Source organism: Paenibacillus sp. AN1007, assembly GCF_040702995.1.
In the GTDB taxonomy this organism is placed as follows: domain Bacteria; phylum Bacillota; class Bacilli; order Paenibacillales; family Paenibacillaceae; genus Paenibacillus.
Window position 1 is genome coordinate 1976274 of the sequence record NZ_CP159992.1, and the last position, 57671, is coordinate 2033944.

General features: G+C 45.2%; 55 protein-coding genes, 1 pseudogene and 1 other annotated feature (1 of these 57 only partly in view). Of the genes and pseudogenes, 40 read left to right on the forward strand and 16 right to left on the reverse strand.

What is annotated here, in order from left to right:
- The 7 genes from lgt to ABXS70_RS08975 all read left to right on the forward strand — a co-directional run.
- Positions 1-469, forward strand: the 3' portion of a protein-coding gene (gene lgt / locus ABXS70_RS08945; RefSeq protein WP_366295351.1) for a prolipoprotein diacylglyceryl transferase. 323 nt of this gene lie to the left of the window's left edge; only the last 469 of its 792 coding nucleotides appear in the window; its start codon lies beyond the left edge, outside the window; it ends in the stop codon at positions 467-469.
- A gap of 41 nt (positions 470-510) precedes the next feature.
- Entirely contained in the window at positions 511-2007 is a 1497-nt protein-coding gene (locus tag ABXS70_RS08950; protein ID WP_366295353.1) for a class I adenylate-forming enzyme family protein, read from the forward strand.
- A 29-nt stretch (positions 2008-2036) separates the two neighbouring features.
- Positions 2037-2684 (forward strand): isoprenylcysteine carboxylmethyltransferase family protein, encoded by a 648-nt coding sequence (locus ABXS70_RS08955; protein WP_366295355.1) that lies wholly within the window; start codon positions 2037-2039, stop codon positions 2682-2684.
- 84 nt (positions 2685-2768) lie between these two features.
- Entirely contained in the window at positions 2769-3743 is a 975-nt protein-coding gene (locus ABXS70_RS08960) for an NAD(P)-dependent oxidoreductase (protein ID WP_366295356.1), read from the forward strand.
- 55 nt (positions 3744-3798) lie between these two features.
- Positions 3799-4377 carry a CDP-archaeol synthase gene (locus tag ABXS70_RS08965; RefSeq protein WP_366295358.1) on the forward strand — a complete coding sequence of 193 codons (579 nt, stop codon included), beginning with the start codon at positions 3799-3801 and terminating at the stop codon, positions 4375-4377.
- Positions 4378-4421: 44 nt separating this feature from the next.
- A complete protein-coding gene (locus ABXS70_RS08970; RefSeq protein WP_342551514.1) occupies positions 4422-5729 on the forward strand; it encodes a cytochrome P450 in 1308 nt (435 codons plus the stop codon).
- A 27-nt stretch (positions 5730-5756) separates the two neighbouring features.
- Entirely contained in the window at positions 5757-7145 is a 1389-nt protein-coding gene (locus ABXS70_RS08975; protein ID WP_366295360.1) for an MATE family efflux transporter, read from the forward strand.
- Positions 7146-7335: 190 nt separating this feature from the next.
- Here ABXS70_RS08975 and ABXS70_RS08980 read toward each other — a convergent pair whose 3' ends face one another.
- The 4 genes from ABXS70_RS08980 to ABXS70_RS08995 form a co-directional block, all read right to left on the reverse strand.
- On the reverse strand, positions 7336-8082 hold the full coding sequence (locus tag ABXS70_RS08980) for an HAD family phosphatase (protein WP_366295362.1): 747 nt from the start codon (positions 8080-8082) through the stop codon (positions 7336-7338).
- A complete protein-coding gene (locus ABXS70_RS08985) occupies positions 8069-9133 on the reverse strand; it encodes an alcohol dehydrogenase catalytic domain-containing protein (RefSeq protein WP_342551511.1) in 1065 nt (354 codons plus the stop codon). Before ABXS70_RS08985 ends, ABXS70_RS08980 begins: the two co-directional genes overlap by 14 nt.
- Before the next feature lie 105 nt (positions 9134-9238).
- Positions 9239-10477, reverse strand: a complete 1239-nt coding sequence (locus ABXS70_RS08990) for an aminotransferase class III-fold pyridoxal phosphate-dependent enzyme (protein WP_366295364.1) — start codon at positions 10475-10477, stop codon at positions 9239-9241.
- A 110-nt stretch (positions 10478-10587) separates the two neighbouring features.
- Positions 10588-11796: an MFS transporter gene (locus ABXS70_RS08995; RefSeq protein ID WP_366295366.1), complete on the reverse strand. Its 1209-nt coding sequence runs from the start codon at positions 11794-11796 to the stop codon at positions 10588-10590.
- 268 nt (positions 11797-12064) lie between these two features.
- On the opposite strand from ABXS70_RS08995, the gene ABXS70_RS09000 reads away from it, so the two are divergent.
- Entirely contained in the window at positions 12065-12787 is a 723-nt protein-coding gene (locus tag ABXS70_RS09000) for a pseudouridine synthase (RefSeq protein WP_366295368.1), read from the forward strand.
- A 139-nt stretch (positions 12788-12926) separates the two neighbouring features.
- Here the strand turns inward: ABXS70_RS09000 and ABXS70_RS09005 are convergent, their stop codons facing one another.
- Together ABXS70_RS09005 and ABXS70_RS09010 are read right to left on the reverse strand one after the other, a co-directional pair.
- Positions 12927-13850: a DMT family transporter gene (locus ABXS70_RS09005; RefSeq protein WP_342551507.1), complete on the reverse strand. Its 924-nt coding sequence runs from the start codon at positions 13848-13850 to the stop codon at positions 12927-12929.
- Complete coding sequence (locus tag ABXS70_RS09010) at positions 13847-14698, reverse strand: AraC family transcriptional regulator (protein ID WP_342551506.1); 852 nt, start codon at positions 14696-14698, stop codon at positions 13847-13849. Before ABXS70_RS09010 ends, ABXS70_RS09005 begins: the two co-directional genes overlap by 4 nt.
- A 201-nt stretch (positions 14699-14899) precedes the next feature.
- Between ABXS70_RS09010 and ABXS70_RS09015 the strand changes: the two genes are divergently transcribed.
- From ABXS70_RS09015 to tyrS, 5 genes are all read left to right on the forward strand, one after another.
- On the forward strand, positions 14900-15208 hold the full coding sequence (locus tag ABXS70_RS09015) for a Dabb family protein (protein WP_342551505.1): 309 nt from the start codon (positions 14900-14902) through the stop codon (positions 15206-15208).
- 157 nt (positions 15209-15365) lie between these two features.
- On the forward strand, positions 15366-16835 hold the full coding sequence (locus tag ABXS70_RS09020) for a protein adenylyltransferase SelO (protein WP_366295370.1): 1470 nt from the start codon (positions 15366-15368) through the stop codon (positions 16833-16835).
- Positions 16836-17153: 318 nt separating this feature from the next.
- The gene (locus ABXS70_RS09025) at positions 17154-17519 is read left to right on the forward strand and encodes an Imm63 family immunity protein (protein WP_366295372.1); all 366 of its coding nucleotides are present in this window, start codon (positions 17154-17156) and stop codon (positions 17517-17519) included.
- Complete coding sequence (locus ABXS70_RS09030) at positions 17519-17968, forward strand: DUF4375 domain-containing protein (RefSeq protein WP_366295374.1); 450 nt, start codon at positions 17519-17521, stop codon at positions 17966-17968. The genes ABXS70_RS09025 and ABXS70_RS09030 overlap by 1 nt, the downstream gene beginning before the upstream one ends.
- Positions 17969-18057: 89 nt before the next feature.
- Positions 18058-18301, forward strand: a binding site (T-box leader).
- 120 nt (positions 18302-18421) lie between these two features.
- Entirely contained in the window at positions 18422-19681 is a 1260-nt protein-coding gene (gene tyrS / locus ABXS70_RS09035) for a tyrosine--tRNA ligase (protein ID WP_342556370.1), read from the forward strand.
- A 231-nt stretch (positions 19682-19912) separates the two neighbouring features.
- On the opposite strand, the gene ABXS70_RS09040 is transcribed toward tyrS, so the two are convergent.
- The 4 genes from ABXS70_RS09040 to ABXS70_RS09055 form a co-directional block, all read right to left on the reverse strand.
- The gene (locus ABXS70_RS09040; protein WP_090916857.1) at positions 19913-20194 is read right to left on the reverse strand and encodes a YxcD family protein; all 282 of its coding nucleotides are present in this window, start codon (positions 20192-20194) and stop codon (positions 19913-19915) included.
- Between the two features lie 5 nt (positions 20195-20199).
- Complete coding sequence (locus tag ABXS70_RS09045) at positions 20200-20700, reverse strand: hypothetical protein (protein ID WP_342551501.1); 501 nt, start codon at positions 20698-20700, stop codon at positions 20200-20202.
- Positions 20701-20799: 99 nt separating this feature from the next.
- Positions 20800-21366 (reverse strand): PadR family transcriptional regulator, encoded by a 567-nt coding sequence (locus tag ABXS70_RS09050; RefSeq protein WP_342551500.1) that lies wholly within the window; start codon positions 21364-21366, stop codon positions 20800-20802.
- A gap of 173 nt (positions 21367-21539) precedes the next feature.
- Positions 21540-22115 (reverse strand): carbonic anhydrase, encoded by a 576-nt coding sequence (locus tag ABXS70_RS09055; protein WP_342551499.1) that lies wholly within the window; start codon positions 22113-22115, stop codon positions 21540-21542.
- A 224-nt stretch (positions 22116-22339) separates the two neighbouring features.
- Here ABXS70_RS09055 and ABXS70_RS09060 point away from each other — a divergent pair, with 224 nt between their 5' ends.
- The 19 genes and pseudogenes from ABXS70_RS09060 (at position 22340) to glnA (ending at position 47703) form a co-directional block, all read left to right on the forward strand.
- The gene (locus ABXS70_RS09060) at positions 22340-23854 is read left to right on the forward strand and encodes a carboxypeptidase M32 (protein ID WP_342551498.1); all 1515 of its coding nucleotides are present in this window, start codon (positions 22340-22342) and stop codon (positions 23852-23854) included.
- Between the two features lie 133 nt (positions 23855-23987).
- A complete protein-coding gene (locus ABXS70_RS09065) occupies positions 23988-24995 on the forward strand; it encodes an ABC transporter substrate-binding protein (RefSeq protein ID WP_366295377.1) in 1008 nt (335 codons plus the stop codon).
- A gap of 71 nt (positions 24996-25066) precedes the next feature.
- Positions 25067-25862 (forward strand): annotated as a pseudogene (locus ABXS70_RS09070) (ABC transporter ATP-binding protein).
- 80 nt (positions 25863-25942) lie between these two features.
- Positions 25943-26704 (forward strand): ABC transporter permease, encoded by a 762-nt coding sequence (locus ABXS70_RS09075; protein ID WP_366296578.1) that lies wholly within the window; start codon positions 25943-25945, stop codon positions 26702-26704.
- Between the two features lie 483 nt (positions 26705-27187).
- Complete coding sequence (locus ABXS70_RS09080; RefSeq protein ID WP_342551495.1) at positions 27188-28165, forward strand: aromatic acid exporter family protein; 978 nt, start codon at positions 27188-27190, stop codon at positions 28163-28165.
- A 75-nt stretch (positions 28166-28240) separates the two neighbouring features.
- Positions 28241-28801, forward strand: a complete 561-nt coding sequence (locus ABXS70_RS09085; protein ID WP_123065763.1) for an outer spore coat protein CotE — start codon at positions 28241-28243, stop codon at positions 28799-28801.
- Positions 28802-29017: 216 nt separating this feature from the next.
- The gene (locus ABXS70_RS09090; RefSeq protein WP_366295379.1) at positions 29018-30268 is read left to right on the forward strand and encodes a hypothetical protein; all 1251 of its coding nucleotides are present in this window, start codon (positions 29018-29020) and stop codon (positions 30266-30268) included.
- 201 nt (positions 30269-30469) lie between these two features.
- Positions 30470-33316 carry a DNA mismatch repair protein MutS gene (gene mutS, locus ABXS70_RS09095; protein WP_366295381.1) on the forward strand — a complete coding sequence of 949 codons (2847 nt, stop codon included), beginning with the start codon at positions 30470-30472 and terminating at the stop codon, positions 33314-33316.
- A 22-nt stretch (positions 33317-33338) separates the two neighbouring features.
- Positions 33339-35681: a DNA mismatch repair endonuclease MutL gene (gene mutL, locus ABXS70_RS09100; RefSeq protein ID WP_366295383.1), complete on the forward strand. Its 2343-nt coding sequence runs from the start codon at positions 33339-33341 to the stop codon at positions 35679-35681.
- Between the two features lie 18 nt (positions 35682-35699).
- On the forward strand, positions 35700-36485 hold the full coding sequence (locus tag ABXS70_RS09105) for a class I SAM-dependent methyltransferase (protein ID WP_342551491.1): 786 nt from the start codon (positions 35700-35702) through the stop codon (positions 36483-36485).
- Positions 36466-37428: a tRNA (adenosine(37)-N6)-dimethylallyltransferase MiaA gene (gene miaA / locus ABXS70_RS09110; protein ID WP_342551490.1), complete on the forward strand. Its 963-nt coding sequence runs from the start codon at positions 36466-36468 to the stop codon at positions 37426-37428. Before ABXS70_RS09105 ends, miaA begins: the two co-directional genes overlap by 20 nt.
- 559 nt (positions 37429-37987) lie before the next feature.
- Positions 37988-38230 (forward strand): RNA chaperone Hfq, encoded by a 243-nt coding sequence (gene hfq, locus ABXS70_RS09115; RefSeq protein WP_090916826.1) that lies wholly within the window; start codon positions 37988-37990, stop codon positions 38228-38230.
- A 165-nt stretch (positions 38231-38395) separates the two neighbouring features.
- Complete coding sequence (locus ABXS70_RS09120; RefSeq protein WP_342551489.1) at positions 38396-41053, forward strand: PBP1A family penicillin-binding protein; 2658 nt, start codon at positions 38396-38398, stop codon at positions 41051-41053.
- Positions 41054-41359: 306 nt separating this feature from the next.
- On the forward strand, positions 41360-41923 hold the full coding sequence (locus ABXS70_RS09125; protein WP_342551488.1) for a DUF402 domain-containing protein: 564 nt from the start codon (positions 41360-41362) through the stop codon (positions 41921-41923).
- A gap of 113 nt (positions 41924-42036) precedes the next feature.
- Complete coding sequence (locus ABXS70_RS09130; protein WP_342551487.1) at positions 42037-43008, forward strand: AAA family ATPase; 972 nt, start codon at positions 42037-42039, stop codon at positions 43006-43008.
- Between the two features lie 113 nt (positions 43009-43121).
- Entirely contained in the window at positions 43122-44408 is a 1287-nt protein-coding gene (gene hflX, locus ABXS70_RS09135; protein WP_342551486.1) for a GTPase HflX, read from the forward strand.
- An 85-nt stretch (positions 44409-44493) separates the two neighbouring features.
- Positions 44494-45747: a methionine gamma-lyase family protein gene (locus tag ABXS70_RS09140; RefSeq protein WP_342551485.1), complete on the forward strand. Its 1254-nt coding sequence runs from the start codon at positions 44494-44496 to the stop codon at positions 45745-45747.
- Between the two features lie 83 nt (positions 45748-45830).
- Entirely contained in the window at positions 45831-46244 is a 414-nt protein-coding gene (locus ABXS70_RS09145; protein ID WP_056689944.1) for a MerR family transcriptional regulator, read from the forward strand.
- Between the two features lie 130 nt (positions 46245-46374).
- The gene (glnA, locus tag ABXS70_RS09150; protein ID WP_342551484.1) at positions 46375-47703 is read left to right on the forward strand and encodes a type I glutamate--ammonia ligase; all 1329 of its coding nucleotides are present in this window, start codon (positions 46375-46377) and stop codon (positions 47701-47703) included.
- A gap of 105 nt (positions 47704-47808) precedes the next feature.
- Here the strand turns inward: glnA and ABXS70_RS09155 are convergent, their stop codons facing one another.
- Positions 47809-47946, reverse strand: a complete 138-nt coding sequence (locus ABXS70_RS09155; RefSeq protein WP_366295388.1) for a hypothetical protein — start codon at positions 47944-47946, stop codon at positions 47809-47811.
- A gap of 730 nt (positions 47947-48676) precedes the next feature.
- Here ABXS70_RS09155 and ABXS70_RS09160 point away from each other — a divergent pair.
- The 8 genes from ABXS70_RS09160 (at position 48677) to ABXS70_RS09195 (ending at position 53900) form a co-directional block, all read left to right on the forward strand.
- On the forward strand, positions 48677-48907 hold the full coding sequence (locus ABXS70_RS09160; protein ID WP_366295390.1) for a hypothetical protein: 231 nt from the start codon (positions 48677-48679) through the stop codon (positions 48905-48907).
- A gap of 159 nt (positions 48908-49066) precedes the next feature.
- Positions 49067-49252: a hypothetical protein gene (locus ABXS70_RS09165; protein ID WP_366295392.1), complete on the forward strand. Its 186-nt coding sequence runs from the start codon at positions 49067-49069 to the stop codon at positions 49250-49252.
- A 707-nt stretch (positions 49253-49959) separates the two neighbouring features.
- A complete protein-coding gene (locus ABXS70_RS09170; protein ID WP_366295394.1) occupies positions 49960-50268 on the forward strand; it encodes a hypothetical protein in 309 nt (102 codons plus the stop codon).
- Between the two features lie 58 nt (positions 50269-50326).
- Entirely contained in the window at positions 50327-50509 is a 183-nt protein-coding gene (locus ABXS70_RS09175) for a hypothetical protein (protein WP_366295396.1), read from the forward strand.
- 356 nt (positions 50510-50865) lie between these two features.
- Entirely contained in the window at positions 50866-51567 is a 702-nt protein-coding gene (locus ABXS70_RS09180; RefSeq protein ID WP_366295398.1) for a hypothetical protein, read from the forward strand.
- A 704-nt stretch (positions 51568-52271) separates the two neighbouring features.
- Positions 52272-53468: an XRE family transcriptional regulator gene (locus ABXS70_RS09185; RefSeq protein ID WP_366295400.1), complete on the forward strand. Its 1197-nt coding sequence runs from the start codon at positions 52272-52274 to the stop codon at positions 53466-53468.
- Complete coding sequence (locus ABXS70_RS09190; protein WP_366295402.1) at positions 53465-53614, forward strand: hypothetical protein; 150 nt, start codon at positions 53465-53467, stop codon at positions 53612-53614. Before ABXS70_RS09185 ends, ABXS70_RS09190 begins: the two co-directional genes overlap by 4 nt.
- A gap of 121 nt (positions 53615-53735) precedes the next feature.
- Positions 53736-53900, forward strand: a complete 165-nt coding sequence (locus tag ABXS70_RS09195) for an aspartyl-phosphate phosphatase Spo0E family protein (protein ID WP_366295404.1) — start codon at positions 53736-53738, stop codon at positions 53898-53900.
- A gap of 1020 nt (positions 53901-54920) precedes the next feature.
- On the opposite strand, the gene ABXS70_RS09200 is transcribed toward ABXS70_RS09195, so the two are convergent.
- The 5 genes from ABXS70_RS09200 to ABXS70_RS09220 all read right to left on the reverse strand — a co-directional run bounded on the left by ABXS70_RS09200 (position 54921) and on the right by ABXS70_RS09220 (position 57432).
- Positions 54921-55454 (reverse strand): hypothetical protein, encoded by a 534-nt coding sequence (locus ABXS70_RS09200; protein WP_366296580.1) that lies wholly within the window; start codon positions 55452-55454, stop codon positions 54921-54923.
- Positions 55451-55723 (reverse strand): hypothetical protein, encoded by a 273-nt coding sequence (locus tag ABXS70_RS09205; RefSeq protein WP_366295406.1) that lies wholly within the window; start codon positions 55721-55723, stop codon positions 55451-55453. The genes ABXS70_RS09200 and ABXS70_RS09205 overlap by 4 nt, the downstream gene beginning before the upstream one ends.
- Positions 55724-55873: 150 nt before the next feature.
- Positions 55874-56548, reverse strand: a complete 675-nt coding sequence (locus ABXS70_RS09210) for an SOS response-associated peptidase (protein WP_366295408.1) — start codon at positions 56546-56548, stop codon at positions 55874-55876.
- 27 nt (positions 56549-56575) lie between these two features.
- Positions 56576-56878 (reverse strand): hypothetical protein, encoded by a 303-nt coding sequence (locus ABXS70_RS09215; protein ID WP_366295410.1) that lies wholly within the window; start codon positions 56876-56878, stop codon positions 56576-56578.
- Positions 56866-57432, reverse strand: a complete 567-nt coding sequence (locus ABXS70_RS09220) for a hypothetical protein (RefSeq protein ID WP_366295412.1) — start codon at positions 57430-57432, stop codon at positions 56866-56868. Before ABXS70_RS09220 ends, ABXS70_RS09215 begins: the two co-directional genes overlap by 13 nt.
- Positions 57433-57671: the final 239 nt, after the last annotated feature.

Here is a 57671-nt window from a genome sequence, read left to right on the forward strand (position 1 = left end):
GCTTTCATTCTGGGGGTTTGTTGATCATCTTTCTCCAGCGTTGGTACTTGGACAAGCATTGGGGCGAATTGCCTGCTTTTTGAACGGGGATGCTTTTGGATCTCCAACGAATACTGGTTATGGAATTGTTTATCCAGAAGGTACGATGGCATACGGCCAATACGGTTCGCAGCCGCTCTGGCCAGCGGAGGTTTGGGAGGGGCAATGGGATTTGATCATTTTCACAATGCTGCTCATTGTCCGGCATTGGAAACTGCCGACTGGCGTTCGGTTTCTTTCGTACTGCTTCCTGTATGCATTTGGTAGATTTATGTTGGAATACTTACGAGGGGATTCACCGAGGTACGCATTGCAATGGACCGCAGGGCAATGGACCAGCATGATCATGGTGACAGGTTCGTTCTTATTAATCGGATATTTTTATTTCCTTTTCAGGTATAAACGAGGGGACTCAATCGGCACCGATTAGCCAGAGAGAATGAGACAATCGACAAGGAGTGAGGGTTGTAGATGATGTCCAAATTGCAGAGTGATTATAATTTCATTGAAAAGTTCAAATTCATGGCTGAGTCTTATCCGGATTTTACGGCTTATGAGGAAGAGGGAACGGATATTAAATACACTTATCGTGAATGCCTTCGGCAAATAGAAGTGTGGAAGGGATACTTTGCAGCGCTGGATATCAAATCGGGCGACAAAATTTTAATTTTTTTGGCGGAAGAAATTGAATTTATCTTTAGTTTTTATGCATTAGCTTCAACAGGGGTTATTTCTGCGTTTTATGACACAAAAGCGACAGATTATGAACTGAACCAAATCATGGAGCAATTCGATCCGGATGGAATTGTTACGTCGAGTAAACATTTTGCCCGCAGGGACCAATTACTTTATAATCCGGGCTTGCGATTTGTTATGACGACAGATTCTTTTGACGATATCCGTACTGATTCTATCTTTGAAAAAATAATTTTTTCCGATTTGCCCCGTTCTCCGATACCATTGGAAGCCCCGGAAAGAGATACAATAATTAGCTGTCATTTTACATATAAAGGATTCGGATATCCGCTTCAGGTACGTCATACCTATCATGAGTATGCTTTGTTTTTGGAGCAGGCTTGCACGATTTACCCGCAAGAACCAGGGTCTGTCAACTTAATTGGCCTCCCTTTCTATCCAATATACGGGATTTCAACGTCTGTTGTTTTCCCGTTATCCAACGGTTCCAAAATGCTCGTTTGTAAGGATCTGCCCAAAAAAAACATATTGAGTCTTCTGGCAAACAATGATGTTACTTTGGTGTGTTTGGTTCCGCTGTTGTTGAAAAAGCTGGCTAATGAAGCTGCATTGGATAATGAAGGACATAGAGACAAGCTGGACCCCAGGTTGGAAATAATCTCAGGCGGAAGTTATCTCAATGAAGGGCTTCAAAAAGCGATATATAAAAGCCTTGGCCTAAAGGTTTATCAGGGCTATGGTCTAACAGAAACCTTCCCCATTACGTTCAATCATAAAAAGAAAGTGTGTTTTGGCACCATTGGTTCCCCGATTAGTGAGTATACGACGATTTCGATTGTTAATTATGACGGGATGCCGCTCCCAACGGGCGAAGTAGGGGAGATCATGATTAAAGGGAAAACGATTGCGGAGGGTTATTACGGTAAAAAAGCGGAGACAGAGAATTTTTTTCAACAGGGAGGTATTTACACGGGGGATTTAGGTTATTTGGACCAGGATGGTTTCCTTCATTTTGTCGGCAGAAAATATCCGTTTACAAAGGTTACGTCTAAGATGGTCGATTTATTGGAAATTGAACAGGCAGTCACAAATTATAGTGGGGTCATTGAAGCGAGAGCCATCGTTCGGGAGAATGACAAGTTTGGGGAGCTTGTATATTTGTACGTCAAAGTGGAGCGGCAGAAACAAATCACAGAAAAAGACCTCAAAAGTCATTGCAGAACGTTTTTGTCAAGGCATAAAGTGCCTAGCAAAATCTACGTGGTAAATTAAAAATCATTGTGCGGGGGGTGAATGTACAGATGAAGATCAAAAGCTTCTCATCTGTGGTTCCATTAATCTTTACAATTACGGGCTATTTATTGGGCGGTTCATTTGTGGTGTACCTTTTTTGTAAGTTGAACACATTTGAGGAAAAAGTTATGTTTTTGGTAATGGTTTCCACGTATATTCTTTGGTCCGCCTGGGAGGTGAGAATTACGTTATCTGAGTTAAAGAAGGAGGATGAAAAGAAAGATAAAAGCACGCTGGAATTGGCGGGCATCATCAAAAATTTTATGCTTGTAGGTGCATTAGCTGCCTCATCATCTATTCATGCTGTCTCCTGGTGTGTGGGTTATGGCCTCATTTGCCTTGGTATTATTCTGAGAGCAGCTTCCATCAAGGCGATTGGCTCCGCCTATTCCCACAGGATTAGGGAGCTTGTAGGTAAACCAATAACAACAGGGCCTTATAAAATTATAAGGCATCCCTCTTATATGGGGACGCTTATCATTCATACTGGTCTAGTTGTCGTGTTGTTTAACACATTTTCACTGATTGGTCTCATTTTGTGGTATTTGAACGCGATATACCGAATCAGGGTAGAGGAAAAACAATTGTTCAAAAACAAATATTATGCAGCTTATGCCAAATCGACGGTCTACAGGTTAATCCCGGTAATTTGGTAAGCGATTTAGTCTAATTGGTTACTATTAAACGTTGTACGGGAGGTTTTTTGTATCGCAATATCATATGAAGAGTTTGCCGTCATCATGATCGGAGGAACCGGATTCGTAGGACGGAAAACGATAGAGCAACTAAACCGATCAAGTGGCGGAAAGCTGGAAATCCGAGCGCTTGTTAGGGACAAGACGAATTTGACTAAACTGCCAAATGTTACGCCGGTCATTGGCTCACTTCCAGATGTGCCGGACCAGTTGTTTACGAACAAGCCCAATATTGTAATCCACTTCGGCACAAAAAATAGGGATACGGACGGGAGCGGATTTGGGGAGATAAATGTCACTGGAACGCGTAATCTGATGTACGCTTTGCCTAAATCGACCGCAGGGGTTATTTACGGAAGTTCATTTTCCGTTTACGGACAAGGGAACTTATTAAATGCTAATGAGCTGACCATTACCAATCCTGAAACTCCGCTGGCTGTTTCGCGGGCCAAAGCGGAAACTATCATTTTAAATGAGATGGAGAAGCGTGGGAGAAGCGCCTTTGTTCTGCGTCCAAGATTTATCGTAGGTAAAGATGATGCTTATACGCTGCCAACTCTGATTAAAGCCTACAATCATCACTTAAATGTGGGTAGTGGTAGTCAATTATCCACTTATATTGAAGTTCATGATTACGCCAAGATCATTACAAGGCTCACGGATGTTTTATTTCAGAAGGCTGCTGAGGGGATTTATTTGCAAAGTCCTTTAAATATCGGCTATCGAAATCCTTTGCCCTTGAAGCAGCTTCACTCCGTTTTTCAAAAGGTGTTTGGTTACAAGCGTCAATTCTATGTCCCGGTTCCCAAGGGCTTACCCAGTTTGTTGAAGAAGAGCGGCCTAAAGATGATAGATAAAGCTGCGACGATACTGGAACTTGGTGCATTCTCTCATTCGGCAGATGTATCGCTGCTCGAAAAAATGATCGGCTCAGACATTATTCAGAAAGATCCGGAGGAAGTTATTTTGCAGCTTCTCTCCGCATCGGATTCAAATAGCTTTGAAGCTAAGCAAAGCTGAAACGATCCGACTTACATAAGTTTGTCGACTAAATTTCTTGTAAAGGAATGAGTCTATGTTAAGCATGCTGGCTACTTCGGTGCCTATTATTGTTGCGACCATACTAAATATGTTTTTCTTAAAAACTTCTCTGTTTCAGACCTTAAACAAGCCCATTGATAACCAGATTACATTAAAAGATGGGAATCGATTATTCGGAGCGAATAAAACCTGGAGAGGTTTCTGGGGTATGGTGTTTTTTAGTTCCATCTGTTGTATTGCTTGGGGAGGGCTTTCAAGCCAGATTCCCGCTTTGGAAAAGTACGTGCTGCTGTATTCGCACTACGAAAATAGTGTTTTGTATAATTTCCTAGTAGGTGTGCTTCTCGGGCTGGCTTACGGCATTTTCGAACTGCCGAATAGTTTTCTGAAAAGAAGAATCAATATACAGCCTGGCAAAAGCAAAAAGAGCTTGGGGGGAATTGGTTTTATTGTTTTGGATCAGGTTGATTCATTGTTCGGCTGTGTTCTAGTTGTTAGTTTAGTTCATCCAATGACATTGTTTTACTACATCTCTTTTGTTATTTTCGGAGGTTTTATTCATATTGTATTAAGTTCACTGCTTTATTTGATGAAATTACGCAGCAATTTCTGATGCTGTAGGTATTGGACAAATGTGGAGTAGAGGAGTTTTTATATATGACAACGCTTAAATCTTGGCTGCTTGGTGATTTGACTGCTTTCAGAGAAGACCGATTGAAATTTTTTACGAAATTTAGAGAACAGGGAGATATGGTTAAAGTACGCTTTGGCCCTGTTCAAAAAGGATATATTATGTATCATCCTAATTATATTCATGAGGTGTTGGTTACAAAACATGCAAGTTTTCATAAAGGAAGAGGGTTGGAGAAAGCGAAAATTCTGATCGGAGACGGCCTGCTTACCAGTGAGGGACAGATTCATCGGAAGCAGCGTAAGCTGATTCAACCCCATTTTACATCACAAAAACTAAAAGTTTATGCTGAGCAGATGGTTGAGGATACGACAGAACTTATTGAGGAGTGGAGGGATGGGGAAGAACGTTCGATAAGTGATGATATGATGAAACTGACTCTGAATGTCATTACGAAAACGATGTTCGGAACCCATATTCAGAATCGTCAAGAAAAAATCAGAGAGGCCTACGAACGTGTTATAGCAAGCACAAAGGCGCTCGTAAGGGTTCCTAAGATGCTGCCAACCTCCAAAAACAATGAGGTAAAGCAATCACTAAAACTACTGAATGATATTACTTTTTCCATAATAGATCAGAGAAAAAAGGAATCAGAGAACGACCGAAGCGACTTACTTTCTGTACTCCTCTCCGCGAAAGATGAAGAAGGACAAGGCATGTCCGATCAAGAGCTGCGCGATCAGGTGATGACCATCTTACTCGCTGGTCATGAAACCACGGCTCATACATTATCGTGGACTTGGTATCTGTTATCGCAGCATCCCGAGGTGGAGGAAAAGTTTTGGGCAGAGCTGGAAACCATCCTCGAAGGAAGAAAGCCAGTCTATGAGGATGTGCGAAAGCTTACCTATACAACGCAAATTATTCAGGAATCGATGCGGCTGTATCCTGTCGCATGGATTATCGTCCGCAAAACAGTTGAGGAAGTCGAAATAGCCAATCAACGCCTGTTCCCAGGTGATATCGTTTTTATGAGCCAGTATGCGGTGCATCGGGACCCCAGATATTTTGAAAACCCTGAAGAATTTACTCCGGAGCGATTTAGCGGCGATTTTCTTAAACGAATTCCTCAGTATGCTTATTTTCCGTTTGGCGGAGGGCCTCGGGTTTGTATCGGCAATCATTTTGCGATGATGGAAGCGGTTCTGATCCTTGCGACTATAGGACAGCGGTATCGTCTCCGAATGGTGGACGACACAATTCCCGTGCCTGAGCCGCTATTGACGATGCGTCCCAAGGATGGTATCAAAATGAAGGTCGAAAAGCGAAAATGATGATGCTTGTCCTAAAGGAGACTCCATATGCGTCCTACAGCGGTCCCAAATGATCAGCCGACCTTGCTGACGGAAGGTTCTATTTTTAAAAAGTTGTTCTTGTTCTCCATTCCAATCTTGTTAGGTAATGTTCTACAGTCTTTAAATGGTTCCATTAACTCGATTTTTATCGGTAAATTGCTTGGCGAACAAGCACTTGCAGCAGCATCGAATGGATTTATGATCATGTTTTTTCTCATTAGTGCTATTTTTGGGCTCGCAATGGCCTTTGTCATTCTGATGGGGCAGCATCTCGGTGCCCAGAGAGTTGATCAAGCCAAAAAAGTGGTCGGCACCAGTGTAACTTTCTTCTTCATCTTGTCACTTATAATTTCTCTATCTGGAATCTTCTTTACGCATTTAATTATGGACTGGATAAGCACCCCTACAGATATTTTAGAGATGGCCAATACGTATATGCGAATTATTTTCGCTGGTGTTCCATTCCTGTTCGGATTTAGTCTGGTTATGGCCATCTTACGCGGCTCCGGCAATTCTAAGACACCCGTCTACTACTTGTTAGTTTCCGTCGGAATGGATATTGTGATGAATCCGCTGCTCATTAAAGGAATAGGTCCATTCCCGGAGATGGGTATTGCTGGCTCGGCGACGGCAACCTTTCTAGCTCAAATGATTAGCTTTATCCTGCTTCTAATCCATCTGTACGTTAAAAAAAATTTTTTACGCATCACGAAAGACGATTTGCATTTGCTGCGTATGGACGTTAGCATTATCCGTTTTGCTTTATTAAAGGGGCTCCCCATGGGACTCAATATGGTCATTGTTTCTGCGAGCAATGTATTGCTAATCAAGCTGGTCAATACGTTTGGATCTGAGGCCGTTGCGGCATTTGCAGCGGCCAATCAGATTTCCAACTATGTACAATTGCCGGCTTTAGCTATCGGGGGAGCGGTGACCTTCATGGCTGCACAATGTATCGGTGCAGGAATGTGGGAGAGAATAACTCGTATCGCTTGGGCGGGGATTGTCTTCAATATCGTGATGACCGGTTTATTAGTTTTACTGCTGTATGGTTTTAATAGAGAAGCACTTGCCCTGTTTTTACCTTCTGAAGGGAAGGCTATTGAATTAGGAATGCAAATAAATGCTATAACTCTTTGGTCATTTATGATATATGGTATTTTTAGTGTTATAGTCGGCGTGGTTCGCTCTGCTGGAGCTACCCTGGTACCCATGATTATTTCCTTTATTTCGATGATCATCATCCGAAATCCACTTGCAGTCTATTTTGGCGAAAACTATGGGTTTGATTCGATATGGTTTTGTTTCCCGATCGGGTTTGCGGGCGCATCCGTCTTCATATTTATATATTATTGGAAGGGTAATTGGAAGGAATTAAATTTGAAACCGGATTGAACAGAACTTAAAAATTGGAAGTGCCAATGGATGTGGGTGGAGGTATCTTGAAATCCACTGACAAAAGGCAATGACGGAAAAACGAAAATGGGACAAGGCAGGATAAACTGCTGCTTTGTCCCGTTTAGACGTTTCGTTATTATAATCTTGAATGATGTGTATTTTTAAGGACAGTCTCGTTTGAAATGTGTTACTCAGAAGTTGTCTTGGAGAAACTCGGTAGAGCAGCACTTTCAAAGGGCAAATGATCTTTAAGCGTCCATAGCTCGTCATAACTGGAAATCTGCACATCGGCTTTGGACAGATTTTGATTCCCTGATCCGGGGTTGACGCAGCCGATACAGCGCATCCCTGCACTTTTGGATGCCTGAACGCCGTTCCGCGAATCTTCGATAACCAGACAATTCACCGGCGATACACCAATGAGTTCAGAGACAGCAAGAAAAATATCCGGTGCAGGTTTGCCATGAGCTACCTCCTCGCCAGTTATTCGCATTTCGAGGTATCGCCCAAGTCCGGTTTTATTCATAATAAGATCGATTAATGCCCGGGGGGAAGAAGAGGCAACGGCAATAGGGATGCGCTGCTCATGAAGCCATTGAACCCAACGTTCTACACCGGGCATGGCTGTAAGTCCCGGGTGGGCATGCATTGTCTCCATCACATGGTGCTGATGATACGCGAGAATCTCGTCCAGCGGAGTATGGAGCTGGTATTTGTCGATGACCTGCCGCCACATGGATTCAAGGGTGACACCGACAAAAGAATGATGATCTTCTATGGTCACGTCAGCGCCAAAATGATCAAATGAACTCCGCTCGATCTCGAAATAGATCGGTTCACTATCAATCAGAACACCATCCATATCAAAAATGACCGCCTGAATGGGATTCTCCTGCAGTGTACCTAGTTCGAATGTTTTTTCATGTGCCTTCATACGCCGATCCTCCTACACCCGATTGCAGCACAACCTTGATAGCATGAGAAGAGGGTTGTAAAGTTCGTCCCTGGATATCACAACCGAGCGTGCGAAAAGCTTCTTCGTAATCTTCCAGCGGGAAGGCATGTGTAATGATCTTTTTGGCGGGAATGATCTGTTCTTCAATCATATAATGTGCTGTGGCAAAGGTCCCAAGAGAATCAATGGAACCGATAATTTTGAGACTTCGATCCACTACTTCCTTGGGGTTAAAGGAGGTATTTCCATCCCGCAAACCAACGAGCATCAGATAGCCGCCGCTTGCGAGCTGGGATAATACCTGAGTGCCTACAACTCCCGTCGTGTCTACAATCATATCTACTTGTCCGGTTACAGGAGCCATGTCTGCAATGGCTTGTTCAAAAGTAGAATGCACCTGCCAACGATCGGGAGCGATGGAGCCCGCAATCGCCAGACGTTCTGCGGAGATGTCGACAAGACTTCCGGTTACACCTTTGGAAGCAAGCGCACAGCTGTACAAAATGCCGATTGGCCCGGCCCCGATAATAATCGTTCTGAAATTCGGAAGCAGGTTAATCTGGTTAATGCCTGTCAGCATGCAGCTTAACGGCTCGGTTAACGTTGCTTCTTCATAACTTACATGATCTTTTAATTTGTATAAAAAACGATCTTCTGTCACGTAATAATCCGTGAACGTACCATCTGCACTTACCCCTGTTTCCGTAACGGATTTATGAGTGCAGTGATTTTGTCTGCCGGTTCTGCACATATCGCATTGGCCGCAGTAATACGTAGGATCAATTACAACACGGTCCCCTGGCTGCAGGGTGGTGACGGCTGTTCCAACAGCAATAACCTCGCCTGCTGACTCATGACCGAGAATAACAGAAGGGACAGCATGATATTTTCCGCTGACGATGCCCAGGTCCGTCCCGCATACCCCGGTTGCTTTTATGCGAACAAGTACTTGGTTGTCTCTGGTAATTTCAGGCGCAGGTCGTTCCTCCAGTGCGACATCCCATGCCGATTTATATACTAATGCAAGCATGATAAAACCTCCTTATTGGTGTGTAGATACTGCTCGTTCTTTGTAGTCACTGCTCGTTTGCTTTGTAAACCCAGTTCGTATGCCTGATATATTTGCTCTCCATATTTAATGAACGCTGGCCAGCACGGAATCCAATCGGTCCACAATCTCGACAAGTTCATCCTCCGTCGTAGTCAGGGAAGGACGGACTTTAACTACATTGCCAAAACCGTACCGGGAACTGCGCAGGATCAGATGCTGGTCTGTAAAAGCGCGGTCAATGATCGCATTGGTTTTCGGCGTATCCGGTTCATTCTGGTCCCCTACAATTTCGAGTCCCCACATAAGTCCAACACCGCGAGCTTCACCAATGATTGGATACTTCAAAGCCAGCTCCTGCAGCAGTCCTCCAAGCAGCAGCCCCTTCCGTTTTACCGCATCCAGAAAACCAGGTTCAGATACAACCTCCAGCGTAGATTTGGCAGCGGTGACCGAGATCATATTGCTCCCGGAGGTGAAAGAATGCTCATGTTTTTCCAGCACATTCAACCTTGATTGCATCAGCACAGCAGCTGTGGGCACGCCAATACCGCCAAGACCTTTGGCTAGCGTAATAATGTCAGGACGGATATCGAACAGTTCGCTGGCGAACATCATACCTGTTCGTCCAATACCCGTCTGGACTTCATCGGCGATAAGAAGCATGCTGTGCTCATCACATAGTTTTCGAATACGTTTGAAATATCCTGGTGGTGGGACGATGTTGCCACCATTTCCGAGAATGGGTTCAATAATCATACAGGCAATCGAACCGGAGCTGCTGTATTCAATCGCATCCGAAATTGCCTCAACACATTGATATCCGCATTCGCCGCTTTCGCTTCTGAAGGGACAGCGGTAACAATACGGAGCGGGCACATGGACTGCATTTGCAGCTGAAGAGTTAGGGAAACGTTTGCGTCTGAAGGCATTGCCCGAAATGCCGGTTGCAAACTGGGTCTGTCCATGGTGAGAAAGGTACAGGCTGATAATGTCTGATGCACCTGTATACTTTTGGGCTATTTTTGCAGCACATTCATTGGCTGTGGACCCGGTAATATCCCGCATCCATCCGGCATCAATATCATTTGGAGCATATTCAATCAAGTGATCCAGCACTTCATTGACGTAAGGTTCGGTGAAGGAGGAGGACATATGCGTAAGATTGCCGACTTGTTCCTGAATTTTACGGACTACATGCGGGTGATTATAACCCAGTGACAGATTAAACGTGCCCGAGACGCCGTCGAGGTATTCCACACCTGAATCGTCAATCAACTTAATCCCTTTTCCGACTGTGAAGCGGCTATTGGTTAAAGTTTGCATGCGATTTCCTCCAATATAGTGGTGTACAAGCTGAGTGAACAATACGAATCCATTCCGGATGGTGCGGGACATCCCCCCTTTCAAGACATGAGGTCTGTGAGCCGAACAGGTCAGACCTCTTTGGTATGCTGCGTGAAGGCAGCGCCCAAACTGTTATTTCGAATGTTCCATAGATGAGACAGCATTAACGTAAGCAGTAATAGCAGGCAGAACCCCGCCAAAATGATGATGGTGCCGGCGACTGGCCAAGCACTCATGCTCCATCCTGTAAGGTACTGCAGCACTGCACCACCGATCCCGCCGGCTGCAATGAGGATACTGGTTGTCTTTTCCGTCATGCCGGGAATCAGTACATTCGCATACACCAGAGCGATGCAGAATAGTCCAGACATAAAGAGTCCAGTGCCAAATATCAGCACATACGTTACCCATTGGCCGGATACAAATATCATAGAGACGGTAAACAGCAGTGTGCCGACGGTGCTCCAGATCAGGAAAGGCATGTAGTGAACTGCCTCTGCAATTTTGCCTGAGAACAGCCGTCCAACAATCATGGCAATCCACAGAATCGAGACACTCAGGGATGCGACAGATTCGTTTAGTTCCAGACGTTCCACCAGAATGGAAGGCAGGAAATTCATTAATCCAAGCTCCAGTCCCATATAAACAAAGAAGAAGACAATAAAGATGGTGAGCAGCCCCAGATGTTTTTTGGAATAGCTGGCTCTGTTTGTTCCTCGGGCAGTCGTATTTTCTCCGGCCTGCTCCAGGTATTGTGCAGCAGCTTGAGGCATGGTGACCCATAGAAGTATAAGGATCAGGGAGGAGACGGCCACCGCAAAAAACGTCAAGTGCCACTGGTCCAGCCAGATGAACAGAGCGGCCGCCGCGGGAATGAGAAGAGCACCCAGCGCGAAGAACACATCCAGTTTGGACATCGCAACTGCCTTCTGATTTTCGGTGAATTCAATGGTGAAGGCACCTACGGAAGGTTCAATAATACCTGAGCCGAACCCCACAATAATGGTCAACAGCAACACAATGCTCCAGGAGGGTAACCATCCGAGCAGCAGATAAGCGGCAGTAATGCAGACCAAAGCCAGTGCGAGCATCCACTTTCGACCCATTCTGACTGTCAAAGAAGGAGACACCATTACACCGACAAGAAACCCGAGAAACTGCAAAAACAGCAAAAATCCTCCGTCACTGTAGCCGCGTTCGTAATAAGGCAGTAAAACAGGCAGAAGCGCGCCCAATACAACACTCGTGATGCCGATTAACAGATAGAAACCGCAGCTCAAAGCGAATATTCGTCTCAATGGATCTGCCTCCCTGAATGGATATAAATTTTATAAATTGAAATAAATGTTTATTTTATATATCACTTATACCATAATTCTGGAAATGTACAAGCTTTTTATTGTAAAATTATGTTAAAGTTTGGCGAAGGGAGCGTTTATGTTAACCATGCTTTCTTGATCCAGGTTTTATGTTTGAAATGTACCTTATTACTTTATTGCGTCATCCTCTAATCCATGAGAAGATGAAGTCCAGTATTCAATATCGATAAGAAGCGAGCGATGCAAGATGTTAATCAATAAATACATAAGCGAGACAGGGTACTGCTCCCGAAGGGAAACGACTCGGCGGATCGCGGCGGGAAGAATTACAATTAACGGCAGGGTATGTGTAAAGGGAGATATGGTCGAACCGGGAGACGTTGTGCTCATGGACGGCGAGAAGATTCCGCAGCGTCATCCAGAGATGGTATACATCGTTCTGAACAAACCTGCTGGCATTACCTGCACTGCCGCTGCGCATGTTGAGGGAAACATTATTCAGTATGTGAATTATCCTGCTCGAATTTTTGCAGTCGGCCGTCTGGATAAAGCATCCGAGGGGTTAATTTTACTTACGAATAACGGAGACATCGTGAACAAAATGATGCGTTCGGAGCACCATCATGAGAAAGAATATGTCGTCACGGTGGACAAGCCGATTACCGATGCTTTTGTACAATCCATGTCGCAAGGTGTGGGAATCCTTAACGTGGTGACTAAACCGTGTGAAGTATACAGGCAAAGCGAGAATGTCTTTCGAATTGTTTTGACGCAGGGGCTTAATTTGCAAATACGCCGAATGTGTAAAGCATTGGGGTACAGAGTATTGAAGCTCGAGCGCATTCGAATTATGAACATTACACTGGATGAGCGGTTGAAAAGGGGTGAATGGAGACATTTGGAGCAGCAGGAACTGGAGCTTCTTATGTCTCAATTGGATCATCCTGAAACAGGAACAGGTGATGCGTGAGAACCTGCATTTCAGGCTCTGTACAGGGAAAAACAAAAAATACAGAAAACAAACACGACTCCTTTCGGTGAAGATCGTGTTGTTTCTGTACATACGCTTAAACGTAAGTTTATTATGAAATTAGTTATGCTTTCCGACATCATTTTGCCAAAGGAATTTTATGTTCTTTCTGCATCACGGTTCTCTCCGAAATATATGATCCATACAGCGTAAGGGATGCGCCCAAAATACTAATCCATGTCATCTGTTCATGAAGAATAAGGGCAGATGATATAACGGTGATCACAGGTACGAGATAAATATAGACACTTGTGCGGATTGCTCCCAGCAGCTTTACCGCTTGATTCCAGGTTACAAAACATAGGGCAGACGCACCCACACCTAGAAAGAGAAGATTAGATATATTCGTGATTTGTGTGAACCTCGCTGCGTTTAATTCAAATTCAAACATAACGAGGGCTGGCAGCATGAAGAGCAGTCCATATAAAAATACTTTACGCGATGCTCCTATAACATGGTAGTTTCGTGTACCAATTTTACGCATAAGCACAGAATATACAGCCCACACTGCCGGAGCGATAAAGGCAAGCAGGTCGCCTAAAGGATTAAGCTGCAGCATATAACTTCCGTTAAGGGTAATCAGGATAATACCACACATCGCAATGCCAAACCCGATTAGAAAGCGGCGGGTTAGCTTTTCTCCATCAAGAAAAAAGTGGGCAAGTACAGCAGTGAAAAAGGGTGCAGCCGATACAATGATTCCTGCGTTGGAAGCTGTCGTATACACCAAGGCGAAATTTTCGATAAGAAAATATAAAGCCACCCCGCATAGACCCGCACCCATAAATAATACTTCATCTCGAAAGGATCTAACGCGCTGCGGACGTGGATAGATGATCCACAGGACCAGATAACCGATTAGGAAACGAAGCAGCAAAATTTCGACAGGGGTAAAGTGCTGCAGCAGCACTTTCGTTGAGACAAAAGTCGTTCCCCAGACCACAATGGTTAACAAGGCAAGCAGGTGTCCGGCTGCATTGCTCTGATGACGTATCGAAGTCATACATCGTTCTCCTGCAAGCGTATGGGTTCTGAAGCGTGATTAAAAATTCGTCGATATTGTTTGGGTGTGAGACCAATCAGCTTTTTGAAGAAGTTAGTAAAATGACTTTGGTCACTAAAGCCTGTATGTGCGGCCACCTCAATGGGCATTAACCCCTGTTCGAGCAGGCGTTTGGCGTGATTGATCCGGATTGTTTCGAGATAACGGTAAGGAGTTATCCCTTTTTGACGTGTAAACAGGCGAAGCAGATGATATTTGCTAATCCCTGAAAGTGCGGATAGTTCGTTCAAGCTGATGTTTTCCGTGTAATGAGTATCCATATATTCGCACAGCTGCCGAATTTCTAACGTGACATCCTGCCCAGCTTCAGGCAGCTCCACAGCAGCGTAATCTTTGAGTAATTGCTCCAGCAGCAGCAGAAGCATTTCTTCTTTGCAGAAATCAGACTGTTCTTCCAGAATGATCTGGTGCAGCTCGTGGAGCGAGGAAACAAGTTCACTTTGGCATACAACGTGGGTGGAGAACCTTGGCAAATAGGAATGTCCGGTAATCTCACGCACATACTCCTGCATAATTTCAGCTTCAATATTGATACAGCGGTAATCCAGTATACTTCCGTCTATCTGCTCACAGGCATGGGGGTCTTTGGGATTGAAAATGATGATGTCTCCGCTGTTTAATGTGTATTCCTCACTGCTGCAGACCAAATGGCGTTTCCCTTCTTCAATAAAGCCAATCACGTAATAGTCGTGAAAATGATTGGGGAATTTCTGCATAATGCCTTCGAATTGGTATGCCTCCACCTGCAAATCAGAATCATAAACGACAGTTCGCACTTCGCGACTCATGATGCACCCTCTTTCTAGTTTGTTGAAGTGATTATAATGTCGTCGAAAGCTGATTTCTTGAACGATATTGCTTATTATATCGGAGCGACAAATCGAGAACATCTATTTGAGTTCAGTTTAGGTTTAATTTAAAATAAGATAGGTGGAGCTAAAAATGAAAGATTTTCCTCCAATGCTTACTAATAAGGGAGCTGGGATGCTGTGTTTGAACATCTGGTTATTTTCAAGTTTAACGATAAAATCACACCTGCCAAGCAGCAGGAGTTTGTATCTCAGCTGCTCGCATTGCAGGGTCAAATTCCAGGGATTGTTGAGCTGACAGCTGGAGTGAATGTGACGGAGGAGACCGATCGCATTCAAGGATTTACGCTTGGGTTACGAGTGACTTTTGAAGACCGGGAGGCGCTTCGTGCGTATGGGCCGCATCCAGCACATCAAGCGTTTGTATCTTCTCTGGATGGTTGGATCGAGAATGTGATTGTAACGGATTATGAAGTCCCTGCTAAATGAAAAATCAAGTGAAAAACTCGCTTTAACATTCGGATGATCCCATCAAATATATTTTGCCTTGGAAATTCCATGCGACTACATAAATGAGCATGGGTTCACAAAAGCTACACGAAGATGAACAGAGGTTATCCTTTGTCAGGAGAAAGGAGCGTGACCCATGGAAGAGAGCAATTCCAGTGCAGGCTGGAACCTTGAACACAGCTATGCGGCACTGCCCGAAACATTTTATACAAGCCAAAATGCAGTACCTGTCCAGTCTCCGGACTGGATTATTTTTAATACAGCTCTGGCCGCCAGCCTCGGGTTGAATGCTGATGTACTGCATAGTCCCGAAGGCGCAGCTATTTTTGCCGGAAACAGCCTGCCGGATGGAGCGAGCCCCCTTGCTCAAGCTTATGCAGGTCATCAATTCGGCAATTTTAATATGCTTGGTGATGGACGTGCCCTGCTGCTGGGTGAACAAATTACGCCACAAGGACAGCGAGTGGATATTCAGTTAAAAGGCTCCGGTCGGACACCTTACTCGCGGGGAGGGGATGGTCGTGCTGCCGTTGGACCCATGCTGCGGGAGTATATCATTAGCGAAGCGATGCATGGTCTCGGTATTCCCACGACACGAAGTTTGGCTGTTGTTTCTACAGGGGAGAACATCTATCGCGAAACAGCACGCCCAGGGGCTGTTCTTACACGAGTGGCGTCCAGTCATATCCGAGTGGCTACTTTTCAATATGCGGCCCGCTGGGGGTCGATTGCGGATTTACGTGCGTTAGCAGACTATACACTGCATCGTCATTTTCCGCAGGTGGAGGATAACGAACAGCGTTATTTGACCCTGCTGCAGGAAGTGATCCAACGACAGGCAGCATTAGTTGCGAAATGGCAGCGGGTAGGTTTTATTCACGGGGTCATGAATACGGATAATATGGCGATTAGCGGGGAAACGATTGATTATGGACCGTGTGCCTTTATGGACACATATCATCCAGCCACCGTGTTTAGTTCAATTGACAGAGAGGGCCGTTATGCATACGGAAATCAACCGTATATTGCAGGTTGGAATCTGGCGCGTTTCGCCGAAACACTGCTGCCGCTTCTTCATGAGGATGAGGAGCAGGCTGTCCAAATAGCTCAAGATGCCATTGCGCAGTTCTCGGAGCTGTATCATTATCACTGGTTAACGGGAATGCGGGCGAAATTGGGACTATTTACGGAAGAATCCGAAGATGAAATGCTGATTAAGGATCTGTTAGACCTGATGGAAAAGCATCGTGCAGATTACACGAATACATTTGTAAGTCTGACACTGAACAAACTGGAAACGTCCACTCTTAACGACCAGTCCGATTTTAGGGAGTGGCACTCGCGTTGGCAGGCCAGATTAGGCAGACAGCCCGAATCCGCCAATGAAGTGATGCAGCAGATGAAACAAAATAATCCAGCGGTTATTCCGCGAAATGATAAGGTAGAAGAAGTGCTGAAACGGGCAGAAGCGGATGGAGACTACAGTCTGATTCAACCTTTATTGGCTGTTCTGCAGCATCCCTATGCGTATACACTTGAACAGGAAGCGTACGGAGCCATGCCCGTGTCCTGTGATCCCTCGTATAAGACGTTCTGCGGGACCTGAATTAATCTGTGGACATGAACGGAAAGAGATGAAAGAGCTGCCGGGTGGCAGCTTTTTCATTAAGGTGGCAGCGGGAAGCAGGGGAACCTTGAGATCTATGGGGAGCACAAGAAAAACATTGCGGTCAGGCGTAAAGCTTCAGGCACTGATGGGAGCTCGGAGTAGAAAAATATCATTATGTATACGTAGTATTTTTGTAGAAAGAAGGCGGCCCCCATATCCCCAAAATTAAGTATGCAGCAATTAGTCAATCAGCTCCTTGAACTTTTATCTCGGACTTCTTTTTCAAAAGAACAGATACAGCATTATGTAAACCGATTGGATGAGTCATTTAAATGGGAAGGCGTACCTTATGTCGAGATCGGAGATGAGCATTACATCGTAACGATCTATGAACGCGGTGTACCTTCTTTGATTAAAAAATTGAATCAGATTGAAGAGGTGCTGTACTGGCTGCTGGCAGATATCATTTTCACAGCGGTACATGTCGAACTGCTCAATAAGTATGGTGTCGATAACGTGCATACGCATCTCGATTATTCAAGTGAAGAAGTAAAGCAGGAGATGGAAGAGAATGTAAAGGCGGCCTTTCAAATGATTGGAGATCCATATTGGACCTGGCATCAAAAGGGTAAACGGCAGGAATTGGAGAGCTATCAACCCAAGAAAGGGAAATCTTGGTAATGAGTGAACGGGATATTGAAGATGTATGGTATGATTATGCATTAACGTTTGTGGAGAAAAAGAACACCTCTGAACAAGGATGGGCTGCGCTTTCCCGGACTGAACAAGAAATTGCAGCGTTGTGGCTGTTTGAGGCGGATGTTTATAATGGCGGTTTTATACAATTTTTTTGCAACTGGGGAGAAAGGGTGTATACAACGGCCTGCGGCGCACTTCAAGCTATTGGCGCCAAGCAGGTGCTGGATAATATCAAGGAGCAGTATGCCTGTATTGCGCATCTCGCTGATGATGACAGGCTGACTGCACTTTGGGACATTCCGCGATATCTAGAGGCAGCTCAAGAAGAGCGTCTGGACGAGTTGGATCAGCAGCTCTGGAACAACGAGGATCAGGTTGCGGAGAAGGCTTACGCTTATTATCGCGAACAGCTTCCTATTGATCCCAAATGAACGAATCTCTGGTACAGAAACACTTCTACTGCAATACTTGCGCTTGCAATGCCTATAACGTTCCGCTATACTGGCTATAATTAAATACATGAAATACGTTGATAGAGCGCAGTAGCGGCTTTGTCCCTGTTACAGAAAGTCAGGGGTGGATGGAACCTGATACATACAAGGGCTGCGAATTACACTCTGGAGTACTTGGGTAATGCCAAGCGGAAGGGCAAACGATAACTTGCTGAGAGTGGTATGGAGCACTTGTACTGGACTGTATAAGCGTTCAGAAAGAGTTGTCCATACAAATTGGGTGGTACCACGGTTATTCTAATCGTCCCTTTGTCTGTAAAGACAAGGCGGCGATTTTTTTGTGTCCCAAAAACCAGCGGTATTGTAATTCAAAGCGAACGTAGGTCATGACTCAATTTTTATCATAGAAAAGGGGTTATTGTAATGAATGGAATGAACATTATTGAAGAACTGCAGTGGCGCGATGCCATTAATCAGCAAACAGATGCGGAAGGACTGCGTGAACTGACGGAGACAAAAGCCATTTCTCTGTACTGCGGCGTAGACCCTACAGGGGACAGTATGCATATCGGACACTTGATTCCGTTTATGATGCTGAAACGTTTCCAGCTGGCCGGTCACCGTCCGGTGATCCTTATTGGCGGTGCAACAGGTACGATCGGTGATCCGAGCGGTCGTCAGTCCGAGCGTTCTCTCCAGACACTGGAACAGGTACAGGCCAATGTGGATGCGCTGACTGCACAAATGAAAAAGCTGTTTGTAACCGAAGGGGACAATCAGGTTCGTATGGTGAATAACTACGACTGGACACATAAAATTAATGTGATCGAGTTCCTGCGTGATTACGGGAAAAACTTCAACCTGAATACGATGCTGGCCAAAGATGTTGTAGCAAGCCGTCTTGAAGGCGGAATTTCATTCACCGAATTTTCCTATCAGATTCTGCAATCTCTGGATTACCTGCACCTGTTCCAAAACGAGGATGTGCAGCTGCAGATTGGCGGTTCTGACCAGTGGGGCAACATTACAAGCGGTCTGGATCTGATTCGCAAAAAAGAAGGAGCCGAGGCGAAAGCTTACGGATTGACGATTCCGCTGATGCTGAAGTCTGACGGTACGAAGTTTGGTAAAACAGCTGGCGGTGCAATATGGCTTGATCCAAACAAAACGACACCATTTGAATTCTACCAGTTTTGGGCAAACACCGATGACCGGGATGTCATTAAATACTTGAAATACTTTACCTTCCTGAGCAAAGAGGAAATTGAAGCTTTGGCTGCGAAGGTGGAGACAGAGCCGCATAAACGTGAAGCGCAGAAAGCACTGGCCGAGGAAATGACCAAATTTGTTCATGGTGAAGAGATGCTGGAGCAGGCGAAGCGGATTACCGCAGCATTGTTCAGCGGAGACATCCGTTCACTTACGGCAGATGAGATTGAGCAGGGCTTCAAGGAAATGCCAACATTCGAAACAGACGGCGAAGCTAAAAATATTGTTGACTGGCTGGTGGATCTTGGCCTGGAGCCTTCCAAACGTCAAGCCCGTGAGGATGTTACCAAAGGAGCAATCTCTATGAATGGTGAAAAGATTACGGAGCTTGAATTTACGGTGTCGGCTGAGCACGCCATTGGCGGCAAATTCATCATTATCCGCAAAGGTAAAAAGAACTACAGCCTGGTTAAATTGAAATAAACCGCCAGGGTACAATATGCTGCTGCCGCAGACAACGGTGATGACGTAACAGTTTGCCATACATTACCATAGAGAACGGTAATATACGATTATACAATTACTGTTGACAGTGCTGCTGGCTTTGCTATACACAGTGTATATGCAAAGCCAGCAGCGATGTATATCCTATAAAAATGGCCTCCTTTGCTGATTAACAAAGGAGGCCATTTTTATATGTTTTAATACTGTATTTTAATGCTGATTAACGATGGCTGTGATCTCTTCATCCAGATCCAAAGTTACATCTTCACGATATGCGCGGATATTGTATTCACTGTGCAGGTAGCGAAGAATCGCTTCAATCATATTGGATTCCACCAAGAACTGACTGCGGCCCTGAATCCAAACTTCTGCGGAATAACCGGTATCTTCTTCCCAGCTCAGCTCTACATTAACATCTGTAGGACGTACACCTTTACGCTCTGCCATGTGAATGCAGATGGCATTCACAATTTCATCCATACTCAGAACCATAAATCTTAGTACCGTCCGTTTCTGTTACGATCATCGTCACGATCATCACGGCGGTCATAACGACCATCCGCTGCAGGTTTGCGGCGATTCGTGATTGCTCTGAACAGTGCCATAGCCAGCATAACAATCAGCATAATTGCTGCCACGTTTACGAGCAGCCCGAGAATGTTACCCAGTGCTCCCATACCGCCAAACAGTCCGCCGAACAGCATACCAGCCAGACCACCCAGCATCATACCTTTCATGAATCCACCACCGCCGCCGAAGAATCCGCCACGGTTGTTGGCAGCTGCGCCAGTATTGGAATTGTTACGGGAATTGGACTGACTTACATTGCTGTCTGATTTCTTAGGGGTGTTGGTATAACTTTTCGTTCCAGATTTGAAACCGCCGCCGCCCCGTCTTGCATCAGCGCTGTCCGGATTCGTAACGCCAACCGCTGCAAAGAGCAGTGTGAATGCCATGAAAACCATCATCAGATGTTTAATTCCAAATTTTTTCTTCATTGTATAGATCGTAACCCCCTGATTAAATTTGTTTGATTCCCCAAAATGGGCCTTACTCAAGTAATACGGTCAACCTGCTGTGACGTTTCAAAATTTAAATTAAATTTCTGAAATACTTGGACTCGGGTCCTGAATCGCCGCCTGACCATCCAACAGCTGGGTCACCCAATTACACCATTCCAGACCTGTTTGGGCGTTCATTAACCCTTTCTGCACTAGAATGTAGCTTCCGAATTCACGACTGCCGACACGAAGATTGTCCTGAGGTATACGTGATTTCAAGTCTTCGAAATAGCGTATACGTTCCATAAACCAACTTTTACGTTCGTTCAGAATACGTCTCATGCTGCCATCTTCAGCGATCCCTACACAGAGAATGCGAAGATTGAATTCATCACGCGTAACGGGTGCAGTGACAGGAGTAATCATCCACTCCAGCAACTTCTGAATACCTTTGTCCGTAACTGCATACATTTTTTTGTCCGGTTTGTCAGACTGTTGTACCCAGCGGGAGGCGAGTAACTCATCGTTTTCCATCTTGGACAGGAGCGGGTAGATCTGGCTGTGTTTGGCCTGCCAATGCGGCTGAATCTTCAGCATAAGATCATAACCGGAAGACTCCTCGCGGGTAAGCAGCCCGAGCAATCCGTAGGAAAGTATGTTCATGCACATGTCTCCTTAATATTAGGGCTGGGTCTACGAAAACAAGTATATTACTTTCGTTGACCGCTTTCATAAAAGTGTACACTGAAACTGTATGGTTTGACAACCTGACAGGATAACTGCCTTAATTTAGACAAAAAAAAGTGCGAACCATGAAGGTCCGCACTCCAAACCAATTAGAGAGATGCCTGTTGTCCATACCCGTCAGCGACGAGATCAAGTTCGCCTGTGGCAGAGTCGATCACCATGCCGTGAACAGGTACATTGGGAGGAAGTAATGGATGCTTCTTGATGACTTCCACAGTTCCTTTTACCCCTTCTTGTACACTGTCAAACCCGCGCAGCCATTTTTGCAAACGAATGCCGGAGTTCTCCAGTGTGGACATGACTTCTTCGGAAATTCCGCGTTCTACCATGTGACCAATCATCGTTTCAGCATGCAGCGAGGCCATACCGCACTCTGTATGACCGACAACCAGCACCTCGTCTGCGCCCAATTCATAGATAGCAACCAGCACAGAACGCATAACACTACCAAAAGGCTGGGAGATAATCGCGCCTGCGTTTTTGATGATTTTTACATCACCATTTTTCAGATTCATCGCTTTGGGCAGCATCTCCACGAGACGGGTATCCATACAAGTGATGATCACCATCTTTTTCGTTGGAAACTTGCTAGCCGTATACTTCTCGTATTCTTTAGTCTCGACAAATGATTTGTTGTAAGCCAAAATCTCTTGAATGTTGTTCATGTCCATTGCCTCCTGTTATCCAATACGACGAGCACGGCCACTTGCATGAGATGCAGCTTGTCCTACACGCCCTTGATTAGTTAGAATGCCGCGGTCAGCAGACCGCGTTATCCGTTTTTTAGAAGAATAATGCAGTATGCTTCTGTCAAAAGTTGATTATACGCAATGCAAAAAGTATCATCAATAGGGTGTAGAAAATTTTTTTGAAGAGGTGAACGGTAACCATGGACAAACAAACACAGCAGCAGCTGCAGTCTTTCCTTATTCTGGCCCGTAAAATCAAAAGTTATCACGAAGCGATCGGTTTGCTTCACTGGGACTTGCGTACAGGTGCACCGAAAAAAGGTGTTCCAACTCGTTCAGAAACCCTGGGAATGCTCTCTACAGAAGCTTTCAAACTGCAAACCTCCGCTGAGATGAAAAATTATCTGGATACATTGACCCAACCGGATGTGCTGGAGCAGCTTGAAGCTACCGACCGCCGTCTGGTAGACGAATGTAAAAAGGAGTACGATCGCAGTCAGTCGGTTCCACCGGAAAAAGTTCAGGCTTATACGGTACTTACTGCTAAATCGGAAACGGCGTGGGAAGATGCCAAACATAACAGTGATTACGATGGCTTTGCGCCGTATCTGACCGAGATCGTGAAGCTCAAACAGGAGTTTATCGATTATTGGGGTGTCAAGGATACAAGGTATGATACTCTGCTGGACATGTATGAACCCGGATTGACTGTGGACAACGTAGATGCCGTATTCGCCCGGCTTAAAGCACGCCTTGTCCCGCTGCAGGAGAAGATCAATGCGGCGTCGAACAAACCCAAAACGGATTTCCTTCATCAGATTTTTGATGCCGATCAGCAGAAGAAATTCAGTCTGTTCATCCTGGAACAGATGGGCTACGACTTCGAAGCCGGCCGTCTTGATGAAAGTGTGCACCCGTTCGCAACAGGACTTAATCCAGGTGATGTGCGTATTACGACTAATTATCTGCAGGATGATGTGACAAGTGCAATCTTCAGCTCGCTTCACGAAGGCGGACATGCTCTATATGAACAAAATATCGACGAAAGTCTGGCCGGCACACTGCTTGCCGAAGGCACATCGATGGGCATTCACGAGTCTCAGTCTCGTCTTTGGGAAAATATGATTGGACGCAGCCTGCCGTTCTGGACACGTTATTATCAAGACCTGCAGCAGCATTTCCCGCAGCTTAGCGAAGTGAGTCTGGAAGATTTCTACCGGGCAATTAACCGGGTGGAGAGCTCTCTGATTCGGATTGAAGCGGATGAACTGACCTACAACCTGCACATTATTATCCGTTATGAGATTGAGAAAATGCTGTTTAATGAAGGGCTTGAGGTGAAAGATCTGCCTGAAACATGGAATACCAAATACAAGGAATACCTGGGGATTATGCCGACGAATAATGGGGAGGGTGTGCTGCAGGATGTACACTGGTCCGGCGGGGATTTCGGTTATTTTGCTTCCTACTCTTTGGGCAACATGTATGCTGCACAGATCATGCATACCCTGCGTAAGGAAATGCCCGAGTTGGATCATCTGATTGCCCAAGGTAATCTGATTCCAATCAAGGAATGGCTTACAGACAAAATCTATCGTTACGGCAAGAGCCGCACTCCTTCGGAGTTAATCGCTGCGGTGACAGGTGAAGAACTGAATCCGGATTATCTGGCTGACTATTTGGAAGCCAAGTATGCTAAAATTTATAATTTATAATTGGGTCCGCATGGAGGTCAGCCAGAAACTTCTGGTTGGCCTTTTTTTGTGTGCAGGTTCTTAACCTTTTGCCGGGCCTCGGCATATTCATAGTAGAGAGAAGCTGCTAAACCAGTATAAGGAGGGAAAGCGAATGAAATATACGCCATGGTTTGTCCGGGGCATTGTGATTCTCTTGATTTTCATTGTGGCGCTGATGAGCTGCAATAAAGAAGAGAACGAAGCCAAGATTACAATTGGTGAAGTGACTCGATCTGTATTTTATGCACCGGAATATGCAGCCGCGGCTCTAGGTTTTTTTGAAGAAGAAGGGCTGGAAGTAGATATCCAAACAACGGCTGGCGGGGATAAAACGATGGCGGCTTTACTCGCGGGTTCGGTGGATATCGCGCTGGTTGGTGCTGAGACGTCGATCTATGTCTACCAACAGGGGGCTGAGGACCCGGTCATTAACTTTGCTCAGCTCACACAGACGGACGGAACGTTTTTGTTCGCGCGTGATGCCCAGAAGAGCTTTGATTGGGAGCAGCTGAGGGGAAGTATTTTCCTTGGACAGCGTAAGGGCGGGATGCCTCAAATGGCCGGGGAGTTTGTCCTGAATAAACATGGCATTAACCCGTCGAGTGATCTGGAACTGATTCAGAATGTGGATTTTGCGAATATTGCGTCTGCCTTCGCTTCTGGCACAGGGGATTATGTACAGCTGTTTGAACCTCAGGCTTCCATTTTTGAACAGGAAGGCCGGGGGAAAGTGGTGGCTTCGTTCGGAACGGAGAGCGGGCACCTGCCTTATACCGTTTTTATGACCAAACAAAGTTATCTGAACGAAAACAAAGAACTTGTACAAAAATTCACGAATGCACTGCACAAAGCTCAGCTTTGGGTGGATTCCCATACAGCGGAGGAAATTGCGCAGGTGATCACGCCATTTTTCAAAGATATTGACCCCGCTATTCTGACCAGCAGCGTAAGTCGCTATAAGGAACAGGGTACGTATGCAGCAGATCCGATCATTGATGAGCAGGAATGGAACAATCTGCTGGATGTCATGAGTGCTGCCGGAGAACTGAAAAAACGGGTGGAACGGAATACGATTGTGAATTCGTCGTTTGCTGAACAGGCGAAATCACTGGCTCCCTGAGGGATGGAAGTAAGAAGAGTTAATTTAAAGTGAGAGCGAAATAAGGATATCAGGGAAGGAAGTGAGCAGTAATGCCTGATTCCGGGAATGTGATCCGACTGGAGAAAATCTCTCAAGTCTATGTCAGTGAACGTGAAGCATCACTCGTCATTGAGGATTTAAGTCTGGAGATTGGCCAGGGAGAATTCGTGAGTCTGGTGGGACCGAGCGGGTGCGGTAAAACAACACTATTATCTATCATTGCCGGCCTGCTGAAGCCCACGCGGGGAAATGTCGAAGTCGAAGGCAAGCGAGTTCGGGGGCCCTCTGCCCGGATTGGCTATATGCTGCAGCAGGACTATTTGTTCCCTTGGCGGACCATTCTGGATAATGCCCTTATCGGGCTTGAGCTGACAGGAAATCTGGATGCACAGAGCAGGGAACGTACGCGCGAACTTCTCGTCAGTATGGGTCTTGGCGGGACGGAAGAACAGTATCCGTCCGAACTGTCCGGGGGCATGCGGCAGCGGGTGGCTCTCGTTCGAACACTTGCGACAAATCCGACGATCCTTCTGCTGGATGAGCCATTCTCGGCGCTCGATTACCAAACCAAGCTGCGAGCTGGAAGATCTCGTCTCGGATACGTTAAAAGAGTATCGTAAAACCTCCGTGCTTGTCACTCACGATCTGTCAGAAGCGATTGCAGTCAGTGATCGTGTCATCGTACTGGACCGAGGCCCCGGACGCATTCGGCGCGAGTTCGATATTCCTGAACACATCCGGCAAGCACAGCCTTTTCATGCAAGGGAACAGGCAGGCTTCAACGAGCTGTTTCAAGCGCTGTGGAACGAACTTGTTCAGTCCGGAGGAGGTGAGAAAGATACGTGAGTCAGAACCATTCAGAACATGAGAAGCAAACAGGGCGCGAAGGCTGGCTGGGGCAGCTGCACCGTGACCATATCCGCAAGATGGCAAAGTGGCGGCATCATATTCTTGCGGTACAGCTGTCCATCTTAGTTTGTATGTTTTTACTCTGGGAGCTGGCGGGCAGGTTGCGTTGGATTGATGTACTGCTTTTCAGTTATCCGAGCAAAATTTTCGGTCAAATTGGCAGAGATGTCGCCAGCGGTGAAATATGGTCGCATGTGGGGATAACCGTAGGTGAAACAGTAGTCGGATTTTTGCTGGGGACACTTGTCGGAACGCTGCTCGCTGTTCTGATCTGGTGGTCTCCTTTTTTGTCCAAAGTACTGGACCCTTATATGGTTGTATTCAACAGCATGCCCAAGGTAGCGCTGGGTCCGATCTTTATTGTCATGTTCGGGGCGGGATTTACAGCCATTGTCATGACAACTCTCTCGATTACAGTGATTATTACAACGCTTGTTGTATACAACAGCTTCAACGAAGTCGATCCCAATTATATTAAGGTCATTCGTACGTTTGGCGGAGACCGCTCCGAAATTTTTGCCAAGGTTGTGTTTCCCGCTTCATTCCCTACCATCGTATCTACGTTGAAAGTAAATGTAGGTATGGCTTGGGTAGGAGTTATCGTGGGTGAGTTTTTGGTGGCGAAAGAGGGACTGGGATATTTAATCATTTACGGATTCCAGGTATTTAACTTCACACTTGTATTATCGAGTCTGCTTATTATTGCCGCCGTGGCTGCGGCGATGTACCAGCTGGTTGTATATATAGAGCGCAAACTGTTAGCTGGACGCAGATCATAACTCGGAATATACAATCATGAATGAAAAACCTGCCAGCGTATCGCGGTCAAGTAGGGTAAGAGGCCATTAGGGCACATTCGTATATCGTTGAGAACCATATGTATACACTTTCACAAGAGGTGTAACGTTGCTCGCGATTGTAAAATCAAGTAGGATATTTGATGGAAGCAAGTACTCCGTGCCGGTCAGGAACAAGAGGACGAATGGACGATTCGTCTGTCAATTCGGATTCTGATTCTATATTGGGATTCCAATACTGTAAATGAAAAGCAGTGCTGCTTCTTCGAAGCATGTTTCTGTGACCGGCATGTTCGCACATGCCGGTTAATGTCGTCTAGTTTCAAGCAGGTTGAGTCATACTAATGTGGGCTGTTCTAACTGATCTAGACAGGGTAATACAGACTGGACAAGGAGTAACATACGGAAACGGGCGATATATAGGGCCGCGAACTTTTGTGCAGCTTAGAGGAGATGGAATGTTAAATGGGTTTTAGGGTCATTAAAACAGCGATTGCAGCGCTGATGGCTGTTCTGATTGCGGACTGGTGCCGCCTGCCAGGGCCAACGTCAGCTGGTTTGCTTGCAATTCTGGGTGTGGATGTAACAAGAAAAAGGAGTATTCGCACGATATCGGCACGTTTTTTTGCATCTGTGGTCGGTCTTTTGTTTGCAAGTGTACTTTTTCACTTTCTCGGCTTCCATTATTGGGTGTTGGGAGTATACATACTAACCGCTTTTCCGGTTATTGTTCGGGCAGGTTTCAAGGAAGGCATTGTTACAGGTTCAGTCGTGGTGTTTCGAGTATTCAGCGGTGGGGAGATGGATCTGCATGTTGTTCTTGTGCAGGTCGCGCTGCTTTTGATTGGCCTTGGTTCAGCCATGGTTGTGAATCTGGCCTATATGCCGGCCGCTGATCCACAGATGCTTCGAATCCGCAAACGGATTGATGAGCTGTTCTCCAAAATTTTTCAGGAATTCGCGACTACGCTGCGTAATCCTAACGAAGTTTGGGCGGGAAAAGAATTGATTGAAGCAGATAAAGCTGTGCTCGGCGGAATCGAGGCCGCCAAACGCTCATTAGAGAATCAGGTCATTCATCCGAACGAGGGCTGGAGCGTATACTTTTATATGCGCAAAACACAGCTTGATTCTATACAGCACATGATGCACCTTGTGTCCCAGGTCTATCAGAAGATGCCGCATGCCGAGATGGTATCAGAACTGTTTGACCAGCTCAGCCAAGATGTGTTGACCGAATCATACACCGGAAGAACGGAAAAACTTCTGGCAGATGTGCAGGAAGAATTCAGACGTATGGAGCTTCCTGATACAAGGGAAGAATTCGAGATGCGTTCCGCTATTCTCCAGCTGTGCCGCGAGCTCTCGATGTATCTGAAAATCGCGAAGAAGGACAAGGCGCCTTCTCCAATATCAGATCGCTCCCAATCTGTAAACGAATAATAGAAAATAGTTGTCACCCTAGACGGATGTCCTGCATACACTTGTAGTGAATGATTGTATGGAGGAGGTTTAAAGATGTCATTGAGTCATAAACATCAATGTAGAGAGATTATCACGAAGGCGATCTGCGGCAAAGGTCGTAAGTTCTCTACCGTAACACATACCGTGACTCCGCCAAATGGTCCGACCAGTATTTTGGGGGCTTGGATTATCAACCACCAGTATGAAGCCGTATCAGCGGGGGACGGAATTGAAGTTATTGGTACTTACGATATCAACATCTGGTATTCCTATGACAAAAACTCACAGACGGATGTAGCCAAAGAAACGGTATCGTATGTAGAACATGTGCCTTTGTCCTATCTGGACCCGAAACACCGGACTTCCACAGTAGAGGTATCTGCGGATGCAACGCAGGAACCCAGCTGTGTGGAAGCCACAGTGTCCGCGGGCGGCGGCAGCGTAATTATCCGGGTTGAGCGGGAATTCGCTGTAGAGCTCGTGGCGGAGACTAAAGTATGTGTGAAGGTGTGCACGGATGGCTGCGGTGATTACGAAGACAAAGATTATGACTACGGCAGCGCTGATGGAGACTATGATGATCTCGATCCGGACCTGCTGGATGATGAGCTGTAAATCGCTTATTCAGGGTGATGCGTAATTCTCATAACCTAAGGTATCATATGCACCATACGGTGCGGTGAAGAGGGCGAAAGCCCTCTTTCTTTCATAAAGTACAAAAAATGGGTTGTGACGAGCCTGATGATGTGCCTGAAGAACCGAAACGGGAAGGCTCCGCAGCTGCGGAGTTTTTTTTAATAAGCAGTGAGCGATGAAGAGAGGAGGGTCAGAATGAACGTCAAAGAAGAAGCGGAAGACGCAGTTCGAGCTTATACGAAGCTGAGTCCTGGCGATCGGATAGCGCGGCTGAAGCAGGCGGGAATTGAAGTGCTTTCCGCGAGTGAGCAGCGCAGACGGGAACCTGGACTTCGCGTACGATATGATGTAGATGTCAGCTGCCTTCAGGCCATTCGGATCAGACGCAGGGATACAAGTGGTATGGGAGCGAGGCAGGAAGGCGAGCTGGACCCGGAAGCATCTTCATCTGTGTATAAGCGAGTAGAGCGGCTTGCAATCAAAACGGTATATACTTTAGGACTGGATCATGGAGCCGTTCGCCTGGAAGCGTCGGGTCATGGCGGGTGTGCAGTCATTGCAGTCGATCCGAGCCCGTGGAAAGGGGTAACCGACCTTGCTGCACTGTACAGGGAAAGCTGGCATCAGCATCAGACTTTGCTTCATCAGGAGCAGCAGGAGAAAAGGATTCCTGTCATGGGTATGGACCCCGAATTTCTGCTGGTACAGATGCCTGAATCCAAAATCGTACCCGCTTCACGTTTTCTCGAACGTACGGGTGTCGCGGGGTGTGATTCCGTAACGATTGGCGGCAGACGTGTGTATCCCGTTGCGGAACTTCGCCCTGCACCGAGTGCGGAGCCCAAAGAATTGTTATCACATCTGATGCGAGCCTTTGCGGCTGCTTCACGCCGTATCAGCGACTCGTCTCTGATCTGGCAGGCAGGCGGTATGCCGCAGCGAGGGCTGCCGCTGGGGGGGCATATTCATTTTAGCGGCGTGCACTTGAACGGGAGACTGCTCCGTGCACTGGATAATTACTTGGCACTGCCGCTGGCAGTGCTGCAGGATCCGCGCGGGAAGGGGAGACGGCCAAGGTATGGGGCGCTTGGTGACTTCCGCTTGAAATCCTACGGCGGATTTGAATATCGCACCCTGCCGAGTTTTCTCGTTTCTCCGGTCGTGGCTAAAGGCGTCGTTTCCCTCGCGGGGCTGATTGCGTGCAGCTATAGTGAATTAATGCAGCGCCCTTTGAGCGAGGCGAACATTCATTCCGCATTTTATGAGGGGCGGCGTGAAATCATGATGGAGCATATTCCTTCACTGATGGATGATTTGATGCGGCTGCCTGAATATGTTCGTTATGAGCGGTATGCAGCTCCGTTAATGCGGCAATTCAAACGAGGACATACCTGGGATGAGAGCCGCGATATACGTAAACTTTGGAATATTCGGGTAGGCTCATGAAGAAGCGGCGTTTTTTTGTTATAATGAGTATAGGACTATTATTACGTTAAGATATGGAAGATATGAAGCAGTAAGCCCTTAAAGGAACAGGCGATTAGCCGAAAAATAAGGCGGAGGTGCGATCTTGGTGCCTGACCGCCTTATTGGCTTCCCAAGGACATTTCTTCCTGACATCATAGGAACGGATGGTGGATGGATATCATGGCTCAATATACGCCAATGATTCAACAATATTTGCAGGTGAAAGCCGAAGCACAGGATGCATTTCTTTTTTTCAGATTAGGTGATTTCTACGAAATGTTCTTTGACGATGCGATTAACGCTGCGAGGGAACTGGAGATTACGTTAACTGCACGAAACGGAGGAACAGACGACAAGATTCCGATGTGCGGTGTACCCTACCATTCGGCTGAAAATTACATACAGCGTCTGATTGAGAAAGGGTACAAAGTAGCCATTTGCGAGCAGATGGAAGATCCGACCGTGACCAAAGGTATGGTGCGGCGCGAGATCGTTCGTGTAGTTACGCCGGGAACGGTGATGGAAGGAAAGACGCTGGGAGACAAGTCCAATAACTACATGGTCTGTCTAACGGGAAACCGCAGCACCATGGCTCTTGCTGCTTGTGACCTGTCTACGGGTGAATTGTACGTCACATCGGTCCCTTATTCCAAAGCGTGGCTTAAGGACGAAATTGGTATCTATGAGCCTTCTGAACTTGTAGGAGATGCTGCTCTGCTGGAGCTTGTAGAATCAGAGTCATCCCCGATTGGTCGCCCGGTGGTTTACACGGCCTGGACCAAGAGCAAAGAGGATCTTGTACGGCAGCAGTTTGGGGAGTCGGTATGGGCAAGATTGGAGCCGGAACGTCAGGCATGTGTTGCGCGCCTGTTTTCGTATCTGAGTGAAACGCAGAAGCGTTCGCTTGGACAATTAACACAAATATCGGCGTATGAGCCGGACCATTATATGATTCTGGACCCGTTTACACGTCGAAATCTGGAGCTGGTCGAAACGGTGCGCGAGCGCTCCAAGAAAGGCTCGCTGCTGTGGCTTCTGGATCGTACGGAAACATCGATGGGCGCACGTATGATGCGGCGCTGGGTAGACAAACCGCTGCTGCAAAAAGGAAAGATCAATGAGCGTTTGGAAGCGGTAGATACTTTGTACAACCAATTTATTCTGCGTGAGGATCTGCGATCAGAGCTGAAAGACATCTATGATCTGGAACGTCTCGTTGGACGGATTGCTTTTGGTAATGCGAATGGTCGTGATCTGAATGCGCTCAAATCGTCATTGGACAAAATCCCGAGTCTGCGCCAGCATTGTGCAAATTCTGCGTCAGCTACACTTCAGCATATTGCCGAAATGATGGATGATTGCGCCGATCTGCGGGATGCTATCGGACAAGCCATTGTGGATGAACCGCCGGTGTCGGTCAGAGATGGTGGACTTATTCGCGAAGGATATCACGCGAGGCTGGATGAGCTGCGTGAGGCATCGGTTAATGGTAAACAGTGGATCGCTGAACTCGAAGCGAGAGAACGTGAGGCGACAGGCATTCGCTCGCTGAAAATCGGATACAACAAAGTATTCGGATATTATATTGAAATTACCAAATCGAATCTGGCTTCCCTTCCTGAAGGACGATATGAGCGCAAACAAACGCTTGCTAACGCCGAACGTTATATTACACCTGAACTGAAAGAGAAGGAAACACTAATTCTTGAGGCTCAGGATAAAATGGTCGATATCGAGTACAGTCTGTTCGCAGCACTGCGTGATCGTCTGAATCAAGAGATTGCAAGGCTGCAGAAGCTTGCCGAACAGGTGGCCGAGATTGACGTATATCAATCGTTTGCGGTAATTAGTGCGGAGCGTAATTTTGTACGGCCTGTGCTGACGGATGGATATAATCTTGTCGTAGAGCAGGGACGTCATCCTGTTGTGGAAGCGGTGATGCGGGATGGGGCTTTTATTGCCAATCACACCGCCATGACCGAGGAAGAGGCACATATCCTGCTGATTACCGGACCCAATATGGCTGGGAAAAGTACGTATATGAGACAAGTGGCATTGATCTCCATTCTGGCACAGATCGGCTGCTTTGTGCCTGCGGGTCAAGCGGAAGTGCCGATCATGGACCGGATCTTCACACGTATTGGGGCTGCGGACGATCTCATCGGCGGACAGAGTACGTTTATGGTAGAGATGGCGGATATCCAAGTCATGACCGAAAAAGCAACTCCGCGCAGTCTGATCATCATCGATGAGCTTGGCCGTGGAACATCGACGAGTGAAGGGATGGCGATTGCACAATCCGTTATTGAATATGTGCATGATGTGATCGGCTGTAAAGCGCTCGTCTCTACACACTTTCATGAGCTGGCCCACCTGGAGGAAAGTCTGGACAAGTTGGCAAACTATTCGATGGCGGTTCAGGAGAGCGGCGATAAGGTAAACTTCCTGCGGAAATTGATTGCGGGAGCAGCAAGCAGCAGTTACGGCATCTATTGTGCGCGGCTTGCGGGACTGCCTGACAGCATCATTGAGCGGGCGAACGGACTGCTGCACGGATTCGAACAAGCCGCTTCACAAGTGGCCGTAGGCAGTGAGTTTGCGAGTGACCGGGGACAGCTGTCAAGTCAGCAGATGCAGACGCATGGTTTTAACTCGTCTGTTACCATGGAAGACCCGCTCATTCGGGAACGAAATACGAATGATGCTGCTGCGAACATGGATACAACGTTAACAGCGCTGAATGAAAAGGCAGATGCGGCCTCTCCAGAGAAGACGACAGGGCACGTTGACCATGAGGAAAATGCTGCGGCTGTTTCTAATCAGAAACAGCCGGAGGTTGTGCAGTTGTCCATCTTCGATGACGAGGAACCGACAGCTCTGCAGCCTTCACGAACGGTTGTGGTGGAGGATAAACCTGCACGTGAACTGATCCGTCATATGAAAGAGATTGATGTGATGAACATGACACCGCTGCAGGCGATGCAAATATTAAATGATCTTAAATTGAAGGCACAGCAATTATCCTGAGTAACCGGGAGGAGGAGAACCTGTGGCGAAAATTCATGTACTGGATGAACATATTGCCAACCAGATTGCGGCGGGTGAGGTTGTTGAACGGCCTGCATCCGTCGTGAAGGAGCTGCTGGAAAATGCAGTGGATGCGGGGGCCTCAAAAATTGAAGTCGCGGTGGAGGAAGGCGGTCTGCTCCGCATCCGGGTAAAAGATAACGGCTCGGGCATCGAGCCGGATGATCTGGAGACGGCTTTCTACCGTCATGCGACCAGTAAAATAACCCATGGACGTGATCTGTTTCAGATCACAAGTCTCGGGTTCCGCGGCGAGGCACTGCCAAGTATTGCAGCTGTCTCCAAGGTGGAGGTGCTGACCGCCAGCGGAGATGACGGGCGAGGACGACGGATCGTGATTGAAGGCGGTAAGCTCTGCACGCACGAGGATGCTGCATCACCACAAGGGACAGAATTTGTGGTGAAGGAGTTGTTTTACAACACGCCTGCGAGACTAAAATATATGAAAACCATTCAAACGGAGCTGGGGCACATCTCCGACGTGTTATATCGTATGGCGATGTCACATCCCCATATCTCGTTCACCCTTCGTCATAATGAAAATACGCTGCTGCAGACCCTCGGCAATGGTGACCTGCTTCAGGTGGTTGCAGCAATCTATGGAACAAGTGCGGCCAAAGCGATGCTGCCGATTCAGGGTGAAAACCTGGATTACAAGATCAGCGGTCTGATCAGTCTGCCAGAATGGACGCGCGCGAACCGTGCAGGAATGTCCACGATTGTGAATGGACGTTATATCCGCAATTACGGTCTGAACCAGGCGATTCTGAAGGCCTATCATACGCTGCTGCCGATCAATCGTTTCCCGCTTGTGGTAATGCAGCTGGAGATGCATCCTTCGCTCGTGGACGTGAATGTACATCCAGCGAAGCTGGAGGTTCGATTCAGTAAAGAGGCGGAGCTGTATGAATTTGTGGAGGCGACACTGCGCGGTATTTTGCGGCAGGAGGTACTGATTCCGCAAGTGCGGAAGCAGCAGATCAGACGCGGAGATGACAGTTCTTTTATTCAGGAACAATTTCTTTTCCCGAGAGGGCCCGTGAAAGAGCAGGATGTTAGCGAGGGGTACGGGCAGCAGGGTCCGCTGGGGAAAGAAACGATTTCTCCCAAACCAGCTGTCTCATCCCCTCTCTCAGCATTAGGAAAAGTTGAGGACGATCATTCGGATCTGGATGCCCCTGCGGAACCGGGAACTGTACTGGAGCAGAATACTTCTGGCGCAGCACAAACGGTTCCTTTGCCTGAAGCTCCGCCGGAGACATCTCAAGCTTCTGGACCACTGGACCAGTGGAATGATTCGCAGCTGATGCAAACTAGTTCTGCTGGTGAAGCGGGACAGATGGATGGGAAGTTATATAAGGAACAGATTGACACGGATGGAGAAATGAAGAATGGACGCGAGGATGCTGAAGTGTCTGGAAGCTCCGACAATAATTCGAGTTCAAATGCAGATACAAGTGCGAGTACAGGCGAAAGTTCAGAAGTGAATACAGGCGGCGGTCCTGCGATGAATGCAGGCGACAGCAGAAATGCTGAACAGAGTCCTGCTGGACGCAGTCAGACCGAAGCGTATCGTTCAGCTTCCTACACCTCTCCCGTGAGGGAAAGCCGTACATCATACTCCTCAGCCTCTGGTCCAAGAGCAGACCGAAGCTGGAAAAATACTTCGATGCCTGATCCGGTCAAGCTGGCGGCGGCGATTCAATCGGATGCTTCGATGCCTGCGTTCCCCGAACTGAGCCTGATTGGTCAGCATCACGGCACGTATTTGATTGCACAGAATGATGAAGGTTTGTATTTAATTGACCAGCATGCAGCCCATGAACGTGTCAATTATGAATATTATTACGAGAAGTTTGGCAATCCGGCTCAGGCTTCGCAGGAGCTGCTGCTGCCTATTACACTGGAGTTCACACCTTCGGAAGCGGAAAAGCTGAAGGCGAGACTTTCCTGGTTTGAACAGGCGGGGGTGTATCTGGAGCATTTTGGTGGCCAAACATTCCGAGTACGCTCTCATCCATATTGGTTCCCGAAAGGGGACGAAAAAGACATTATCGAAGAAATGTCCGAATGGGTTCTCAGTGAACGCAGTATTGATGTAGCGAAGATGCGTGAAGCAGCTTCCATTATGTGCTCCTGCAAAGCTTCTATTAAAGCAAACCAGAAGCTTACTGATCAGGAGGCAGAGGTTTTGATCCAGCGTTTGGGTTCATGCCGGCAGCCGTATACGTGTCCGCACGGACGGCCGATCGTGATTTCATTTTCAACGTATGATTTGGAAAAGTTATTTAAACGAGTGATGTAGTTTTTTTAGGGGGAAATTATGTATATAACGACGGGTGACAAGGAGGCTGCCTCTCTGGTGGAGCGTGCGCGTGCATTGGCCGCTGCAACCGGAGGCACCTACGTACCGCGCAGCAGAACGTCTCTGCCCAAACTGCTTGAGCAGTATGGTATTCAGGAAATTCTGGTCGTGCTGAAAGGGAGGGCACGCTTGTTCCGCAAGGACGAGTCCGAGCTTGAATTTCATCCGAGTATGGGGTTTGTACGTGCCAAACGTGTGCTGCGGGGAGAATCTGACCCGATGCTGGAAGCGGGGGCTGTGGTTAAAGGTGATACGGTGGTGGACTGTACGGCAGGTCTCGGCTCGGATTCGCTTGTATTTGCGGTTGCTGCAGGTGATCAAGGACGTGTTATTGCTTGCGAAAGTTCCGAACCTCTCTATACGCTGCTGCTTGATGGGATGTCTCATTATGAAAGTAATGAGCCTGATGTAGACCGGGCGTTTCGACGGATTGAACTGCGAAATCAGGACCACCTGGAACTGCTTCGTTCCCTGCCTGACCGGAGCTGTGACACGGTTTATTTTGATCCGATGTTTCGTGAGCCGATGATGGATTCTAGTGCGATCAAGCCTTTGCGAAATTATGCGAATGCTCATGCACTGGCAGAAGAGAGTATTACAGAGGCAAAAAGGGTCGCCCGCAAGCGAGTGGTGATGAAAGAAAAGCGCGGCAGCGCAGAGTTTGACCGACTTGGATTTCAGGTGCTGGATCGGGCTAATGCAAAAACGTTGTACGGAGTGATTAATGTTGAGATCGGAAGTTAATACAAAACCGAAGCTGCTGGTGCTGGTTGGACCGACAGCTGTAGGCAAAACGAGACTGAGCATCGAGCTGGCACAGGCTTTTAACTGTGAGGTGATCTCCGGAGACTCCATGCAGGTCTATCGGGAGATGGATATCGGAACGGCCAAAATTACACCAGCAGAAATGAAGGGCATCCCCCATCATCTGATTGACATTCACGAACCGGAATATCCCTATTCCGTGGCTGAGTTCCAGGAAAGCTGCACCCGCTTGATCCCCGAAATTCAAGAACGTGGGAAACTGCCTTTCATTGTGGGTGGTACGGGACTTTACGTGGAATCGGTATGTTACGGGTTTCAATTTTCGGAAAGCGGTTCGGACGAGGCTTTCAGGGAAGAGCAGTTCAGCTATGCTCAGCAGCATGGTGCACAGGCTCTTCATGATCGTTTAAGGGAAGTAGATCCGGTTAGCGCAGATCGTCTGCATGCAAATGATCAGCGGCGCATCGTACGTGCGCTTGAAATCTTCCATCTCACAGGGGAGAAATGGTCAGATCAGCTGGCTGCGCAGAAAAAAGAGTCTCCGTATGATCTGCTTATCATTGGACTTACGATGGACCGTCAGAAGTTATATGCACGGGTCGAACAGCGCATTGATTTAATGATCGAGCAGGGCTTGGTAGATGAAGTGAAGGCGCTGCTGGAACGAGGCGTTGCGAGAGGCCATATTTCCATGCAGGGCTTGGGATACAAGGAAATTGCCGCCTATTTGCAAGGAGAGGTCAGTTGGGAGGCTGCTGTGGAATGGTTAAAAAGGGATACACGCCGGTTTGCCAAACGTCAGCTTTCCTGGTTCCGTCATATGAAGGATATTCAGTGGGTGGACATGACGGATACCGAAAATTATGAAAGTCAATATAATCAAGTGAGTGAATGGATTAAACTGAAATTTAACGGAGTTTAGCATTGGAAAACCTCTGCCTTTTCGAAGAAAAGCTGGAGGTTTTTTTAAATGTTTTTTAACACTATGAAAATGGAAAAAAACAACTTTTCAAAAATGTTTCAAGGAGGCTGTTTCAGGATAAAATTTAAGTGATCATTCTTCAACATTTTTAAAAATGAAAGTTTACAAAACAAGCTTCGAAGATAAGAAATCAGAGGTTAAAGCTCCGGCTCAGACCTTATGGAAAGCCTTGATTACTTCGAAGGATTTTTACCAAGCTCAATCTTTTTCTGCTAGAGTTTATTCACAATCTTGGCGTACGAGCGCTTAAATTGTACGAGTTGGATTTGGTTCGCCGTTATTACGTGAAATTTGTCCCTCTTTTGCAAATCTGTAAGGCAGTGTATAATGGATATGTCTTCTAGTTTCCAAGCCTCTTGGCAGGGGGATGCCAAACGGAGGACAAGGGGTTTTTGTGGATTATATGAAACTGTTCATGATATAATAGCACGAAAGCTACTCAGCGATATTGAATATTTCTTAAACTACGAATTCAAATGAACCAATGGGGGTACGGCTAATGAACAAGTCCATCAACATCCAAGATACGTTCTTGAACCAACTGCGGAAAGAAAATATTCCGGCTACGGTCTATCTGACTAACGGCTTCCAAATCCGCGGGACGATCAAGGCATTTGACAATTTTACGATCGTCATTGACAGCGACGGACGCCAGCAAATGGTCTATAAGCATGCCATCTCCACGTTCACGCCGCAACGCAGCGTATCGCTGATGCAGCAGGACAACGGCGGCGAAGCTTAAAAATTCCGAAACCTTTTATTAAACCATTTCGTCTAGATGTATAGGAAGTGAACAGAGCAACCTAATAAGGGTTGTTCTTTTCATTCCGGGCAAAATAGGTTTAATATAAGCTTGTGCTGTCAGAGAAATAGAAAACATGCAACTGAAAGGGAGTCAGGAGGGAACATGCCAAACGATCCGTTATCGAGGTCTAATAATCGCAACAACAATAGCAAGTCCAAACAAAAAGCGAAACCAAAGACCTCTAAAAAGAAAAAAATTACGGGTAAGCGCGTTGGGTGGACTTTATTTTTCACCATAGCCATCGCCATATTTTGTGCATTAGCTGGATATTTGTTTATTCTGATCAACGGTGAGAAATTGCTTAAAGCTAATATGAATAAAACGACGATTAATGAAACTTCAAAAGTATATGATCGCAACGGTAATATTATGGGCGAGCTTTCGATTAAAAAGCTTGAGCCCGTAGAATCGGATGATATTCCTGATTTGGTCAAAAAAGCATTCGTCGCAACCGAGGATAAACGATTCTACGAACACCAGGGTGTAGATCTCTGGTCCATTGGCCGTGCGGCGGTCAAAGATATTATGGCACGATCTATGGTGGAGGGCGGCAGTACGCTGACCCAACAGCTGGCCAAAAATATGTTCTTGTCGCGTGACAAGACATTTTTCAGAAAAGCGACGGAAGTATCTATCGCAACGGCTTTAGAACGTACGTTTACAAAAGATGAAATTTTGACAATGTACTTGAACCGGATTTTCTTTGGTCATCAGCGTTACGGGATCAAGGCCGCTTCGGAGTTTTATTTTGGACAAAAAGATTTAAATCGATTGGAGTTGTGGCAGATTGCAACCCTGGCTGCTATGCCAAAAGGGCCTTCTGCGTATAACCCGCTGAGCAATCCGAATGATTCAAAAGCACGCCGCGGTGTAGTCCTGCAATTAATGTTTGAACAAGGGTATATCACCGAGGCAGAGATGAATAAAGCAAAGGCAGTCGATTATAAGTACACACCGCCTGAGAAAGACAGAAAATATCAAGCCTTTATCGACTATGTGCTCCGTGAAGCGGAACGCGTAACAGGCATGACGGAAGACGATCTCAACATTGGCGGTTTCAAAATTTTCACAACGATGGACGCGCAGGCTCAAACGGCTATGGAGAGTGCTTTCTCGGATGACAGCTTGTTTGAGGCAAGTAAGGATGATCAACAGGTGCAGGGTTCAATGGTGATTATGAATCACGAGAACGGCAGTCTTGTTGCTTTGCTGGGTGGACGTGATTACCAGACGAAAGGCTACAGCCGGGTCACCCAGAGCCGGAGACAGCCGGGTTCAGCATTTAAACCAATTGTATCCTACGCTCCGGCGCTTGAGACAGGACAATACAGCGCGAACTCTGCGCTGAGCAACGCGAAGCAGTGTTTCGGCAATTATTGTCCAGGCAACCTGCACGGATATTCTTCCACGATCAGCATGACGGATGCTATCACGAAGTCGGAAAATATTCCGGCCGTGTGGCTGCTGGATAAGATCGGAGTGAATACCGGTGTTAACTTTGCGAAGAGTGTAGGCATCCAGTTAACGGATCAGGACAAAAACCTGGCGATCGCTCTTGGCGGTCTCAGCAAAGGCACGAATACGCTGGAGATGGCTCAGGCATACAGTGCATTTGCGAATCTGGGCGAGTACCAGCAGGCTTATTCGATAAAAGAAATTAAGGATAGTTCCGGTAAAACGACCTATAAACATGATAAATCGGATACGAAACGAGTCATGAGCGAACAGAATGCATACCAGCTTACACAGATGCTGCAGAATGTAGTTAACGATGGTACAGGGCGTTCGGCTCGTCTGGATCGTCCGGTTGCGGGTAAAACCGGAACTGTACAGAGCGGTATCGCTGGCAACAGTTCTAACCGTGACGTCTGGTTCGTAGGTTACACGCCGGAATGGACCGGTGCGGTCTGGATGGGCTATGATAATCCAGATGCAAAACACATGCTCAAGAACAGCAGTAAGCTGTCTGCAGCGTTTTTTGCCAAGGTTATGGGGGACGCATTAAAAGGCGTTCCTGTGAAGGATTTCAAAGCACCTGCGGGAGGGCAAGCACCTCCGCCTGTAGAAGAACCGCAGAAACCGGAACTATCGGTTAGCGGATTGAACGCATCTTATGATCCTAACACGCAGACTGTCTCGCTAAGCTGGACTGGAAATGGCGATTCGAGTACACAGTATCGTATATATCGAAAGGAGACTTCAGAAGCCGAATTTACACATTTGATTGATTCTGTAGGTTCAACCAGTGCTCAGGATTTAAGTGCGCTGCCGGGTCTCACCTACGAATATTATGTAACGGCTTTTGATCTGTCTACCGGACAGGAAACCGGCCCGTCCAATACCGTCTCGCTGATGATTGAAGCACAGGAGATCGAGCCGCAGCAGCCAGAGCCAACAGAACCTGAACCGGGTACAGAACCAGAAGTACCAGGAACGGATAACCCGGATAACGGAGGAACGGATAACGGGAACCCGAACGGCGGCAATGGCAATGGCAATGGAAGCGAGAATGGCAATAACGGGAATGGTAATAATGGAAACGGAAATGGAAACAATGGCGGTGGCCCTGAGAACGGTAACGGTCAGCCAGGCGATGGCAGTAATCCGCCAGGTCAAGGTACAACAGACCCCGGAAGCGATGGCCCAAGTGATGGGCCAGTAACGACCCCGGGCGAAATCGTCACACCTGAAAGTGGAACGAATGGAGATAGTGGGGGAACGGAGACACCTTCTTCACCTCAATCAGGTTCGGGAGGATAAAAACACGTTATTTCGTGATCCGCAATGAAAGATAAGCTTTGTCAAAACTGCTTCCCGGTTCGCCGGTGAAGCAGTTTTTGTTATGCAGCAAAGACAGGCTGATGCACGATATCTATAATCAAGCAGTACATGATAAAATGTACAGAAGGCGTGGTTTTGAGTGTATTCATGAAATATGGTAAGCTGTAACTATTCGTAATACGTTGTGAGGAGCAGGTGAGGTGTGCTTGCTCTTCAAGCAGACGTGTACTTGTTCACCAATCTAAATGCAGATCATGGATCTGTAGTCGGCAAAGAGGGGTTCGTATGAAACGGAAATTCGGGGATCGCGCAAACTGGCGCCGGATTACGAACCGACAATTTACATGCCGGTTCGTTCAGTCCAAAATTTTTACAGGTTATATTACGCTGTATACCATACAGGATTTGAAAGAACCTTTGTGGAAGACGTATGGAGGAACTACCTTTTGTATTGCGGACAAGGGATATTCCTGGCTGCAGTACTATCCAAAGGGAGAACACTTTGTTGTTACAGCCATGTTTGATAATCAGCAGCGGATCGTAGAATGGTACATTGATACCTGCCGCAGTCAGGGAATTACGGATCAGGGTGTTCCTTGGTTTGATGATCTATACCTGGATGTTGTTGTGCTTAAGGATGGAGAGATTTTTTTGCTGGATGAAGATGAGCTTGAGGATGCTTTGTCTCGTAAACATATCACAACAGCAGACTATGATCTCGCCAACAAAACGGCGAAGGAACTGCTGCACGCGATCGACGCACATGTATTTCCATACTTCCAATTATCATTGAAACATAGACAGACGCTGTTCGAGAACGGGGAGTTTCGCAAAAACATACAAGTCTAGTGTGCATTTTGCAAACGAGAACTTTTCTTGTACATCCTTCTAATATCTGGGCACCTGATAGAATACATTAATAATCAGGAGAGATCAGCCCGATAAAATAGAGGTGATGGCGAATGAACGGACGGGTCATGGCTGCGGGTGGGCAGCCGGGAGGCAGACCTTCCAGACAAATTAATGTGGTATTACGTAACCAGGAGCCTCAAATACTCGCTAAAGATGAAGCACTCTCGGTACAGGCAGCCAAAACGATAACGAAGCATGCACACTTTCAAGAGATTCAGGGTGAACTGGAGCAGCTGGTTGGACTTGAAAACATTAAGGAATTGGTATTTGAGATTTATGCTTTTCTTCAGATTGCTCAGATGCGCTCCGAGGCAGGTCTGCTGAGCGGGGCACACGTGTATCATATGGTCTTCAAAGGTAACCCGGGAACGGGCAAAACAACGGTAGCCAGAATTGTAGCCAAAATGTTTCAGAAGATGGGCGTTCTCAGCAAAGGGCATCTAATTGAAGTAGAGCGCGCCGACCTTGTCGGTGAGTACATTGGTCATACGGCACAGAAGACCAGAGATTTGGTCAAAAAAGCACTTGGCGGCATTTTGTTTATCGATGAAGCGTACAGTCTGGCTCGCGGTGGGGAGAAAGATTTTGGTAAGGAAGCGATTGATACTCTTGTTAAATCTATGGAGGATCATAAAAATCAGTTTATTCTGATTTTGGCGGGGTACTCGGAAGAGATTGATTTTTTTCTGCAGACGAATCCCGGCTTACCTTCCCGCTTTCCGATTCAGGTTGAGTTTCCAGACTATACGATTGACCAATTGATTCAGATTTCGGAAATTATGGCTAAAGAGCGTGATTATATTTTGATGCCGCAGACCATACTCAAGTTAAAGCAGCATCTGCTTCAGGAAAAGAATGATTCGCTGCATGCCTTTAGTAACGCAAGGTATGTACGGAACGCCATTGAGAGATCGATCAGGCATCAAGCTGTTCGGCTGCTGGAGCAGTACACGGATGGGAGTCCGGGGAAACTGGAGTTAATGACGATTCGTACGGAGGATTTGAAGTTTGAACGAAAGTAAGCGATAATAGCCTTTTAACACAGCCGGCCGGGTTAACCGGTTCGGCTTTAGCCATGCCGCGGGATCATGGTGGCTTTAGGCAGCAGAGATCGAACAGAGGAGTGAATCTATAGATGACAAATGGCACACATAATACGGATACAACCAAGAAAGACCGTGCGGTACTGGTCAGTTTGGTAACCGATGAAGTGAAGCGTTCAGGTATTAATCATGAATATTCATTGCAGGAGCTCGTGAAACTTGCTGAAACCGCAGGTGTCGAAGTTCTCAGTGTATTAACCCAAAACCGGGAAACGCGGGATACCAAATGGTTTATCGGTAAAGGAAAGGTGGAAGAGCTGCGCTTGGTTGCAGATGAACTGGGCGCAACGACGGCTATTTTTGATCAGGAATTGTCCGGAGCTCAGGTGCGAAATCTCGAAGAGACGTTGGACCTGAAAATTATTGACCGTACTCAGCTGATTCTTGATATTTTTGCGCAGCGTGCGAGTACGCGGGAAGGGATTATTCAAGTTGAACTGGCGCAGCACAGCTACCTGCTTCCTCGTTTGTCCGGACACGGCAAAAATTTGTCGCGGCTTGGCGGGGGGATCGGTACAAGAGGTCCGGGTGAGAGCAAACTGGAGACGGACCGCCGTCATATCCGGGGCCGCATCGATGACTTGAAACGTCATCTCGAAGAGGTTACACGCCATCGTAAACTTCACCGGGAGCGCCGTAAAAAAACAGGTATTGTTCAAGTGGCGCTGGTAGGTTACACGAATGCGGGCAAATCCACATTGTTGAAACAGTTAACCGCTGCTGATGTATACATTCAGGATCAACTGTTTGCTACACTGGACCCGACATCCCGTACGATGGAACTTCCGAGCGGTAAAGAAATCGTGCTCACCGATACGGTTGGTTTTATTCAGAATCTTCCTCATGATCTCGTTGCTGCATTCCGCGCTACATTGGAAGAAGTTAACGAAGCTGATCTGATTCTGCATGTTGTAGACGCTTCCTCGGAGATGCGTGAGGATCAGATGAATACAGTTAATGCGATTCTGCAGCAGCTGGGTGCAGGGGACAAGCCTCAACTTGTGCTCTATAACAAAAAAGACGCCTGCACGCCGGAGCAGTTAGAAATGCTTCCACTGGATGAAAAGCATATCAAAATCAGCGCACTTGATGAAGCGGATTTGATCAAAGTTCGTGAATTGATCCAGACGGAGCTGACGGGTGATACGAAACGCTTCCGCATTCCAGCGGAGCGCGGTGATCTGACTTCTGTACTATACAAAATTGGTGACGTTGTGGGAACGGAATACGATGAAAATGACGTCATTTATGAAGTAGAACTGCAAAAAGGCGAATATGAAAAATTCGGTTATTTACTTGAAGATTTCATCGATCTGTAATATTCATGACATATTAATGTGATAAGTTGACACGGGAATTGATAAGCTACGTCAGTTTCGTGCTATAAAAGGGGAATGAAGCAGGATGGCAAGTTTTGATTCAAACATTGTAGAACTTCAGCAGCGGGTAGAACGTCAGATTGAAGGACAGCTGCAGCAGGTGGATCGCATTGTGGATCACAACCAATGGAAGGTCATTGATGCGTTTCAGCGCAGAAAAGTGAGTGATTTTCATTTTGCAGGGTCCACAGGGTATGGCTATAATGATCGCGGACGTGAGGTGCTGGATGAGGTGTATGCGGATGTATTCGGTGCAGAGAGTGCACTGGTGCGTCCTCATTTTGCCTCAGGCACACACACCATCAGCACAGCGCTGTTCGGGGTGCTGCGCCCAGGTGACGAGCTCTTGTACATCACGGGTAAGCCTTATGACACGCTCCATAAAGTAATAGGCAGACCCGGTGACGGAACCGGGTCCCTGCGTGATTTCGGGATAGGTTATGCTGAAACAGCACTGACACCCGCAGGTGGAATCGATTGGAATGCGGTTGAGAAACACATAACTCCAGCAACGAAAGTTATAGGTATTCAGCGTTCCCGTGGTTACGACTGGCGGTCCTCTTTTACCATTGCAGAGATTGCTGAGATGGTGTCACGTGTCAAAGCATTGAAACCAGACGTTATTGTATTTGTAGATAATTGTTACGGTGAATTTACGGAAGAACGTGAGCCTACGGAAGTCGGGGTGGACCTCATGGCAGGTTCGCTGATCAAAAATCCCGGTGGCGGGCTGGCGGAAACCGGAGGATACATATGCGGTAAAGAGAAATATGTACAGCTGGCGGCGTATCGTCTTACAGCACCCGGCATCGGTGCGGAGGTAGGGGCGATGCTCGGAACAACGCGAGGCATCTATCAGGGACTTTACATGGCTCCGACAATTGTTGGACAAGCGATTAAAGGAAGTATTTTCGCGGCGGCGATGTTTGCTGCATCCGGATTTGTGACCAAACCCGCATGGGACGAGCCTCGAACCGACCTAATTCAGGCTGTGCAGTTTAGTTCGGCTGAGCATTTAATCGCCTTCGTACAAGGCATTCAGCAGGCAGCAGCAGTAGACAGCCATGTTGTGCCTGAGCCTTGGGACATGCCCGGCTATGAGCATCCTGTTATTATGGCGGCAGGTACCTTTATTCAGGGAGGAAGTCTGGAGTTGTCGGCTGATGCACCCATAAGAGAGCCTTTTATCGGGTACATGCAGGGCGGATTGACCTACTCTCATGTTAAATATGGCGTTTTAATGGCATTACAAGCGATGAAAGATCGTAAATTATTGTGAGTTTATCTAACACGTCATTGACACTTTGTAACAACTAAATGTACAATAGGGTCAAGAATAGACGAACTGGAAGGTTGATGAACATGGGCGACGAAATTCGCAGAAATATGGCCTTATTCCCAATAGGTATCGTAATGAAGCTTACCGACCTGTCCGCAAGACAGATTCGTTATTATGAGCAGCACAGTCTGATTGTTCCTGCGAGAACTTCAGGTAATCAACGCCTGTTTTCTTTTAACGATGTCGAGCGACTGCTGGAGATTAAAGCCCTGATTGAAAAGGGAGTTAACATTGCAGGCATCAAACAGGTCATGAATCCTGTATCAAAAGAGTCTGAAGAAGCAACGGTAATTACACCGGATACAGAAGTGAAACGCAGGGAGCTGTCGGATACGCAGCTGCACCGTTTACTGAAGCAGCAGCTTGTGTCTGGCAAAAGACCTGGGCAAGTATCTCTCATTCAAGGTGAACTATCTCGTTTTTTCAATAAAAAATAATGAATTCACCTAACGAGGCGGGTAAGGTAAATTACAGATTTCTCATGTCAGACTCCTTGACCCGTGGAACAATCTAATGTACAAATATAACAGGCAAGCCAAATACGCAGATAAGAAAGGGAGAGGAATCATGAGTTATACTAAAGAAGATATTCTCCGCATCGCAAAAGAAGAAAACGTTCGATTCGTTCGATTGCAATTTACCGATTTGCTTGGATCGATCAAAAACGTTGAGATTCCAGTAAGTCAGTTGACGAAAGCTCTGGATAACAAAATGATGTTTGACGGCTCTTCCATTGAAGGTTATGTTCGTATCGAAGAATCCGACATGTACCTCTATCCGGATCTTGACTCTTGGCTTATTTTCCCATGGGTATCCGATAATCGCGTTGCCCGTCTGATCTGTGACGTATATCTTCCAGATGGCAACCCATTCCCAGGTGATCCACGCGGCATCTTGAAGCGAAACCTGAGAGAAGCCGAAGAAATGGGATTCACTTCCTTCAACGTTGGTCCTGAACCAGAATTTTTCTTGTTCAAGACAGATGAAAAAGGAAACCCAACGAATGAATTGAATGACCAAGGTGGATATTTCGACCTTGCACCAACAGATCTTGGTGAAAACTGTCGTCGCGACATCGTAATTACACTTGAAGAGATGGGTTTTGAGATTGAAGCTTCTCACCATGAAGTAGCTCCAGGTCAGCACGAGATCGACTTCAAATATGCAGATGCATTGAAAGCGGCAGACCAGATCCAAACGTTCAAGCTTGTTGTTAAAACAATTGCACGTCAGCATGGATTGCATGCTACGTTTATGCCAAAACCTTTGTTCGGTATGAACGGTTCCGGTATGCACTGCAACCAATCCTTGTTCCGAGGCAGTGAGAACGCATTTGTTGACGAGTCAGACGAGCTGGGCCTGAGCAAAACTGCACGTCACTTCATGGCTGGAACGCTGAAGCATGCACGTGCGTTTGCAGCAATCACTAACCCGACTGTGAACTCATACAAACGTCTTGTACCAGGTTACGAAGCACCATGTTACGTAGCATGGTCTGCAAGTAACCGCAGCCCAATGATCCGTATTCCAGCTTCACGCGGTCTGAGCACACGTGTTGAGGTTCGTAACCCGGATCCGGCGGCTAACCCTTACCTGGCTCTGGCTGTTTTGTTGAAAGCAGGTCTGGACGGAATCAAACGTGAGCTTTCCTTACCAGCTCCGATTGACCGCAACATTTACATCATGTCAGAAGAAGAGCGTGTGGAAGAAGGCATTCCAAGCTTGCCAGCTGACCTGAAAGAAGCATTGAACGAACTGATCCGCAGCGAAGTCATCTGTGACGCTCTCGGCGACCATGCCCTGGCTCACTTCTACGAGCTGAAAGAAATTGAGTGGGATATGTATAGAACACAAGTCCACCAATGGGAACGCGATCAATATATCACGTTGTACTAATCTCCGAATCCCTTGCGCCACCTGGCGTGAGGGGTTTTTCTTTTTGTGGGCAAAACATTATGAATTCAAATAATACAAGAGTGCCCACAAAATGCCCACAAAAATTTAATCTTGAAGAATACCTTTAGTAAATACTTCGAACTTATCCATATTGTTTTTCTGAATTTTAGAAGAAATGTGGGCATAGACATCCGACGTAATTTGAATGCTGCCGTGGCCTAATTGCTCTTGTACGAATTTCATATATGCTCCAGCCTCAAGTAACAGCACAGCACAGGTATGTCGGAGTGAATGAATGGGGGGGAGGGGAAGTCGCTTCGGTCCAGTATCCGAGAAAAGCATTGAACAAGGATGGTAGGCGAGAGCCGGTTACAAAACCACTCGCTCTCGGTAAAGCAGTGCATAAGGCGATTGAGCTAAAAAATCAATGGTATGTCTAACATGAAGCAACCCTGACAGCTATAATCGAAAGCCGATTTTCATCCCGAAGTGACTTACTTAGAAGTTTCAAAGTTAATTCAGCGAGCACCTGATTTACAGGGTTTTAACCTTCCGTTGGACTCTTCATCAGGAATCCAGCTTCAGGGGTATATTGATTTGCTTCAGGAAGTACATTTCTGGGATTGGAAGTCGAATTGGAGACCTTACGGGGTTCATGATACAAGGTAGCTTGCTTTGTACGCTTGGGCCATTATGAAAATGAGAGGTCTTCGTCAAGTCAAAGGTACATTGTTTTTTCTTCGGTTTCGGAAAGCAGACTCGTTTATTTACAACGAATCTGATGGAAACGAAGCTAGAGAATGGGCCATTCAGCTTGCGGAGCAGATTGAAATGAAGAAGTCATGTCTGGAATCATTCCCGGATATGGCTTCTTCGCTTTTTCAACCTACACCGGGCAGTCACTGCAAACACTGCCCGTTTGTTTTGGAATGTATAAAGCTTTAAGAAAATGTATTTTGGAGGGATGTAAAAGATGACGAAAGACGAAATCATTAATGCTGCTGAGTCAGGAGAATTCATTGTAGATCCTGGCTATCAATGTTTTGCTGGCCTCGACGGGACAGAAGCCAGGCGATATTTGGAAAGTAAGGGGTTTAACGTTGTTCGGAACTTCGACACGGGTCGAAATGAGATTACAATAACAACCTGTGCCTTTACCTTTCTACCAATGGCTACATCTATAAAAAGTTATAGGTTTGTTTAAAAACGTATTTGCAGCGGAGAAATTTCGTATTCCGCATCACGAAAAAAATCAAAATTTGAAGAGTGCTATATGACAAATGCAATACATGAAAAATCAACAATAGAAGAAGCAATCCAGACCGCGTTAGAAATCGAATGAACCGAGGCTGCATTGAAACAGATGAAAGAACGTTTGAAGACTTATGTCGATGAACATGGAGCACTTCAAGCTGCGGATAAAATTTGGGAGTACAGCCATACCAGAAGCTGGTCTTTTAAACCTGATGGGTTGGGTGAACTTGCGGTTGCGATCACAGCGGAAGGGAAAAATGCTTGGGATTACCTGAGTCTTTCTTCAACTCGCTGAAAAAATTTGGTTGGGAGGACGTCTCTTTGTCCGGGTACGGTACGTTGAAAGAGACTAAACGTTTTGCTTCTCGCAAAGTGTAGTTGTGACATGACAATCTAATTCAAAAGAGCCTTTCGCCTGGCACTAAATGGCGGTGTTTAATTCCGACACCGCCATTGCGGGGTCGGGATAAACGGAAAGGGGAATATATGAAAAACTTCTCGGTAAACGAAACTCAATTGGCTTCTTTGCCTCGTCGAAGACGTGAACACGCTGAAAAGTTATTACAACTGATTGAACGAGTATTGCAAGAAGATGTTCCTAGTGAAGAATGAAAGTTATTGCTAGTCGCAAACAGCGTTCTAAACACAAGGATACGATTGATCGGAATGGAATCCGGCAAGGGAGTGACATTGAGCAACTGCTGCCTGTGGAGCTAGGCAGTTACGCCAGCCCCATTAGCAAATTGGATTTCTTACGTCGTATGCGGAAGGCCGAGCCCTTCAGTATTATACCAAGGGAAAAGAACATCTCGGTAAAGGGCCCATTATCCTGTGTCTCGATCAATCCGGGAGTATGAAGGGCCAGATACGATCTCCAAGGGATTTGCAATAGCTCTCATGAGCATTGCTCGGAAACAGAGAAGGGACTTTGCGTGGATTCCATTTTCCTCACATGCTTCTGATGCGATCATCTATGAACGAGGAAAAGTTGAAGTGCGGGATATGATTAAACTTGCAACCGTTTTTCTTGACGGAGGCACGAATTTTGTACAACCCTTAAACAAAGCAAGTGAAGTCATTAAACAAAGTCGATTTAATCAAGCGGACATTATTTTTGTCACTGATGGGGAAGCGCATGTAAATCATGGTTTCTTAGAAGCGTGGAATAGCTTGAAGGAGCAAAAAGGATTCTCTGTCTTGTCCTTGTTATTGGGGAAAGAATCCATTCATGGTGTTGACGGATTTTCAGATCGAATTGTTCGGGCCTCTTCGTTTGAGGATCAATCTATACAGCAAGCTTTTGATATATGACCAAAAAACAGGGCGTGTACAATGCGTCCTGTTTTCTTAATATGAGGAGGATACAAGTATGAAAAGATCAAGTATTCAGAGAACAACAAAAAGCCTTTTAAATATACGTGACCGCATTCGATTTGATTTGCTGGGAAGTCAATATGAGATAAATGAACTTAAATCAACAAGTTGGTATAAATCTAAATTAAATAAATCAGGCAGAGATCAATTGAAGTCCTATATACATGCTAAATTTTAAACGGATTCAGGGGGGAATACGGCAAGAGCTAGAGAAGGAACGACTTAGAACCCAATAACGTAAGTAAAACCTAGCCCATTCAATTTTAGAAAGCAAATTATTTTCTAGACTTATTATGAAGCACAACCGGGTATGATATATTATGGTGAGAAATAAGACTATAGCCCTAAGATTATAAAAATACCTGAATTTGAATTTGTTCCCGTAGATCTATTGGAGATAATTGGAATTTTTTCTATAGAGCATTCTCTTAATACCTCATTGAATCAAGAGACGGTAGTTTAAAAAGAAAAAAACGGTTCCCTGCTCTTTGGGATATAGCTAAAGTTCCAATATCATAAAAAAGGTGGATTAATATGAAACTTACTAAAAATATACTATCAGAGCTAGAGGATAAATTAAGAGAGCATTCATTTCAATTTGAGGATTCTTCGAATCCTTGGATTTTTGTGAGATCTAGAGAAGGTTATATCAAAGAGTACATTGAAATTGATAAAAGTAATTGGGAATCGAATGCTATTCGATGTACGTTTCAAACAGGTTCAGAATCCGTAAGCATCACTAAGCTTGCGGAGCGTAAAGTTGATGAATGGTACGTATATCAAAATGAGCAAGAATTAAGAGAAGTTCTTCACAAACTTAAGGAAATTATAGAGCAATATGCGTTACCATGGTTTGCTGAAAATACTCAATTGATCCCATCCGCTACTCCAAATTATTTAGATGCAAGCTGGAAAGATTCTATTCAAGAATTTATGGAAAAAAACAAAATTGATATTAATAACTCTGAGTCTGTTGAAATACTAGATCAATTAGTTATAAGTAATCTTTCCCAAAAAGATATTTACTTTATTAGTTACTGTTATGGCGAGATAATTATCAGTCAATTCGGTGGCGAATGGAAGTATGATGCAAATAACGGACCAAGAGTAGATAACATTGGTGGTAATCCTGCGTTTAAACGTGTGCCTCATGATTTTGTTAATAAAGTTATAGAAAATAAAAACTTGTCATTACAAAGATATTTTGAAGATATTGCATTTGTGTTAGAGGATTAAGAAGAGTTCAAATGTTTAACTGTGGCGGATCGTTAAGGTTTTAACTTTTTTACTCCAGAACTTTCCACAAAAAGGAGTGAAAAACTTCTCACTGGCTTAAACTTGTGAGGAGTTTTTTTTGAATTAATAGCAAATATACCTATTTTGTTGAATTATTATTGAATAAAAATAAGACATAAACTAGAACTGATTTTTTTAAAGGATAGGAACTTCTAGGTAGATTAGTTGAACCCGTAGTCACTTATTTAGAAACTAGACCAAGGTACGAATCATTAACTGGCTAATACAGTTATAGTAATAAAAAAATTATTCAATTTAAAAAGTATTTTTGATGATGATTGTCAAGAGGCCAGGTTAGCCTAAGACCCTTTTTTGCTATTAAAGTTAATAAATATTTCTGCGAAATTCAAATGTTTATGTATTTTTGCAGAAAAAACATTGATCAATGGTAGAATAATCCATATGATTACCTATATAGATAACAAAGACATAAAAAATGGATTTTATCAGTGGAGGTGAAACCATCCTTGGAAGTGATAACTCAACAATCAATTCGGGCAGAGTTGTTAAATTACATAGAAGAAAACCAAATGCTTGTTTATCATTTTGCTGAAATATCGGGTATAAATTCTGGAACCCTTAGTCGCTTCATAAATGGTTCTCAACTCATTCCGATTAAAGCTCTTGATAGAATGACATAAGCGATGGGACTTGAAGAGGGCACTTTTTATGATTTATATGTAGATGAGATGCTACTCGATCCATCAACAGATTGGAGAAGGTTACGGCCGTTTCTAATTAGATGCTCACAGTTAAATAAGCTAACCTGTATTGAAAAAATTGTTGATCTTATGTTGGAGAAATCTTACTATATTTCTTCGCTATTTGATTTTGCTGAATCTTTGTATTATGAAGGTAATAGTACGGCATCACTTCTTATATATAAAAAAGTATCAGAAGGAGAACGTTACCAACACGCGGAGAGATTGGCTGTGTGCCAGTATAGAATCTTCAAATTATCACTAGGGGATGATCAGCAACACAATTATGAGCTTGCTCTTGTATTCGAGCCTTTTGTCAAAAGGTTAAGTGAATCAGAACAATTAGATGCATTGAAAGATCTAGCTAACTTGTATTTGTCTTTAAGGCTATGGGATAAGTCTAAAGAATTAAGCACGGAAATGGGACGATTAGCCAGAATACAATATGAACAAAAACACAAGAGAACAGGGAAGAAAGTGAGAGCAACTGGCCCTAAGAAAATGCTGTTCGGATATATTTTGTACTCGCATGTACTTTTAGGGACTGTGGCTGATGAAACTGGTCAATATAATGAAGCGTTTTATCATCTTGAAAAATATGTGGACCATAGTTGGATCGTTGAATCTGGAGAGATAGCGGAAAAAACAAAGCAACAATTCTTGGTGTGGGCCACAGCCAATAGATTACTTTATAGAGTAATGACAGGAGAAACTGATCTTATTGATGAGTATGTGAATTCTTTGGCCAACAATGAAGACGAAATACTTCTGGGTCTTTTCAAGGTTGTGAAGGCAGCATTGAAATATTCCTATAATATTGATCATATCTTAGAACGTTATCATGAAATGATCCAAACTCAAGTTAATTCACAGAAAAAGCACGGCTCATATACGTCTCAATTGATTAACGATAGATTTGTAATTTTTTTAGCCGATATAGCTGAATATTATAATAACTCTTTTAGACCAGAGATTGGCATTATCTTTGTGTTGGAGAGTTTGGCAATATCTGCTAAAGTAAATAATGATTCTTATTTAGTCAGAAACTTTTGTTTATTTGAAAAAATGAGGCATGTGGCTTTACATTCCCAACTAGATAAGTATCAAGGAATTTTAAGGGAGGTTGAATTAGGCATATGAAAAAGTCAGTAATCATTCCTTTCACAGCTCTAAGTATCTTATTGATGGCTACATTTAATCAGGTGTCAGCTGACAATAATGATTGTAAAACACCAAAAGATGTTCCGAATGTGAAAACTAGTTCTCATGGCGGAGGCGGTTGGTAAACATAATAACCCTAATAAAACCTCCAGTATACGGAGGTTTTTTAATTGTCTTTTTTGTATATATTCACCAATCTGAAATTTGAATAGAAAGAGTTAGGATTATTTATAGAGGTGATTTGCTATGTCGACTAATCCTACAATTAAAGAAAAAATAGAACAAGAAAGGGATGTCTTAAACAAGTTAGTTAGCATCCACGGTATTGAACATCCTCTGGTTATTAAACAATCTGAACGGTTAGATGAATTAATAAATCAACACAATAAAACTAAGAAATCATCCAGTTAGGTCAGTCACGTAGTGAATTATGATATAAAGCAATAGAAAGGTTCATGAATCACAACTCATGTATCTGGAAGTTTATCTTACGAATATACTATTAGTTTCGGGCTAGTTACATAGATTTAACTTGGTACAACTTTCATTGGCCCACTAATTGAGCATAAGAGACTTTTATTCATTTGAAGTATTTAATTAAGTGAAGACTCTTTCTCAGTAGACTACCTCTCTCATGACTAGTAAAGAAATTCAATACTAAGCCTGGCATCATGGAGGACAGTAAATGAAGAATCACACAATTTATTTTCCGTGGGACATACAGAAGAGAAGTGCAGAGTGCTATGTAAGAGCAATCATAAAAGAGTTTGGACTACCACTCCCTTTAAAGATTAATTTAATCTTGCCTTCAAAAAAGTATATTTTAGAGATAGAGCATTAAGTATATAAGTGAATAGAATGTCTATGTAGAATTATTAAGTGTCTATATTTTGATTGGAGTATTTGTTGCTAGAAAGTTGTTTGTAACACTAAAGCGTTGGGGCAAGAGGGATGAAGCAAATTAGGAGAAAAACTAAGTCGCCCTTTTGCAGATCTGGAAACTTCAATGACTACGTTGAAAATGGAGGAAAGTTTGGGCTGAGAGGGAAGTATAGGTGTAGATAAAAAATGAAAAAGGCGTTTCGGAATAAGATACGCCTTGTGACATACTTAGTTTATTTTAAAAGAACCGTTTATAACCGTAGAGCAACTGACGATATCATGTAATGGAATCCATTCTGTGGCTTTTTGGTGCTTTATTTTAACTCTTTCTCTATCAGCGGACATTTCTATTTTACCTATGTACTTTGATTTATCTTCAAAATCAAACAAACCTTGTATTGCTTTTTCTCAGCTATAAGCAGATCTTTAATCACACTTAATCCTCCATTCAAGTTTATTATTAAAAGTATAACATGTGATTCAGTGTTTTGGCGGGGAAATGTAAAGACAAAAGAGCAGGAGGACTGGATTCTCACTGCTCTTTCTGTTTTATTGTATTGTATATTCATTTACTTCAAACGTTAAAATCTTATCGAATATCATATAATCTGTACGCTTGCTGAATGGACCTTTGTTGTTGATGTATTTGTTGATTGCGAACTTGGCCGGACCGTTGCCTGCATAGCGACTATCATACCAGTTGAGGAATGCATTAATATCGGTCATTGGGAGATCATATTCTTTCTCTAAACCAGTTGTCAATGTGACAACTAGGATAGCACGGTCCCCAGATGGTTGTTCTGGTTCAGGATCAACTGGATCAGGTTCAGTTGGTGTAGGGGCAGGAGTTACTGGTTGGTAAGAGCTTAAAGCTCCATCCATTTCTACTGAGTAAAGAAACAAATAATTTTTAGTATTATTTATAAATTCTACCGAGTGTTCCCCTTGAGATAATTCTAACTTTTCGTACATAATGCGCGGGCCTTTTATATCGGAACCTTTAAGAGATATTTTATCAACTTTTACCCCATCTATAATGACATCAATATCGTCTGAACCTGACCACCAAGTTGAAGAAATCAGGCGTAGTTTAGTACCGGTGAAGTTAAATTTAAAATTTGTTCCTGTCGCTTGCCATGGAGAGTTCCAACTGAATGCACCTGAATTATCTCGAAACCATTTTCCTCCGCCATATGTGATATTTTCATCATCAAATTCATAACGAGTCCAACCTTCTTCTGGTTATCAAGAGGATCACCAACTGAGGCTGCAAAAATAGTGCTTTGGCCTACACCTAAAATTAATAAGAAGCTTAGTAGAGCTAGGAGCGAAACTTTTTTAAAACTATTCATATGTATTCTCCTTCAGATTGTATTTTCATATTCGATAATAAAATTAAATTAAATCCATGTCTAAACAAATATGTCTATATATTCAATTTAGTGTTAGATAAAACAAAGAAAGCTTTACCGACCTTTCTAAGTCGATAAAGCTGATGATTTCTATCCTATTTCTTTTAGTAATCCTTCATTGTTATTCCTTACATTACCGACTTCCTTCGGCACCTCATAAGCTCTCATTTCAGATGTATTATATGGCTTGAGCAGACTGAGTAAAGACTGGACATCATTATTATCTCTCCCAAGCCATTCAGCCTCATCATCGGGATTCAGGATCACCGGCATACGATTATGAATGTCTTCCATGAGACTGTTCGGTTCGGTAGTAATGATGGTACATGTACTCAATTTGTTTCCTTCTGGATCTGTCCAGGTATCGTGCAGGCCAGCAAGCGAGAATAAACGCTCATCCTTCATCAAAATGCGCATAGGACGCTTTCCCGTATCTTCTTTCTTCCACTCATAAAATCCGTTTGTCGGTATGATACAACGCTTGGAACTGATCAATCGCTTGAAGGCTGGCTTCTCAGCAAGTGTCTCAGCCCGAGCATTAATCATCTTGCTCCCGATCTTATCATCCTTTGCCCAGGAAGGGACGAGTCCCCATCTAAGAGCACCCAACTTATTATTACCTTCCTTGCCAGCTATGATTGTAGGAATGTATTGCATAGGTGCTGCGTTATAATTTGGTCTGTATTCGAATCCATCAGCTATAGAAGCCATATACCGTTCCATTATCTCATCCAAAGGATCAGTGATTGTAAATCTACCACACATACTAATGCACCTCCTGTAAATCTATAATCAAACAATAAACTGTTCAAACACAGGTGTACGGAGCAAACCTGATTTAGTCCAATTTCGCATTTTAACTCGGGCTTGAATCCGGGGCTGAAGATAAACATGATTCTTGTCTTCTCCAGTTACGAGCTGCTGACATACGCCACGGAATGCCTGTTTGTGTTTTAGGTTTGGCCCGTGCTCAATTATTCCTGCTGGACGTAGTTTGCCAGAGAGATCAGGAACAGAAGCAAGCCATCCAAATTCCGATTTTTTGTATCCAGTAATAAACACATCAGTGTAAGACCAATTGATTATTTTAGCCATTCCTTGGAGCGTCTGCTGACATACTGACTGTCCTTGCGTTTACCGACCACTCCTTCCATATCTCTAGCTTCTATCTGATCGTATAAGGCTTCTCCTGCGCTTTCGATGTATGGCAAAATACCAAAACTGCTGGATGGCAATACAAGGTTGTGAAGGATCGCTTTACGCTCTATAAGCGGCTGCTTGCGCAAGTCGCGACCTTTGTAATGGAGGATGTTGAAAATAGCAAACGTGGCAGGCATAGTTTTGACCAGTTGCTGAACCTTTGTATGCTGCCGTGTACTGAAACGGCTCATGACACCCTCAAAGTCGTTTATCCCCGTCTGTGGTTCGGTACAAGCTACCTCCCCATCTAAGATGATGTCTGAGTCAAAAGGTAGCTGAAGTTCCGGGTACTGAGTTGTGCAATCGTTGTTGTGACGTGTAAATAATCGGACGTTACCGTCCTGTTGCGAATATATCAATCGGTGACCGTCTACCTTTGGCTCAAATAGATAATTTGAATGGGAGAAGGGACCCGGTGCTGTTTCAAGTAACATTGGACTGATAAACATAAAAACACCTCAATCTAATTATAGCGTTAGCCATAAAGGATAGAGGTGGTAAGTTATGGAGTGTTTTTTAAAGACAAAATTTTAATTAAGTTTAAGCTGTTTATGATTGGTTAGATTTGAGTGAAACAATGAAAGAAGTTAAGGAACTGCAGGAAAAGTGCCCGCAGTGTCCTTTTAATACAAAAAACAAACTAGCAACTAAAATTAATTAGCTACCAGTTCGTTTTTTAGTAAGAGAA

Coding starts and splice junctions, on each gene's coding strand:
- ABXS70_RS09145 (WP_056689944.1), top strand. CDS start 45,831: ATGGGCGACGAAATTCGCAGAAATATGGCCTTATTCCCAATAGGTATC.
- ABXS70_RS09175 (WP_366295396.1), top strand. CDS start 50,327: ATGAAAAGATCAAGTATTCAGAGAACAACAAAAAGCCTTTTAAATATA.
- ABXS70_RS09215 (WP_366295410.1), bottom strand. CDS start 56,878: ATGGCTAAAATAATCAATTGGTCTTACACTGATGTGTTTATTACTGGA.
- ABXS70_RS09090 (WP_366295379.1), top strand. CDS start 29,018: ATGAACGTCAAAGAAGAAGCGGAAGACGCAGTTCGAGCTTATACGAAG.
- ABXS70_RS09155 (WP_366295388.1), bottom strand. CDS start 47,946: ATGAAATTCGTACAAGAGCAATTAGGCCACGGCAGCATTCAAATTACG.
- ABXS70_RS09065 (WP_366295377.1), top strand. CDS start 23,988: ATGAAATATACGCCATGGTTTGTCCGGGGCATTGTGATTCTCTTGATT.
- ABXS70_RS09130 (WP_342551487.1), top strand. CDS start 42,037: ATGAACGGACGGGTCATGGCTGCGGGTGGGCAGCCGGGAGGCAGACCT.
- miaA (WP_342551490.1), top strand. CDS start 36,466: ATGTTGAGATCGGAAGTTAATACAAAACCGAAGCTGCTGGTGCTGGTT.
- ABXS70_RS09075 (WP_366296578.1), top strand. CDS start 25,943: ATGGCAAAGTGGCGGCATCATATTCTTGCGGTACAGCTGTCCATCTTA.
- ABXS70_RS09210 (WP_366295408.1), bottom strand. CDS start 56,548: ATGTGTGGTAGATTTACAATCACTGATCCTTTGGATGAGATAATGGAA.
- ABXS70_RS09190 (WP_366295402.1), top strand. CDS start 53,465: ATGAAAAAGTCAGTAATCATTCCTTTCACAGCTCTAAGTATCTTATTG.
- ABXS70_RS08960 (WP_366295356.1), top strand. CDS start 2,769: ATGATCGGAGGAACCGGATTCGTAGGACGGAAAACGATAGAGCAACTA.
- glnA (WP_342551484.1), top strand. CDS start 46,375: ATGAGTTATACTAAAGAAGATATTCTCCGCATCGCAAAAGAAGAAAAC.
- ABXS70_RS09045 (WP_342551501.1), bottom strand. CDS start 20,700: ATGAAGAAAAAATTTGGAATTAAACATCTGATGATGGTTTTCATGGCA.
- ABXS70_RS09050 (WP_342551500.1), bottom strand. CDS start 21,366: ATGAACATACTTTCCTACGGATTGCTCGGGCTGCTTACCCGCGAGGAG.
- ABXS70_RS08975 (WP_366295360.1), top strand. CDS start 5,757: ATGCGTCCTACAGCGGTCCCAAATGATCAGCCGACCTTGCTGACGGAA.
- ABXS70_RS09060 (WP_342551498.1), top strand. CDS start 22,340: ATGGACAAACAAACACAGCAGCAGCTGCAGTCTTTCCTTATTCTGGCC.
- ABXS70_RS09105 (WP_342551491.1), top strand. CDS start 35,700: ATGTATATAACGACGGGTGACAAGGAGGCTGCCTCTCTGGTGGAGCGT.
- ABXS70_RS09010 (WP_342551506.1), bottom strand. CDS start 14,698: ATGAGTCGCGAAGTGCGAACTGTCGTTTATGATTCTGATTTGCAGGTG.
- ABXS70_RS08990 (WP_366295364.1), bottom strand. CDS start 10,477: ATGCAAACTTTAACCAATAGCCGCTTCACAGTCGGAAAAGGGATTAAG.
- ABXS70_RS09185 (WP_366295400.1), top strand. CDS start 52,272: ATGGGACTTGAAGAGGGCACTTTTTATGATTTATATGTAGATGAGATG.
- ABXS70_RS08955 (WP_366295355.1), top strand. CDS start 2,037: ATGAAGATCAAAAGCTTCTCATCTGTGGTTCCATTAATCTTTACAATT.
- ABXS70_RS09220 (WP_366295412.1), bottom strand. CDS start 57,432: ATGTTTATCAGTCCAATGTTACTTGAAACAGCACCGGGTCCCTTCTCC.
- hflX (WP_342551486.1), top strand. CDS start 43,122: ATGACAAATGGCACACATAATACGGATACAACCAAGAAAGACCGTGCG.
- ABXS70_RS09085 (WP_123065763.1), top strand. CDS start 28,241: ATGTCATTGAGTCATAAACATCAATGTAGAGAGATTATCACGAAGGCG.
- ABXS70_RS08965 (WP_366295358.1), top strand. CDS start 3,799: ATGTTAAGCATGCTGGCTACTTCGGTGCCTATTATTGTTGCGACCATA.
- ABXS70_RS08950 (WP_366295353.1), top strand. CDS start 511: ATGATGTCCAAATTGCAGAGTGATTATAATTTCATTGAAAAGTTCAAA.
- ABXS70_RS09205 (WP_366295406.1), bottom strand. CDS start 55,723: ATGAATAGTTTTAAAAAAGTTTCGCTCCTAGCTCTACTAAGCTTCTTA.
- ABXS70_RS09020 (WP_366295370.1), top strand. CDS start 15,366: ATGGAAGAGAGCAATTCCAGTGCAGGCTGGAACCTTGAACACAGCTAT.
- mutS (WP_366295381.1), top strand. CDS start 30,470: ATGGCTCAATATACGCCAATGATTCAACAATATTTGCAGGTGAAAGCC.
- ABXS70_RS09040 (WP_090916857.1), bottom strand. CDS start 20,194: ATGGTTCTGAGTATGGATGAAATTGTGAATGCCATCTGCATTCACATG.
- ABXS70_RS09125 (WP_342551488.1), top strand. CDS start 41,360: ATGAAACGGAAATTCGGGGATCGCGCAAACTGGCGCCGGATTACGAAC.
- ABXS70_RS09120 (WP_342551489.1), top strand. CDS start 38,396: ATGCCAAACGATCCGTTATCGAGGTCTAATAATCGCAACAACAATAGC.
- hfq (WP_090916826.1), top strand. CDS start 37,988: ATGAACAAGTCCATCAACATCCAAGATACGTTCTTGAACCAACTGCGG.
- ABXS70_RS08985 (WP_342551511.1), bottom strand. CDS start 9,133: ATGCTTGCATTAGTATATAAATCGGCATGGGATGTCGCACTGGAGGAA.
- ABXS70_RS09165 (WP_366295392.1), top strand. CDS start 49,067: ATGAAAGAACGTTTGAAGACTTATGTCGATGAACATGGAGCACTTCAA.
- ABXS70_RS09140 (WP_342551485.1), top strand. CDS start 44,494: ATGGCAAGTTTTGATTCAAACATTGTAGAACTTCAGCAGCGGGTAGAA.
- ABXS70_RS08980 (WP_366295362.1), bottom strand. CDS start 8,082: ATGAAGGCACATGAAAAAACATTCGAACTAGGTACACTGCAGGAGAAT.
- ABXS70_RS09000 (WP_366295368.1), top strand. CDS start 12,065: ATGTTAATCAATAAATACATAAGCGAGACAGGGTACTGCTCCCGAAGG.
- ABXS70_RS08970 (WP_342551514.1), top strand. CDS start 4,422: ATGACAACGCTTAAATCTTGGCTGCTTGGTGATTTGACTGCTTTCAGA.
- ABXS70_RS09030 (WP_366295374.1), top strand. CDS start 17,519: ATGAGTGAACGGGATATTGAAGATGTATGGTATGATTATGCATTAACG.
- ABXS70_RS09195 (WP_366295404.1), top strand. CDS start 53,736: ATGTCGACTAATCCTACAATTAAAGAAAAAATAGAACAAGAAAGGGAT.
- ABXS70_RS09005 (WP_342551507.1), bottom strand. CDS start 13,850: ATGACTTCGATACGTCATCAGAGCAATGCAGCCGGACACCTGCTTGCC.
- tyrS (WP_342556370.1), top strand. CDS start 18,422: ATGAACATTATTGAAGAACTGCAGTGGCGCGATGCCATTAATCAGCAA.
- ABXS70_RS09160 (WP_366295390.1), top strand. CDS start 48,677: ATGACGAAAGACGAAATCATTAATGCTGCTGAGTCAGGAGAATTCATT.
- ABXS70_RS09055 (WP_342551499.1), bottom strand. CDS start 22,115: ATGAACAACATTCAAGAGATTTTGGCTTACAACAAATCATTTGTCGAG.
- ABXS70_RS09080 (WP_342551495.1), top strand. CDS start 27,188: ATGGGTTTTAGGGTCATTAAAACAGCGATTGCAGCGCTGATGGCTGTT.
- ABXS70_RS09170 (WP_366295394.1), top strand. CDS start 49,960: ATGATTAAACTTGCAACCGTTTTTCTTGACGGAGGCACGAATTTTGTA.
- ABXS70_RS09180 (WP_366295398.1), top strand. CDS start 50,866: ATGAAACTTACTAAAAATATACTATCAGAGCTAGAGGATAAATTAAGA.